This is a genomic window from Streptomyces canus, assembly GCF_001514145.1.
Classification (GTDB): domain Bacteria; phylum Actinomycetota; class Actinomycetes; order Streptomycetales; family Streptomycetaceae; genus Streptomyces; species Streptomyces canus.
The window spans coordinates 1-57,671 of the sequence record NZ_KQ948682.1 but is presented as its reverse complement, the minus strand read 5'-3'; the positions used below and the strand labels follow the sequence as shown (position 1 = coordinate 57,671).

The 57,671-nt window shown below is 70.7% G+C and carries 43 protein-coding genes, 6 tRNA genes, 1 pseudogene and 1 riboswitch (1 of these 51 running past the window's edge); of the genes and pseudogenes, 29 read left to right on the top strand and 21 right to left on the bottom strand.

Annotated elements, in window-relative coordinates; genetic code table 11:
• Window positions 1–687: the 3' end of an amidophosphoribosyltransferase gene (gene purF / locus AQJ46_RS47305; protein WP_057609342.1), read on the top strand. It extends 840 nt beyond the left edge of the window; only the last 687 of its 1,527 coding nucleotides appear in the window; the start codon falls outside the window, past its left edge; the stop codon is at window positions 685–687.
• Window positions 688–732: 45 nt separating this feature from the next.
• The gene (gene purM, locus AQJ46_RS47300; protein WP_059211540.1) at window positions 733–1,797 is read left to right on the top strand and encodes a phosphoribosylformylglycinamidine cyclo-ligase; all 1,065 of its coding nucleotides are present in this window, start codon (window positions 733–735) and stop codon (window positions 1,795–1,797) included.
• Between the two features lie 75 nt (window positions 1,798–1,872).
• On the opposite strand, the gene AQJ46_RS47295 is transcribed toward purM, so the two are convergent.
• Both AQJ46_RS47295 and AQJ46_RS47290 read right to left on the bottom strand, forming a co-directional pair.
• Window positions 1,873–2,124, bottom strand: coding sequence for a DUF3073 domain-containing protein (locus AQJ46_RS47295; protein WP_028808738.1), 252 nt, complete (start codon window positions 2,122–2,124; stop codon window positions 1,873–1,875).
• Between the two features lie 281 nt (window positions 2,125–2,405).
• The gene (locus tag AQJ46_RS47290; protein ID WP_059211539.1) at window positions 2,406–3,506 is read right to left on the bottom strand and encodes a Leu/Phe/Val dehydrogenase; all 1,101 of its coding nucleotides are present in this window, start codon (window positions 3,504–3,506) and stop codon (window positions 2,406–2,408) included.
• A gap of 222 nt (window positions 3,507–3,728) precedes the next feature.
• On the opposite strand from AQJ46_RS47290, the gene AQJ46_RS47285 reads away from it, so the two are divergent.
• Together AQJ46_RS47285 and bldC are read left to right on the top strand one after the other, a co-directional pair.
• A complete protein-coding gene (locus AQJ46_RS47285) occupies window positions 3,729–4,571 on the top strand; it encodes a hypothetical protein (protein WP_057609348.1) in 843 nt (280 codons plus the stop codon).
• Window positions 4,572–5,085: 514 nt separating this feature from the next.
• Window positions 5,086–5,292, top strand: coding sequence for a developmental transcriptional regulator BldC (gene bldC, locus AQJ46_RS47280; RefSeq protein WP_003949541.1), 207 nt, complete (start codon window positions 5,086–5,088; stop codon window positions 5,290–5,292).
• A 437-nt stretch (window positions 5,293–5,729) separates the two neighbouring features.
• Here bldC and AQJ46_RS58005 read toward each other — a convergent pair whose 3' ends face one another.
• The 7 genes from AQJ46_RS58005 to AQJ46_RS47245 form a co-directional block, all read right to left on the bottom strand.
• Window positions 5,730–5,921, bottom strand: a complete 192-nt coding sequence (locus AQJ46_RS58005) for a DUF6274 family protein (RefSeq protein WP_059211538.1) — start codon at window positions 5,919–5,921, stop codon at window positions 5,730–5,732.
• A gap of 210 nt (window positions 5,922–6,131) precedes the next feature.
• Window positions 6,132–6,206 (bottom strand) — tRNA-Asp (locus tag AQJ46_RS47270).
• 94 nt (window positions 6,207–6,300) lie between these two features.
• Entirely contained in the window at window positions 6,301–10,260 is a 3,960-nt protein-coding gene (hrpA, locus tag AQJ46_RS47265) for an ATP-dependent RNA helicase HrpA (protein WP_059211537.1), read from the bottom strand.
• A gap of 115 nt (window positions 10,261–10,375) precedes the next feature.
• Window positions 10,376–10,449 (bottom strand) — tRNA-Phe (locus AQJ46_RS47260).
• A gap of 24 nt (window positions 10,450–10,473) precedes the next feature.
• Window positions 10,474–10,548: transfer RNA gene (locus AQJ46_RS47255), tRNA-Asp, on the bottom strand.
• Window positions 10,549–10,586: 38 nt separating this feature from the next.
• Window positions 10,587–10,659, bottom strand: a tRNA-Glu gene (locus AQJ46_RS47250).
• Between the two features lie 80 nt (window positions 10,660–10,739).
• Window positions 10,740–12,323 (bottom strand): metallophosphoesterase family protein, encoded by a 1,584-nt coding sequence (locus tag AQJ46_RS47245; protein WP_059211536.1) that lies wholly within the window; start codon window positions 12,321–12,323, stop codon window positions 10,740–10,742.
• Between the two features lie 84 nt (window positions 12,324–12,407).
• Here AQJ46_RS47245 and AQJ46_RS47240 point away from each other — a divergent pair, with 84 nt between their 5' ends.
• The 6 genes from AQJ46_RS47240 to AQJ46_RS47215 all read left to right on the top strand — a co-directional run bounded on the left by AQJ46_RS47240 (window position 12,408) and on the right by AQJ46_RS47215 (window position 20,792).
• The gene (locus tag AQJ46_RS47240) at window positions 12,408–12,758 is read left to right on the top strand and encodes a metallopeptidase family protein (protein WP_041819691.1); all 351 of its coding nucleotides are present in this window, start codon (window positions 12,408–12,410) and stop codon (window positions 12,756–12,758) included.
• 90 nt (window positions 12,759–12,848) lie between these two features.
• Entirely contained in the window at window positions 12,849–13,361 is a 513-nt protein-coding gene (locus AQJ46_RS53475; protein ID WP_079072785.1) for a hypothetical protein, read from the top strand.
• Window positions 13,362–13,600: 239 nt separating this feature from the next.
• A complete protein-coding gene (locus tag AQJ46_RS47230; RefSeq protein ID WP_059211534.1) occupies window positions 13,601–15,736 on the top strand; it encodes a DEAD/DEAH box helicase in 2,136 nt (711 codons plus the stop codon).
• A 211-nt stretch (window positions 15,737–15,947) separates the two neighbouring features.
• On the top strand, window positions 15,948–19,022 hold the full coding sequence (locus tag AQJ46_RS47225; RefSeq protein ID WP_059211533.1) for an FG-GAP repeat domain-containing protein: 3,075 nt from the start codon (window positions 15,948–15,950) through the stop codon (window positions 19,020–19,022).
• A gap of 63 nt (window positions 19,023–19,085) precedes the next feature.
• Complete coding sequence (locus AQJ46_RS47220) at window positions 19,086–20,621, top strand: amino acid permease (RefSeq protein ID WP_059211532.1); 1,536 nt, start codon at window positions 19,086–19,088, stop codon at window positions 20,619–20,621.
• 98 nt (window positions 20,622–20,719) lie between these two features.
• Window positions 20,720–20,792, top strand: a tRNA-Lys gene (locus AQJ46_RS47215).
• Window positions 20,793–20,900: 108 nt separating this feature from the next.
• On the opposite strand, the gene AQJ46_RS47210 is transcribed toward AQJ46_RS47215, so the two are convergent.
• The gene (locus AQJ46_RS47210) at window positions 20,901–21,374 is read right to left on the bottom strand and encodes an Asp23/Gls24 family envelope stress response protein (protein ID WP_059211531.1); all 474 of its coding nucleotides are present in this window, start codon (window positions 21,372–21,374) and stop codon (window positions 20,901–20,903) included.
• A gap of 96 nt (window positions 21,375–21,470) precedes the next feature.
• Between AQJ46_RS47210 and AQJ46_RS55835 the strand changes: the two genes are divergently transcribed.
• The gene (locus AQJ46_RS55835; protein ID WP_159064204.1) at window positions 21,471–21,629 is read left to right on the top strand and encodes a hypothetical protein; all 159 of its coding nucleotides are present in this window, start codon (window positions 21,471–21,473) and stop codon (window positions 21,627–21,629) included.
• A gap of 110 nt (window positions 21,630–21,739) precedes the next feature.
• On the opposite strand, the gene AQJ46_RS47205 is transcribed toward AQJ46_RS55835, so the two are convergent.
• Window positions 21,740–22,015 (bottom strand): hypothetical protein, encoded by a 276-nt coding sequence (locus tag AQJ46_RS47205; RefSeq protein ID WP_059211530.1) that lies wholly within the window; start codon window positions 22,013–22,015, stop codon window positions 21,740–21,742.
• Between the two features lie 494 nt (window positions 22,016–22,509).
• Between AQJ46_RS47205 and AQJ46_RS47200 the strand changes: the two are divergent.
• From AQJ46_RS47200 to AQJ46_RS47170, 7 genes and pseudogenes are all read left to right on the top strand, one after another.
• Window positions 22,510–23,066, top strand: a pseudogene (locus tag AQJ46_RS47200) (DUF5994 family protein).
• A 349-nt stretch (window positions 23,067–23,415) separates the two neighbouring features.
• Complete coding sequence (locus AQJ46_RS47195; protein WP_023586116.1) at window positions 23,416–23,619, top strand: cold-shock protein; 204 nt, start codon at window positions 23,416–23,418, stop codon at window positions 23,617–23,619.
• Between the two features lie 217 nt (window positions 23,620–23,836).
• Window positions 23,837–25,333: a DEAD/DEAH box helicase gene (locus AQJ46_RS47190; protein WP_059211529.1), complete on the top strand. Its 1,497-nt coding sequence runs from the start codon at window positions 23,837–23,839 to the stop codon at window positions 25,331–25,333.
• Between the two features lie 46 nt (window positions 25,334–25,379).
• Window positions 25,380–25,679 carry a CBS domain-containing protein gene (locus tag AQJ46_RS47185; protein ID WP_059211528.1) on the top strand — a complete coding sequence of 100 codons (300 nt, stop codon included), beginning with the start codon at window positions 25,380–25,382 and terminating at the stop codon, window positions 25,677–25,679.
• 59 nt (window positions 25,680–25,738) lie between these two features.
• Window positions 25,739–26,053 carry an SCO5918 family protein gene (locus AQJ46_RS47180; protein WP_059211527.1) on the top strand — a complete coding sequence of 105 codons (315 nt, stop codon included), beginning with the start codon at window positions 25,739–25,741 and terminating at the stop codon, window positions 26,051–26,053.
• A 230-nt stretch (window positions 26,054–26,283) separates the two neighbouring features.
• Window positions 26,284–26,487, top strand: coding sequence for a cold-shock protein (locus tag AQJ46_RS47175; RefSeq protein WP_057609368.1), 204 nt, complete (start codon window positions 26,284–26,286; stop codon window positions 26,485–26,487).
• 169 nt (window positions 26,488–26,656) lie between these two features.
• Complete coding sequence (locus AQJ46_RS47170) at window positions 26,657–28,228, top strand: hypothetical protein (RefSeq protein WP_159064203.1); 1,572 nt, start codon at window positions 26,657–26,659, stop codon at window positions 28,226–28,228.
• An 18-nt stretch (window positions 28,229–28,246) separates the two neighbouring features.
• Here the strand turns inward: AQJ46_RS47170 and AQJ46_RS47165 are convergent, their stop codons facing one another.
• Window positions 28,247–29,374, bottom strand: a complete 1,128-nt coding sequence (locus AQJ46_RS47165) for a dihydrofolate reductase family protein (RefSeq protein WP_059211525.1) — start codon at window positions 29,372–29,374, stop codon at window positions 28,247–28,249.
• 69 nt (window positions 29,375–29,443) lie between these two features.
• On the opposite strand from AQJ46_RS47165, the gene AQJ46_RS47160 reads away from it, so the two are divergent.
• A complete protein-coding gene (locus tag AQJ46_RS47160) occupies window positions 29,444–29,953 on the top strand; it encodes a MarR family winged helix-turn-helix transcriptional regulator (protein WP_059211524.1) in 510 nt (169 codons plus the stop codon).
• 124 nt (window positions 29,954–30,077) lie between these two features.
• A complete protein-coding gene (locus AQJ46_RS47155) occupies window positions 30,078–30,713 on the top strand; it encodes a GTP cyclohydrolase II (RefSeq protein ID WP_057609376.1) in 636 nt (211 codons plus the stop codon).
• Window positions 30,714–30,716: 3 nt separating this feature from the next.
• Here the strand turns inward: AQJ46_RS47155 and AQJ46_RS47150 are convergent, their stop codons facing one another.
• On the bottom strand, window positions 30,717–31,367 hold the full coding sequence (locus AQJ46_RS47150; RefSeq protein ID WP_059211523.1) for a response regulator: 651 nt from the start codon (window positions 31,365–31,367) through the stop codon (window positions 30,717–30,719).
• A complete protein-coding gene (locus tag AQJ46_RS47145) occupies window positions 31,355–32,506 on the bottom strand; it encodes a sensor histidine kinase (RefSeq protein WP_059211522.1) in 1,152 nt (383 codons plus the stop codon). Before AQJ46_RS47145 ends, AQJ46_RS47150 begins: the two co-directional genes overlap by 13 nt.
• A 357-nt stretch (window positions 32,507–32,863) precedes the next feature.
• On the opposite strand from AQJ46_RS47145, the gene AQJ46_RS47140 reads away from it, so the two are divergent.
• The 4 genes from AQJ46_RS47140 (at window position 32,864) to AQJ46_RS47125 (ending at window position 36,576) form a co-directional block, all read left to right on the top strand.
• Window positions 32,864–32,937, top strand: a tRNA-Met gene (locus AQJ46_RS47140).
• Window positions 32,938–33,044: 107 nt separating this feature from the next.
• Window positions 33,045–34,130, top strand: a complete 1,086-nt coding sequence (locus AQJ46_RS47135) for a PP2C family protein-serine/threonine phosphatase (RefSeq protein ID WP_079072784.1) — start codon at window positions 33,045–33,047, stop codon at window positions 34,128–34,130.
• A 224-nt stretch (window positions 34,131–34,354) separates the two neighbouring features.
• Window positions 34,355–34,512, top strand: a riboswitch (cyclic di-AMP (ydaO/yuaA leader).
• Window positions 34,513–34,523: 11 nt separating this feature from the next.
• Complete coding sequence (locus tag AQJ46_RS47130) at window positions 34,524–35,558, top strand: M23 family metallopeptidase (protein WP_059211521.1); 1,035 nt, start codon at window positions 34,524–34,526, stop codon at window positions 35,556–35,558.
• A gap of 64 nt (window positions 35,559–35,622) precedes the next feature.
• Complete coding sequence (locus AQJ46_RS47125) at window positions 35,623–36,576, top strand: aldo/keto reductase (protein WP_059211520.1); 954 nt, start codon at window positions 35,623–35,625, stop codon at window positions 36,574–36,576.
• Window positions 36,577–36,743: 167 nt separating this feature from the next.
• Here AQJ46_RS47125 and AQJ46_RS47120 read toward each other — a convergent pair whose 3' ends face one another.
• The 4 genes from AQJ46_RS47120 to AQJ46_RS47105 form a co-directional block, all read right to left on the bottom strand.
• The gene (locus tag AQJ46_RS47120) at window positions 36,744–38,087 is read right to left on the bottom strand and encodes a PrsW family intramembrane metalloprotease (protein WP_059211519.1); all 1,344 of its coding nucleotides are present in this window, start codon (window positions 38,085–38,087) and stop codon (window positions 36,744–36,746) included.
• A 50-nt stretch (window positions 38,088–38,137) separates the two neighbouring features.
• Entirely contained in the window at window positions 38,138–39,007 is an 870-nt protein-coding gene (trmB, locus tag AQJ46_RS47115; protein WP_208617104.1) for a tRNA (guanosine(46)-N7)-methyltransferase TrmB, read from the bottom strand.
• A gap of 530 nt (window positions 39,008–39,537) precedes the next feature.
• Window positions 39,538–40,758, bottom strand: a complete 1,221-nt coding sequence (lhgO, locus tag AQJ46_RS47110; protein WP_059211569.1) for an L-2-hydroxyglutarate oxidase — start codon at window positions 40,756–40,758, stop codon at window positions 39,538–39,540.
• Window positions 40,759–40,830: 72 nt separating this feature from the next.
• On the bottom strand, window positions 40,831–42,255 hold the full coding sequence (locus AQJ46_RS47105) for a hypothetical protein (protein ID WP_057609392.1): 1,425 nt from the start codon (window positions 42,253–42,255) through the stop codon (window positions 40,831–40,833).
• A gap of 683 nt (window positions 42,256–42,938) precedes the next feature.
• Here AQJ46_RS47105 and AQJ46_RS47100 point away from each other — a divergent pair.
• Entirely contained in the window at window positions 42,939–45,026 is a 2,088-nt protein-coding gene (locus AQJ46_RS47100; RefSeq protein WP_057609393.1) for an asparagine synthase-related protein, read from the top strand.
• A gap of 469 nt (window positions 45,027–45,495) precedes the next feature.
• Entirely contained in the window at window positions 45,496–48,771 is a 3,276-nt protein-coding gene (locus AQJ46_RS47095; RefSeq protein ID WP_208617103.1) for a BTAD domain-containing putative transcriptional regulator, read from the top strand.
• Here AQJ46_RS47095 and AQJ46_RS47090 read toward each other — a convergent pair.
• Both AQJ46_RS47090 and AQJ46_RS47085 read right to left on the bottom strand, forming a co-directional pair.
• Entirely contained in the window at window positions 48,758–50,695 is a 1,938-nt protein-coding gene (locus tag AQJ46_RS47090) for a sigma-70 family RNA polymerase sigma factor (RefSeq protein WP_059211517.1), read from the bottom strand. The two genes, AQJ46_RS47095 and AQJ46_RS47090, sit on opposite strands and share 14 nt — an antisense overlap.
• A gap of 259 nt (window positions 50,696–50,954) precedes the next feature.
• Window positions 50,955–51,737 (bottom strand): TetR/AcrR family transcriptional regulator, encoded by a 783-nt coding sequence (locus AQJ46_RS47085; protein ID WP_059211516.1) that lies wholly within the window; start codon window positions 51,735–51,737, stop codon window positions 50,955–50,957.
• Between the two features lie 374 nt (window positions 51,738–52,111).
• On the opposite strand from AQJ46_RS47085, the gene AQJ46_RS47080 reads away from it, so the two are divergent.
• Both AQJ46_RS47080 and AQJ46_RS47075 read left to right on the top strand, forming a co-directional pair.
• A complete protein-coding gene (locus tag AQJ46_RS47080; protein ID WP_059211515.1) occupies window positions 52,112–53,491 on the top strand; it encodes an NAD(P)/FAD-dependent oxidoreductase in 1,380 nt (459 codons plus the stop codon).
• 220 nt (window positions 53,492–53,711) lie between these two features.
• A complete protein-coding gene (locus AQJ46_RS47075) occupies window positions 53,712–55,367 on the top strand; it encodes a SpoIIE family protein phosphatase (protein WP_059211514.1) in 1,656 nt (551 codons plus the stop codon).
• Between the two features lie 54 nt (window positions 55,368–55,421).
• On the opposite strand, the gene AQJ46_RS47070 is transcribed toward AQJ46_RS47075, so the two are convergent.
• Window positions 55,422–56,690: an MFS transporter gene (locus AQJ46_RS47070; protein ID WP_059211567.1), complete on the bottom strand. Its 1,269-nt coding sequence runs from the start codon at window positions 56,688–56,690 to the stop codon at window positions 55,422–55,424.
• A 122-nt stretch (window positions 56,691–56,812) separates the two neighbouring features.
• Between AQJ46_RS47070 and AQJ46_RS47065 the strand changes: the two genes are divergently transcribed.
• Complete coding sequence (locus AQJ46_RS47065; RefSeq protein ID WP_059211513.1) at window positions 56,813–57,361, top strand: MarR family winged helix-turn-helix transcriptional regulator; 549 nt, start codon at window positions 56,813–56,815, stop codon at window positions 57,359–57,361.
• Window positions 57,362–57,671: the final 310 nt, after the last annotated feature.

Genomic DNA, 57,671 nt, shown 5'->3' with positions numbered 1-57,671 from the left:
GACATCGCCGGCCGGAACGTGTACCTCTCCCGCGTGGAGATGGGCCGCAAGCTCGCCAAGGAAGCGCCCGTCGACGCCGACCTGGTCATAGCGACCCCGGAATCGGGCACCCCGGCGGCCATCGGCTACGCGGAAGCCTCCGGCATCCCCTTCGGCGCGGGCCTGGTGAAGAACGCCTACGTCGGCCGTACGTTCATCCAGCCCTCCCAGACCATTCGCCAGCTCGGCATCCGCCTGAAGCTGAACCCGCTCAAGGAAGTCATCAAGGGCAAGCGTCTGGTCGTCGTCGACGACTCGATCGTCCGCGGCAACACCCAGCGCGCCCTGGTTCGCATGCTCCGCGAGGCGGGCGCCGCCGAGGTCCACATCCGGATCTCCTCGCCCCCCGTGAAGTGGCCCTGCTTCTTCGGCATCGACTTCGCCACCCGCGCCGAGCTCATCGCCAACGGCATGACCATCGACGAGATCGGCACCTCGCTCGGCGCCGACTCCCTGGCGTACATCTCCATCGACGGCATGATCGAGGCGACCACCATCGCCAAGCCGAACCTCTGCCGCGCCTGCTTCGACGGCGAGTACCCGATGGAGCTCCCGGACCCCGAGCTGCTCGGCAAGCAGCTCCTGGAGACCGAGCTGGCCGCAGGGCCCGCCGCCACGGCCGCGGCCGACGCGATCCGTCGCCCGTAGGCAGCCCGTCATACCTGCCGTACGACACGAAGGTTCTCTACTGCCATGTCTGAGACAACTGGTGCCAGCTACGCAGCCGCGGGCGTCGACATCGAGGCGGGCGACCGCGCCGTAGAGCTGATGAAGGAGTGGGTGAAGAAGACCCAGCGCCCCGAGGTCCTCGGCGGCCTCGGCGGTTTCGCCGGCCTCTTCGACGCCTCCGCCCTCAAGCGCTACGAGCGTCCCCTGCTCGCCTCCGCCACCGACGGCGTGGGCACCAAGGTCGACATCGCGCGCCAGCTGGGCGTCTACGACACCATCGGCCACGACCTGGTCGCGATGGTCATGGACGACATCGTGGTGTGCGGCGCCGAGCCGCTGTTCATGACCGACTACATCTGCGTCGGCAAGGTCCACCCCGAGCGGGTCGCCGCGATCGTCAAGGGCATCGCCGAGGGCTGTGTGCTCGCCGGCTGCGCCCTGGTGGGCGGCGAGACGGCCGAGCACCCGGGTCTGCTCGGCCCGGACGACTTCGACGTCGCCGGCGCCGGTACGGGTGTCGTGGAGGCCGACCGGCTGCTCGGCGCGGATCGCATCCGTAAGGGTGACGCGGTCATCGCCATGGCGGCCTCGGGTCTTCACTCGAACGGGTACTCGCTCGTGCGGCATGTGCTCCTGAACCAGGCGGGCTTCGCCCTGGACGCCCGGATCGACGAACTCGGCCGCACCCTCGGCGAGGAGCTCCTGGAGCCCACCAAGATCTACTCACTGGACTGCCTGGCCCTGATCCGCACGGCCCAGGTGCACGCCTTCTCGCACGTCACCGGCGGCGGTCTGGCGGCCAACCTGGCCCGTGTGATCCCCGACGGCCTGCACGCCGTCGTGGACCGCACCACCTGGACCCCGGGCCCGGTCTTCGACCTCGTCGGCAGGACCGGTCAGGTCGAGCGCCTGGAGCTGGAGAAGACCCTGAACATGGGCGTCGGCATGATCGCGATCGTGCCCGAGGAGTCGGCGGACGTCGCCCTGGCCACCCTGGCCGACCGCGGGGTCGAGTCATGGGTCGCGGGCGAGATCACGGATCGCGGTGACCACACCACGGGTGCCGAGCTCGTCGGTGACTACGCCTGAGGAACCGACAGGCAGCGCAAAACCCGGTCCGGTGGTGTGGACCACCCCGGACCGGGTTAACGCACAGCTGGGTCGTCAAGCTCCGCGGCGTTGAGACGCAGGACCGGACTCGTCGTCCTCGTCCTCGTCGTCGTTGTAGAGATCCGCGTACTGGGCGTACGGGTCGTCTTCCTCGTCGTCGTCTTCGAACGGCTCGCCATTCGGCGGCTGACTCGAAGTCGAAGCGCCCAGCTCATTGGCCAGACGCGACAGGTCAGTCCCGCCGCTGCTGTACTTCAGCTGGCGGGCGACCTTCGTCTGCTTGGCCTTTGCCCGGCCGCGCCCCATGGCTCGACCCCCTCGAATACGGGGCTCGGTGGCCCCAGAGTCTTGACACGCGTTCATGATCTAGAACGGACTCTCCGCAGAGAGACCGGTCCGTAGGGCTTCCACGGTACCTGAGCCCACGCCCATACGGTACGTCGCCCGCAGCACGTGCCCTGGCCCAGAACCCTCGGGGAGCCCCGTCCCCGCTGGTCAACCGCGATTTTAACCACTTCTTCGCGGCCGACCCGCCGACGAACGTGAGAGTTCTCTCTAAGTGTGCGCCGACGGGTACCGGTCAAACGTCAGCGCACCGGTTTCGTGGCCGCCTCGTGCATCCGCTGCTCGGCGATCCGGTCGGCCGCGGCGGCCGGCGGAATCCCGTCTTCCTTCGCACGTGCGAAGATCGTCAGGGTGGTGTCGAAGATCTTCGCGGCCTTCGCCCGGCACCGTTCGAAGTCGAACCCGTGCAGTTCGTCGGCGACCTGGATGACCCCTCCGGCGTTCACCACGTAGTCCGGCGCGTAGAGGATCCCGCGGTCGGCGAGGTCCTTCTCCACGCCCGGGTGCTCTAGCTGGTTGTTGGCGGCCCCGCAGACGATCCTCGCGGTCAGCGCGGGCACGGAGACGTCGTTCAGGGCTCCGCCGAGCGCGCAGGGGGCGTAGATGTCGAGACCCTCGGTCCGGATCAGCGTGCCGGTGTCGGCGACGGGGGAGACGGAGGGGTGCCGGCCGGCGATCCGCTCCACGGCCTCCTGGCGTACGTCCGTGATCAGGACCTCGGCGCCCTCCTCGACGAGGTGCTCCACCAGGTGGTGCCCGACCTTGCCGACGCCCGCGACGCCGATCCTGCGGTCACGCAGCGAGGGGTCGCCCCACAGGTGCTGTGCGCTGGCCCGCATGCCCTGGTAGACGCCGAAGGCGGTGAGGACGGAGGAGTCGCCGGCGCCGCCGTTCTCGGGGGAGCGGCCGGTGGTCCAGCGGCACTCGCGTGCGACGACGTCCATGTCGGCGACGTACGTGCCGACGTCGCACGCGGTGACGTAGCGGCCGCCGAGCGAGGCCACGAAGCGGCCGTAGGCGAGGAGCAGGTCCTCGCTCTTGTCGCGCTCCGGGTCGCCGATGATCACGGCCTTGCCGCCGCCGTGGCCGAGCCCGGCCATGGCGTTCTTGTACGACATCCCGCGCGCGAGGTTCAGCGCGTCGGCGACGGCCTCCTGCTCGCTCGCGTACGGGTAGAAGCGGGTCCCGCCGAGGGCGGGGCCGAGCGCGGTGGAGTGGAGGGCGATGACGGCCTTGAGGCCGCTCTTGCGGTCCTGGCAGAGCACGACCTGCTCATGGCCGCCCTGGTCCGAGTGGAACAGGGTGTGCAGCACGTCGGCAGCGGCGCCGGTTACGTCGGTCACTGTGGTGACTCCTGGGTACATTGCGGCGATGGGACACAGGCGCCCGTAAGGGTGGCGGGACCTGTGAGCACGAGATTAGGGCTTGTGGCGGCCCATGACCGTGCAGTGCTCAGGATCACCTCCTCCCGGGGGACGGGCGTGCGACGATTTGCATAGTTTTCCCGCACGTTTGTGTGCGGGTTTCGCAGGTTTTCCCGGCAGGCGGCGGGGGAGAGAGCAGGCGTGCCCAAGGTGTCCTCGGTGATCGTCCCGTACGCGACCTATCTGCGCGTGTACGAACCGCTGGCCGCCTTCCCCGAGCCCGAGCGCAGTCACTGGGCCCGTTACGCCCGCCGCCCGGAGCGTCCGTCGTACCAGGACGAACTGCGTCGCTCCCTGGCCGACCTGGTGCCCACCCCGCCGGTCCCGGTGCCGGTGCACGAGAGCAGCGACGCCTTCGTGCTCGACGTGGACGGCGTGGTGTGCGTGTGCCCGTGGCGCACTCGGCTGCGCGGCTGGCTGGCCCTGGAGGAGCTCGGGGAGGAGCTGCCGGGGCCGGTCCTCGACGCGGTGCTGCCCGAGGTCGTACGCCGCCAGACCGCCCAGGACTACGAGCGCTGGCTCGCCCGGAACCCGGACGCCCGGCCCTGGATCCGCACCGCGACCTGGCAGGTGCCGCTGAACTGGTTCGTGCTCGTCTCCGACGAGGAGCGGCGCTTCGACAAGGGTTCCGGTGAGATCCCGCCGATGCTGCGCTACCGGACGCCCATGGTGCAGGCCCGGCGGCGTGTGGCTCGGGGTCTGCGGGCCCTCAAGGACGCCATCGACGAGGGACCGCTCATCGACGGTCTGATCGACGTGGGGCGCTGGCTGGAGGAGTTCCATCCGCGCTCGCTGGTCGAGCTCGACTACGGCGGTCTGGTGCATGTGCTGCCGCCGGGCGAGCTGGAGGACGACCACTCGGCGGCGGACGTGGCCGAGGGCATCGAGGCGCTCAGGCACGGCGACGGGGCCGCGGCGGGCGAGGCCTACGGGCGGCTCGTGGAGCGCTGGCGGGGCATCAGGGACCGGCGCTCGGCGAACTGAATGTGCGCCATGTCACGAACTGGCGTTTGACCTGACGCCCGTTTTGGGGTTTCGTCCTCGCTCAAGGTGTCAGCTTCCCCTGAAGTCTCACCGACAAGGGGACGTAGGTCCCGATCCGGGCGTACACCTCACGGAGTGTCAAGCGTGACGGACCGCACGTACCCGGCTCTTGCATCTCTTGCCCCTCCTCGTGCCAAAATAGGACAAGGGGCCCGGGGGAGGTTCCGCTTTGGGGGGTCTGGTGACTCCTGATCGCTCTGTGACTGATCGTCACAGTGGCGTGACTGTCCGCTATGGCATGGTCCATCGGCTTCCGTCGCCGATGAACACCTGGGGGGCAATTCCATCGGTTTGGCCGACGCGGCTGGACGGATGGTGTAGTTGTAGTGCCGAGGACAAGCCGTTCGTCCTATAACCGACTCGACCCGCATCCGCCATTTCGGGCAACGCGGGTCAAGGTGCAGAATTTAGAGGAAAGAACCGAGAACGATCGGTTCTCCCGAGGAGGCCGCTCATGACCGCTCGCACCCCTGATGCCGAGCCGCTGCTGACCCCGGCTGAGGTCGCCACGATGTTCCGCGTGGACCCGAAGACGGTCACGCGGTGGGCGAAGGCCGGCAAGCTCACGTCGATCCGTACGCTCGGCGGGCACCGCCGTTACCGCGAGGCCGAGGTCCGCGCTCTGCTCGCGGGCATCCCGCAGCAGCGCAGCGAGGCCTGAACAACTGAATAACCGGGCAAACCGGCTGGCCCCCCAGTTGGCCGCGCTGCCCGAACCCTGGCTCCAAGCGACGCGGGTCCTGCCCCAACAGGGCCCATTCTCCACCTCGTCGTCGATCGCGCTGGACTCCGCCGAGTCCAGCGCGATCTTTTTTGTGCGTGCAGGATGGGCGATCGGCAGCCCTGTGAGCGGGCTTGTCGGAGTCTGGGGAGGGGTGTCGGATCTCCTGTGAGGGGCCCCTGGCAGGCGTGCGAACGAGAGTGCAATTGCACATATTAAATTGACCTGTTGTAGGGGAGGGGTAAGTTCCACGGTTTCAGAAACTCATGCGGTGACTCCCGTCACATGCCAGAGTCCTTGTTACCCCTGACTCCCGTGCGCTAAAGGAGGCACGCGTCCCGGACTCCCGTCGGTGGGGCGGGGGTTGGGGTCGAGGGTCACGCCGGGGAGGGGCTTTCGTCCTCGACGGCCTCGTCCGGGGCCGGCGCGGTCCCTGGGGCGGAATCCATCGCCAGCCGCAACAGGCGGTGGCAGATCGGGCAATGGCGGGTCAGATGCCGGTACGACGACGCGGCCGCCAGGTGTGCGCGCAACAGTGCCCGCGTCTCGTGCCTGGCCGTTGCCGCCATACGCCACCTCCGGGCTCCGCTGGGAACGGGGGCCTGGTTTCTGGGTACCGGTGCGACGCGACGCCGTCAAGATGGCGTGGACGCCGCCGGCACCTCACGCACGGCCTCGTGCTCAAGCGTCGGACAGTCTGAGAGCTTGCCTGGACCCGGCGTACACACACGAAGAAGGCCCGCTCCCCGTTCCCGGGATGCGGGCCTGACTTCCAACTGCGGTCCTGACGGGATTTGAACCCGCGGCCTCCACCTTGACAGGGTGGCGAGCACTCCAAACTGCTCCACAGGACCAGGTTTCGCGGCGCTTACTGCTGCGTTGCGCTGCGAGAAGGACTGTACAGGAGCAGGGAGGTCCTGGTCGAACTCACCCTGTGTGCGGGAGCCGTCACGGCGCCAGCGTGTCGATCGTCTTCACGATCCGCTTGTCGGAGATCGGGTACGCCGTGCCGAGCGCGTGGGCGAAATAGCTGACCCGCAGCTCCTCGATCATCCAGCGGACGTCCAGAACCTGCTGAGGCACCGGCCGACCCTGCGGAAGCTGTTCCAGGAGCCAGGCGTACTCGTCCTGCATCTCGTGGACCTTCTCCATACGGGTCGTGTCCCGCTGGACGTTCGTCGGCATCTGCTGGAGACGGCGGTCCGCGGCGACCAGGTAACGCATCAGGTCGGGCAGCCGGCGCAACCCCGTCGCCGTCACGAACCCCGGCTTCACCAGCGCGTCCAACTGCGCCCGTACGTCCGCCAGGTTCGCCAGCAGCGCCGGGCTCCGTACGGTCTTCAGGCGCCGCTCACAGGCCTGCCAGGCGGCGAGCACCTGCTGCACCTGCCCGACCGTACGGACGGTGGTGTCGACGATCTCGGCGCGCACCTTGTCGTACAGCTTCCGGTACGACTCCTCGTCCCACGTCGGCCCCCCGAAGTCCCCGATCAGCTTGTCCGCCGCAGCGGTCGCGCAGTCGTCGAACAGCGCCTGGATCGAGCCGTGCGGATTCGACGACAGGGCGAGCTTCTGGGGGTTCGTCAGCTTCTCGGACGCGAACTTCGCCGGACTCACCGGGATGTTGCGCACGATCAGCCGCCGCGTGCCCTTCCACATCGCCTCGGCCTGCTCCGCCTCCGTGTCGAAGAGCCGGACCGAGACGGTGTCACCGTCGTCCACCAGCGCCGGGTACGCCTTCACCGGCTGGCCGGCGCGACGGGTCTCGAAGACGCGCGTGAGCGTGCCGATCGTCCAGTCCGTCAGGCCCTTGCGCTCCAGGGACTCGCCGCCCTCGCGGGACGCGGTCGCGGCCGCCGCCTGGGACAGGGCCTGGCGCGCCTTCGGCCTGAGCTTTTGCCGCAACGCCTCCAGGTCCTTGTCCTCGGCCAGATTCCGGCGCCGCTCGTCGACGATCCGGAAGGTGATCCGCAGATGCTCCGGGACCCGCGTCCAGTCGAAGTCCTCCGCGTCGAACGGCACGCCGACCATGCGCTTCAGTTCGCGGGCCATCGTGACCGTCAAGGGCTCCTGGAGGGGGACGGCCGTATCCAGGAAGCGCCGCGCGAAGTTCGGCGCCGGTACGTAGTTGCGACGGATCGGCTTGGGCAGGGAACGGATCAGCTCCGTCACCAGCTCCTCCCGCAGACCCGGGATCTGCCAGTCGAAGCCGTCGTCCGTCACCTGGTTCAGGACCTGGAGCGGGATGTGGACCGTCACACCGTCCGCGTCCGCGCCCGGCTCGAACTGGTAGGTCACCCGGAACTTCAGAGGCCCCTGCCGCCACGAGTCGGGATAGTCGGCCTTCGTGACCGCCTCCGCCGACTCCCGGATGAGCATCGCGCGCTCGAAGTCGAGGTAGTCCTCCTGCTCGTGGCGCTTGCGCTTCCACCAGGAGTCGAAGTGCGCCCCGGACACCACGTGTTCGGGCACCCGCTGGTCGTAGAAGTCGAACAGCGTGTCGTCGTCGACCACGATGTCCCGGCGCCGCGCCCGGTGCTCCAACTCCTCGACCTCGCTGAGGAGCTTGCGGTTGTCGGCGAAGAACTTGTGGTGGGTGCGCCAGTCACCCTCGACGAGGGCGTTGCGGATGAAGAGCTCACGGCTCGACTCCGGGTCGATACGGCCGTAGTTCACCTTCCGCTGGGCGACGATCGGCACGCCGTACAGCGTGACCTTCTCGTACGCCATCACCGCGGCCTGGTCCTTCTCCCAGTGCGGTTCGGAGTACGTCCGCTTCAGCAGGTGCTCGGCGAGCGGCTCGACCCACTCCGGCTCGATCTTCGCGTTGACGCGCGCCCACAGGCGTGAGGTCTCCACCAGCTCCGCCGACATGACGAACCGCGGCTGCTTCTTGAAGAGCGCCGAGCCCGGGAAGATCGCGAACTTGGCGCTCCGGGCGCCGAGATACTCGTTCTTGTTGCCGTCCTTCACATCTTTCATGCCGATGTGCGAGAGCAGTCCGGCGAGGAGGGAGACGTGGACGCTCTGGTCGGGCGCGTCGTCCTCGTTGAGATGGATGCCCATCTGCTTGGCGACCGTGCGCAGTTGGGAGTAGATGTCCTGCCACTCGCGGATGCGCAGGAAGTTCAGGTACTCCTGCTTGCACATCCGGCGGAAGGACGACGATCCGCGCTCCTTCTGCTGCTCGCGGACATAGCGCCACAGGTTGAGATAGGCGAGGAAGTCGCTGGTCTCGTCCTTGAAGCGGGCATGCTGCTGGTCGGCCTGGGTCTGCTTGTCGGCCGGGCGCTCGCGCGGGTCCTGGATGGAGAGCGCGGCGGCTATGACCATGACCTCGCGCACACAGCCGTTCTTGTCGGCCTCCAGGACCATACGGGCCAGGCGCGGGTCGACGGGCAGCTGGGCGAGTTTGCGGCCGGTGTCGGTCAGCCGCTTGCGTACGTCCTTCTGCGCCGGGTCCAACGCGCCCAGTTCCTGGAGGAGCTGGACGCCGTCGCGGATGTTGCGGTGGTCCGGCGGGTCGATGAACGGGAACTTCTCGATGTCGCCGAGGCCGGCGGCGGTCATCTGGAGGATGACGGAGGCGAGGTTCGTCCGCAGGATCTCGGCGTCCGTGAACTCCGGCCTGCCGTTGAAGTCCTCCTCGCTGTACAGGCGGATGCAGATGCCGTCCGACGTACGGCCGCAGCGGCCCTTGCGCTGGTTGGCGCTGGCCTGCGAGACCGGCTCGATGGGCAGCCGCTGGACCTTGGTGCGGTGGCTGTAGCGGCTGATCCGGGCGAAGCCGGGGTCGATCACGTACTTGATGCCCGGGACGGTGAGGGAGGTCTCGGCGACGTTGGTCGCCAGAACGATCCTGCGCCCGGTGTGCTGCTGGAAGACGCGGTGCTGCTCGGCGTGCGAGAGGCGGGCGTACAGGGGCAGGACCTCGGTGAAGCGGTAGTTCTTCTTCACCAGCGCGTCCGCGGTGTCGCGGATCTCACGCTCGCCGGAGAGGAAGACGAGGATGTCGCCCTTGCCCTCGCCCTGGAGCTCCTCGACGGCGTCGCAGATCGCGGTGATCTGGTCGCGGTCGGCGTCGTCGGAGTCGTCTTCGAGGAGCGGGCGGTAGCGCACCTCCACCGGATACGTCCGCCCGCTGACCTCGACGATCGGGGCGTCACCGAAGTGCCGGGAGAACCGCTCGGGGTCGATGGTCGCCGAGGTGATGACGACCTTGAGGTCGGGGCGCTTCGGCAGCAGCTGGGCCAGATACCCGAGCAGGAAGTCGATGTTGAGGGACCGCTCGTGGGCCTCGTCGATGATGATCGTGTCGTAGGCGCGCAGCTCGCGGTCGGTCTGGATCTCGGCGAGCAGGATGCCGTCCGTCATCAGCTTCACGAAGGTCGCGTCCTGGTTCACCTGGTCGGTGAACCGCACCTTCCAGCCGACGGCCTCGCCGAGCGGGGTGTCCAGCTCCTCGGCGACCCGCTCGGCGACCGTGCGGGCGGCGATACGACGGGGCTGGGTGTGCCCGATCATGCCCTTCACGCCCCGGCCGAGCTCCAGGCAGATCTTCGGGATCTGAGTGGTCTTGCCGGAACCAGTCTCACCGGCGACGATCACGACCTGGTGATCGCGGATGGCGGCCGCGATGTCGTCCTTCTTCTGGCTGACCGGAAGCTGCTCGGGATAGGACACGGCGGGCACGCGCGCACGGCGCGCACGCACGCGCTCCTGGCCCTTGCCGGCCTCCGCCTCGATCTCGGACAGCACGGCGGCCCGCGCCTCCGGCTTGCGGATCTTGCGCGCGCCTTCGAGCCTGCGCCCGAGCCGGTGCGCGTCGCGCAGGGACAGCTCGGTCAGGCGGGCGGCGAGATCCCCGAAGGCGGGGGTACCGGGGGCGGGGGCAGGGTGCGTAGACATACGCGATCCAGGATCTCATCCCCGGGAAATTACTGGCGAACGGTTTTGTCCCCGGTGGTTCGCCTGCACGTTCACATACAACAAGACCCCGATCCGGAGATCGGGGTCTGTGCTGTGGCTGGGGCCGGGGTCGAACCGGCGACCTACCGCTTTTCAGGCGGTCGCTCGTACCAACTGAGCTACCCAGCCGCGAGGTTTCCGGGGAAACCTCAGCGGTCCTGACGGGATTTGAACCCGCGGCCTCCACCTTGACAGGGTGGCGAGCACTCCAAACTGCTCCACAGGACCAAGCGTTGTGCACGAACAGTGTCGCACACGGTGATGCGTGCCCCCAACGGGATTCGAACCCGTGCTACCGCCTTGAAAGGGCGGCGTCCTAGGCCGCTAGACGATGAGGGCTATCGGCCCGCCTGGGCGCTTCTCAGCGCGTCGGGGACGTGAGAAGCATATGGGATGCCGGGAGGTATCGCCAAAACGGTTTAGGGGGTGCCCGTGGGTGAGCCGCTGGGCGAACCCGTGGGCGAGGGTGTCGCTCCCGGCTGGTTGTCCTCCGGGAGGTGGCGGCTGACCTCCGCCGTCGTGAGGCCGAGGCCGCCGAGTTTGATCTCGTCCCAGGCCTGCAGACGGCGGGTGTCGCGGTCCATGTAGAGGATCGAGGCCTCGATGGGGTCGGGGTACTTGCCCTCGACGGCCCGTAGCCCGCTGCCGCCGGTGGAGCCCTCCACCCGCAGTCGCGTGCCCTTCTTCATGACCTCCATCTCCTGGTGGTGGAGGTGGCCCGACAGGATCATCGGGACCTCGCCGTCGACCTCGCGGGCCGCCGAGGGCTCGTGGGCGATCGCGAGGTCGACCGGCGTGCCCGCGGCCCGTTGCTCGCGCAGGGCCGCGGCCAGGCGGTCGCCCGCTGCCTCCTGGGACTCGTCGGCACCGGGATTCGTGGAACGGTCGGGGGTGAACTGGGGGTCGCCGATGCCCGCGAACCGCAGGCCGGCGATCGTCTCCGCCTTGCCGTTGTCCAGGACGTGGACCCGCTTCAGGCCCTCCATGTAGCGCTGGGTGGTGAGGGAGTCGTGGTTGCCGCGGACCCAGACGTAGGGCGCGCCGAGGTCGGGGATCGGGTCCAGGAAGCCGTTCTCCGCCGCCGTGCCGTGGTCCATGGTGTCGCCGGAGTCGACGATCACGTCGACCTTGTACTGCTCCACCAGCGAGGCGATGATCTTCCAGCTCGCGGGGTTGAGATGGATGTCGGAGACGTGCAGGACCCGGATGGTGGTGGGGTCCGGCTGGTAGGCGGGGAGGGTGGACGTGGCGTCGTAGAGCTTCGTCACGTTCGTCACCAGGCGGGCCAACTCCTTCTGGTAGACGTCGAATTCGGTGACGATGCTGCGCGCGTTGCCGACCAGGGAAGGGGCGGAGGACAGCAGCCCCGAGAACTTCGGCTCCAGGACGGATTCCGGGTTCCAGGTGGCGTACGCCGTGCCGCCGCAGGCCGCCAGGAGGGTCAGGGCGAGGCCGCCGGCCGCGAGGGCCCGGCGCGGGCGGCGGTAGACGGCGAGGCCGAGGGCCGTGGCGCCCGACACCACCGCGACGACGGAGCGGACGGCCAGGTCGAGGGTGCCGTGTTCGACGTCCGTCGCGACCTCGTCCTGGAGGCCGGAGAGGCGCTCGGGGTGGTCGACGAGGGCCTGGGAGCGTTCCGGGTCGAGCTGGTCGACGTTGACGTCGAGGCGGACGGGCGCGTGGTGGCTGTCCAGCTGGAGCGCGCCGAGCGGGGACACGTTGATCTTCGTGCCGCCGGAGAGGGACGGGCGCAGGGTCATCGTCGTGTTCATGGGGCCGACCGGGACCCGGACGTTGCCGACGATCAGCAGACCGAGCCATGCGCCCAGGAGGACGACGGCGACCAGGCCGAGGGCGCGGGTCCAGGGGTGCGGCTGGTGGACGAGCTCGACGGACGGGTGGGATCGGCGCCTGCCGTACTGGCGGGCGAGGGCTCGCGGGGGCTTGCGTAGGGCGTTCAGGATGCTCCGGGCGTTCAGGACTGCGGCGGGGACGCGGGCCATTGGTCCCGTATGCCCAAGTCCGCTCGTGGATATGCGGGCGTGCTCATGACTCTCGTACGGATGGTCGTACTGGAGAATGCGCTTGTGCTGGAGATGACGCGCGAGGAGTTCGAGGAACTGGTCGCCGAGGCCCTGGACCGGATTCCGCCGGAGTTGACGCGGCTGATGGACAACGTCGCGGTGTTCGTCGAGGACGAACCGCCGGCGGACGATCCCGAGCTGCTCGGGCTGTACGAGGGCACTCCACTGACCGACCGGGGCGAGTGGTATGCCGGGGTGCTGCCGGACCGCATCACGATCTACCGGGGGCCGACGCTCCGGATGTGTGATTCCCGGGAGGACGTCGTCGCGGAGACCGAGGTGACGGTCGTGCATGAGATCGCCCATCACTTCGGGATCGACGACGCGCGGCTGCACGCACTCGGCTACGGCTGAGTCCGTTTCGAACGGGGCGCGTGTCCTCTTGTGGGCGGCGGGAGTTGGGCAGGTTGACTTCTTGACGACCGCCCTCGGAGGTGGCTGCTCGTGCGCCCCTTGTACGTACCCGTCCGTCTGGCCGCCACGGTCATGGCCGTCGCCGCCGCCGCGGGCTGCATGAGCGTGGGCGGGGACGGCGGAGACGACGGCGCGAAGCCGTCGCACTCCGCCGGTGAGCGGGGCGATGAGGCGCCGGACGGGGGATCCGCTGGCTCGGGCGGTTCCGTGGGGCTCGGCGGGGCGGGCCCGGACGGCAAGCGCGGCAAGCACAAGGGGAAGCGCGGCGAGGAGCCGGCGTCCCCACCGGCGTCGGCCTCGGCGAGTGCGTCGGCCTCCGCGGGGGCGAAGCCGGGGACGTCGGTTCAGCCGGTGCCGTCGGCGACGAGGAGCGACCCGGCACCCACACATACGCCCGATCCGGAGCCGCCGCCGTCCAGCGAGCCGCCCGCGTCGCCCACGCCGTCGCCGCCGCCCGCCGAACCGTCGTCGTCGGCGCAGCCGGAGACGGGCCCGCAGCTGAGCGGGCGGGAGCCGGCGCCCACGGCCGGGTCGCCGGTGTGACGGACCCCGTGAAAGGCCCCGAGTGACCTCGGATACATACGAGGGGATCGGTTTGCCTTCGGGGGCGATGGGTGCGTATGGTTATAGATCGTTTGATCATTTGCCCGGCGCCAAAGCAGAAGCGCGCCGTGTGGCGCGTTCTCTCCCTTACCGTGGCTGACCGCATAGAGGCGGTCGTATTGCGAATCACGGAGTTGACGGGCGCGTGCCGACGAGACTCCGGAAGGTTTCGCATACGCATGTCCATTTCCAGTACTGATCACGTCGTCGTGCCCGAGAACGAGGGCACGGAGGAGACTGTCGAGGTCACCTTCGCGGACCTCGGTCTCCCCGAGGGCGTTGTGCGCAAGCTCGCCCAGAACGGCGTGACCACCCCCTTCCCGATCCAGGCCGCGACCATCCCGGACGCCCTGGCCGGCAAGGACATCCTCGGCCGTGGCCGCACCGGCTCCGGCAAGACCCTCTCCTTCGGTCTGCCGACCCTGGCCCGCCTCTCCGGCGGCCGCACCGAGAAGCACCGGCCGCGCGCCGTCATCCTCACCCCGACGCGTGAGCTCGCGATGCAGGTCGCGGACGCGCTGCAGCCCTACGGCGACGTCCTGGGCCTGAAGATGAAGGTCGTCTGCGGCGGTACGTCCATGAGCAACCAGATCTACGCCCTGGAGCGCGGTGTCGACGTGCTCGTCGCCACTCCGGGCCGGCTGCGTGACCTCATCAACCGCGGCGCCTGCTCCCTGCAGGACATCGAGGTCGCCGTCATCGACGAGGCCGACCAGATGTCCGACCTGGGCTTCCTGCCCGAGGTCACCGAGCTGCTCGACCAGGTCCCGGCCGGCGGCCAGCGGATGCTGTTCTCGGCCACGATGGAGAACGAGATCTCCACGTTGGTCAAGCGCTACCTGAGCAACCCGGTCACGCACGAGGTCGACAGCGCCCAGGGCAACGTCACGACCATGTCGCACCACATCCTGATCGTGAAGCCCAAGGACAAGGCGCCGGTCACCGCGGCCATCGCCTCCCGCAAGGGCCGCACCATCATCTTCGTCCGGACCCAGCTGGGCGCCGACCGTATCGCCGAGCAGCTGTGCGACTCCGGTGTGAAGGCCGACGCGCTGCACGGCGGTATGACGCAGGGCGCCCGTACCCGTGTGCTGGAGGACTTCAAGAAGGGCTACGTCAACGCGCTCGTCGCGACCGACGTCGCCGCCCGTGGCATCCACGTCGACGGCATCGACCTCGTCCTGAACGTCGACCCCGCCGGTGACCACAAGGACTACCTGCACCGCGCCGGCCGTACCGCTCGCGCGGGCCGCACCGGCACGGTCGTGTCCCTGTCGCTGCCGCACCAGCGCCGGCAGATCTTCCGGCTGATGGAGGACGCGGGCGTCGACGCCGGGCGTCACATCATCAACTCCGGTACCGCCTTCGAGCCCGAGGTCGCCGAGATCACCGGCGCCCGTTCGATGACCGAGGTCCAGTCCGAGTCCGCGGCCAACGCGGCTCAGCAGGCCGAGCGCGAGGTCGCCCAGCTCACCAAGGAGCTCGAGCGGGCGCAGCGGCGCGCGACCGAGCTGCGCGAGGAGGCCGACCGCCTGGTCGCCCGGGCCGCCCGCGAGCGCGGTGAGGACCCGGAGACGGCGGTCGCCGAGGCGCAGGCCGTGGTGGCCGAGGCCGTGGAGGCGGCTGAGGCCGAGGCCGCGGTTTCCGAGCAGCCCGCCGAGCGTCCCGCGTACGAGCAGCCGCGTCAGCGCCGTGACGAGCGGGGCAACTACGAGCGTCGTGACGACCGTCGGGACGACCGTGGTGGCCGTTCCTTCGAGCGTCGTGACGACCGTGGCGGCTTCAACCGCGACCGCCGTGACGGCGAGCGGGGCGGGTTCCGCCGTGACGACCGTGGTGGCCGTTCCTTCGAGCGTCGTGACGACCGTCCCTCGGGTGGCGGCTTCAACCGCGACCGCCGTGACGACCGCCCCACCGGCGGTGGGTTCAACCGCGACCGTCGTGACGAGCGTCCCTCGGGCGGCTTCCGCCGTGACGACCGCCCCTCGGGTGGCTTCAACCGCGACCGTCGTGACGACCGCCCCACCGGCGGTGGGTTCAACCGTGACCGTCGTGACGAGCGTCCCTCGGGCGGCTTCCGCCGTGACGACCGCCCCACCGGCGGCGGTTTCAACCGCGACCGTCGTGACGAGCGTCCGTCCACCCACCGGGGCAGCGACCGTCCCTTCAACCGTGACCGTCAGGGCGACCGCCCCACCGGTGGCGGCTTCCGCTCCGGCGGCCACGACCGCCCGCACGGCCGTCGTGACGACCGCCCGGCCGGCTCCTCCTTCGGCCGCCGCGACGACAAGCCGCGCTGGAAGCGCAACGGCTGACGCCTCTGAGAAGTGAACGCCGTGGCCCCCCGTCGTATCTGACGGGGGGCCACGGCGTTTGTCGTGTCACGTGTGTGCCCCGACAGAAAGGGCTCTCCGTCAAGGTGAAGAGAAGGTAAGATCAGCCCACTTATGAGACGGGCGTGATGGCCGGGGGGCCAGGGACACCGCACGCCGGTGGGCCGTCCGTCTCCTTCTTAGGGGGTCTTCCTTGGCTCGTCATGCCACCGTACGTCTGCGTCTCGTCGCCGCTTCCGCCGTACTGGCGGCCGGTCTGAGCCCGCTGCTGCCGTCGACGGCCGTCGCGGACGGGCCGCAGGAGACAGTGGTGCCGGCGGCGCTCCGGGACTACGGACTCTCGGCGGCGTTCCGGTCGCCGTCGACCGGCACTGGTCATGACGCCGCCGGTGCGCAGGGTGTCTTCCACACGTTGGAGGGCCGCGGCGGACTGCTGTGGACGCGTTACGCGGACGGCGAGTCGGTGAGCGTTCCGGCGGCGCCCGCGGGCACGGCCCTAGGGACGACCGGCACCGACGTCCTGGCGTACAAGTCCGCGGACCGTGTCGACTTCTGGGACGCGACGGACGGCACCAGCCGCAGCCTGCGGATCCCGGACGGACTCGCCTACGTCACGTCGTACGACAACCTCACGATCGGCTACCGGAATGTGACGGCCGAGGACGGCACGTCCAGCCGGCAGATGCACCTCCTGACGCCGGGACCGGACGGGACCACCGCCGATCTGGCCGTCACGGGCGGACCGGCCGGTCTCGTGCTCGGGCCGGCCGCCGGTGCGGATTCCGGGATGCTGTACTTCCGTGCCTCGGTGGCCGGGGAGCCGGGGCTGGCCGCGGTGGACCGCGCGACCGGTGAGGTGCGGGGCTGGAGCGGCCCGCTCCCCGTTTCGTACTCCAGGGTGAGCCTGGGCGGCGGCCACGTCGTCGTCCACGCCCTCGACAAGGCCACGGTTCTGGTGCTGCCGCGGGACCTGTCGGTTGCCCCCGTGGAGCTCAGGCTCGCGGGCGTCAGCGACGGGGCGAACGCCACCTACAACCTCGCCGTGGTCGGTGACTGGCTGGTCAACGGGGTCAATTCGACGACCGCGCAGCCCCTGGCCGGCGGTGCGCCGGTGACCCTGCTGCGGACCTCGCAGAACGGGATCGCGGCCGGCCACGACGGCACCGCCGTGAAGATCGGCAACGGCACCGGGGAGCAGGGCATCCAGCGCCTCACCCCGGGCGCGGACGGCGGTCCGCCTGTCGTCACCCTGGTCAAGCCCCTGCCCAAGCCGGCGCTGCCGATCCAGGGGCTGTCCCTGGAGCAGGGGCGGCTCGTCGGTATGGACTACTACCGGGAGTGGACGCGTGCCGACTGGTCGCGGACCGTAGCCGCGTCCGGCACCCCCGCCTTCGGTGAGCGCAGCAACTTCACCACCGACGTGGTCCACCCCGTCTGCACCGACACGGACGTGGCCTGCGGCCAGGTCAACGGCACCGCGGACGGCCGTATCGTCTGGCTCTCGCACGACGAGACCTCCGACCGGATCAGCGTCCACGGCCCGGGCGACGACGGCGTCTGGGAGCGCACCGGCCTTCCTACGGGCGGGCGGGTCACCGACGTCTCGGGCCGTTACCTCCTCTTCACGGCGCCCACCACGCAGTACGCCCTCCGGCTCGACGACGACGGCGCTCCGGTCGTCACCCGCAGCCCCGGCGCAGCGGCCCTGTCCGGCGACGTGCTGTGGACCGCGGGTACCACCCCGGGCGCCGTCACCGCGTACGACCTGACGGCGAAGAAGACGACCGAGACCCTGACGACCGACGCGGGATGCACGCCCACCGAACTCCAGGCGCTGGGCCGCTATCTGTACTGGACGTGTGACGGGAAGGCCGGCGTCTACGACCGTACGGCGAAGCAGTCCGTGTCCGTGCCGACGGGCGAGGCCAAGCTCGGTGACGGGTACGTCGTCACGCACGACAAGCAGGCCGGCAAGCTGACACTCACCACGGTCGCCGGTGGGACGCCCGCGAGCCGGGTGATCGGCGATCTGCCGGACACCGGGGTCTCGCAGCGTGACGTGCGCTGGACGGTCGACGAGTCGGGCGCCAACGCGGCCTACGTCGACGGGAAGGAGCAGGTGCACCTGGTGCCGTCCGGGGTGCCGCAGCAGCCGCTGCGGCTGCTCGCCCCGGCCGCCAAGGCGTCGTCCGTCAAGGCGCACACGTTCGACACGATCCCCGACACCCTGACCACCCTGCTGCTGTCGAAGCCGACCTCCGGCTGGGACGTCACGGTGCGCAACCGTGCGACCGGCAAGGTCTACGGCGACCGAGTGGACGGCACGGCCGCGAGGGGTGAGCTGAACGTCGGCTGGAGCGGTCTCGACCCCAAGGGGACCGGGGACGCGTACCTGCCGAACGGTTCCTACGACTGGACCGTCACCGTCACCCCGGCGGACGGCGTCGGCGCCCCGCTGACGGTGACCGGCACGGTCAAGCTGGTGAAGGGCACGGCGGTCCGTCGCGACCACGTGGGCGACGACGGCTTCGGTGAGCTCCTCACCCTCAACTCCTCCGGCGCGCTGACCTTCCAGCAGAGCAACGGCAAGGGCACGTTCTCCGGGAAGGTGAGCGCGAGCGGCTGGCCCACGTCGGTCAAGGCGGTGCCCTTCGGTGACCTGAGCGGTGACCGCTGCAACGACGTTCTGGTGCGGCCGAGCAGTGGCGCCCTGCGCCTGTACAAGCCCGGCTGCGGTGCCGCGCTGAAGCCGTCGACGCCGTACACCTCGCTGGGCACGTCCGGCTGGAACCAGTACGACGTGCTGACCGCGCCCGGTGACGTCACCAAGGACGGCCGTCCGGACCTGATCGCGCGGAACACCTCCACCGGGGCGGTGTACCTGTACAAGGGCACCAGCTCGGGGAAGCTCTCCGCCCGTGTGAAGCTGTACGACAACTGGAAGACGTACAAGAAGGTCGTGGGCGCCGGGGACCTGAACGGCGACGGCATCGGCGATCTGCTCGCCCAGGACAAGTCGAACAACGTGTATCGGTACTACGGCAAGGGCAACGGCACGTTCGCGGCGCGGGTGAAGGTGTTCACCAACTGGGGCGGCTCCTACAACGTGATCGTCGGCGTCGGTGACATCACCGGGGACGGCAAGGCCGACCTGGTCTCCCGGGACAGCGGCGGGAACGTCTGGCGCAACAACGGCAACGGCAAGGGGTCGTTCGGGGCGCGGGTGAAGATCGCGAGCGGTTGGCAGGGCTACAAGGGCCTTTTCTAGAAGGGCTCTTCTCAGCCAAGTTGTGACGTGTGTCACGCCCCCGGGATGGGAATCGCTGGGGGCATGACAGATGACGGCATAGCGAGTGGGCTCTCTGACGAAGAACGGCTTGCCCAGCTCGGCTACACGCAGGTCCTGGCCCGCCGCATGTCGGCGTTCTCCAACTACGCGGTCTCCTTCACGATCATCTCGGTCCTGTCGGGCTGCCTGACGCTCTATCTCTTCGGGATGAACACGGGCGGTCCGGCCGTGATCACCTGGGGCTGGGTCGCCGTAGGCCTGATGACCCTGTTCGTCGGCCTGTCGATGGCCGAGATCTGTTCGGCGTACCCGACGTCCGCGGGCCTGTACTTCTGGGCCCACCGCCTGGCGCCGCCCCGGTCCGCGGCCGCCTGGGCGTGGTTCACGGGCTGGTTCAACGTGCTCGGCCAGGTGGCGGTGACGGCGGGCATCGACTTCGGCGCCGCTTCCTTCCTCGGGGCCTATCTGAACCTGCAGTTCGACTTCGAGGTGACGCCCGGCCGGACCGTGCTGCTGTTCGCCGCGATCCTGATCCTGCACGGCCTGCTGAACACCTTCGGCGTACGGATCGTGGCCCTGCTGAACAGCGTGAGCGTGTGGTGGCACGTGGTCGGCGTGGCGGTGATCGTCGGAGCCCTCACCTTCGCCCCGGACCACCACCAGTCGGCGTCCTTCGTCTTCGGCGAGTTCGTGAACAACACGGGCTGGGGCAGCAGCTTCTACGTGGTCCTGCTCGGTCTCCTGATGGCCCAGTACACCTTCACCGGCTACGACGCCTCGGCCCACATGACCGAGGAGACCCACGACGCGTCGACGGCCGGCCCGAAGGGCATCGTCCAGTCGATCTGGACGTCGTGGATAGCGGGCTTCGTCCTGCTGCTGGGCTTCACCTTCGCGATCCAGTCCTACGACGGGGCGCTGAACTCCCCGACGGGCGCGCCGCCGGCCCAGATCCTCCTCGACGCCCTCGGCGCCACGGCCGGCAAACTCCTGCTGCTGGTCGTCATCGGTGCCCAGTTGTTCTGCGGGATGGCCTCGGTGACCGCCAACAGCCGCATGATCTACGCCTTCTCACGCGACGGCGCGCTGCCGTTCTCGCACCTGTGGCACACGGTGAGCCCCCGCACCCGGACCCCGGTGGCGGCGGTGTGGCTGGCGGCGGGCGGAGCGCTGGTGCTTGGTCTGCCGTACCTGATCAATGTGACCGCGTACGCGGCGGTGACGTCCATCGCCGTCATCGGCCTCTACATCGCCTACGTCATCCCGACGTTGCTGCGGCTGCGCAAGGGTGACGCCTTCGACCGCGGACCGTGGCACCTGGGCGGCTGGTCGCGTGCGATCGGCGTGGTCTCGGTGGCGTGGGTCGCCGTCATCACGGTGCTGTTCATGCTTCCGCAGGTCTCCCCGGTCACCTGGGAGACCTTCAACTACGCCCCCATCGCCGTCCTGGTCGTCCTCGGCTTCGCCTGGACCTGGTGGGTGGCCTCGGCCCGCCACTGGTTCCTGAACCCTGATCACGAACGCACCAGGGCCCGCGAGGCGGCCCGCGTGAACGCTCCCGAACCGGTCGATCCCTGACCTTCCACCCCGTTCCGCCGCCTCGACGCGGCCGTGTCCCCGATACCCGATCGGAGACACGGCCACGTCCCGCTATGCTCGGGGAGGCAACATCGCCTGGGCCCTTAGCTCAATTGGCAGAGCAGTGGACTTTTAATCCATTGGTTGTGGGTTCGAGTCCCACAGGGCCTACGGTGCGGGTGACGGGGGTACCCCTCTGACCTGCTACGCAGCGCCTGAGTCGGCTTCGGTCGGGTCGGGTGCTGCTTCGTTTTCGGGTACAGGCGGGCGGACATCGTCCTACTGCACGCGCCCCTCGCTGGTGTCCGGTGTGTCCTCGTCCGGCAGGTGGACGTCGTTGACCGCGATGTTCAGCTCGACGACTTCCAGGCCCGTCATCCGTTCCACCGCCGCGATCACGTTCTCCCGGACGTCCGCGGTGACGTCGATGATGCTCATCCCGTACTCCACGACGACCTGGAGGTCGATGGCGGTCTGCTTCTCACCGACCTCGACCTCGACGCCGCGCCCGGCGCTCGCGTGTCCCCCTGGAACCCGCTCGCGCATGGCTCCCATGGTGCGGGTGAAGCCACCGCCCAGCGTGTTGATGCCGGGGACCTCCCGTGCGGCGATCCCGGTTATCTTCTCCACCACCCCGTCCGCGATGGTCGTTTTGCCGCGGGGCTCCGGCGCCACCGGGAGCGCTGTGCCCTGGCGGGCGCGGGGTTCGTCCGGACCGGGCTTGTGCAGAGTTGAACCGTTCGGCTCCGTCATGCGAGCCACCTCCTCGGGCGGTGCGCGGAGTGCCGGGCTCGGGCGGCCGTCAGCCGCCCGGCCTCACGTCGGTGAGTACCGCGCAGCGCGTCGGATATGCGCGCGCACCGTGCCACGATCGGTGGAGTGGATGTGTGCACGGCGGCCGTGGCCGCGCTGCCGGTCGGCGGGGCCGGGGTGTCGGCGATGTCCAGGACCGCGCCGAGCCATCCGCTGTGCAGCACGGACGCCGTCAGCGAGCAGTCAGGAGCCTGACCCACGCCCGGGCACGGGGCACGGAGCCCGATCGTGGGCCTCGGCCAAACCGCCGTTCTCCGGCCGCACCGGGGTCGCAGGAACACGTGTCCGCTGGGGCGGTGAACGGGTCACCTGCGGCGTTCGTGGTCTCGGCGGTCCTCGTGCCGCCAGCGCGCCCGGTTCTGACGGCCGTAGCGGCGATCCCAGCGTTCCCGACGATCTCGGAGCTCCCGGTAGTTCCGGTAGTCGCCGAAATCGGAACCGCCGCCACGGCCCCGGCCTCCGCCGCGACCGTGGTTGTGGCGGGTGGCGCCGTAGACCAGGACCGCGGCGGCCCACCAGAGAGGATTGAGGAAGCCGAAGCCGAACAGGACCGCGATGAGGATGAGGAGTGGGACGAACACGGTGGGCCTCCCGGGAGCGGGACACAGCATCGATACCGGGGACTGGGGCCTCATCACGCAGCGTAGTCCTGCCCGGAGGCTGCGGATAGCGTGCGAGGTCGGCGCGTTCGCCCCGGCGTGGATGGCTGTCTGACACCTGTCGGGAGCTGCCGCGAGGGCCGGTGTGCGCCATGCCGTCCCTGCCTACGGCGGCATGCAACGCCCACACGCTCCCCAGGAGGCGGGGCACCGGCGCACCGGCGCCGTTTTCAGCGTGAATCACACGACACGGCGCAGGAATTCCCGGATTACCTGGAAGAACGGGGGGTACCGGGCTCAGTGGACGGCGACTGCCCGCTGGGTGGCTCGTACCGGTCCGGACCGGGAGATCACCCAGCGACTGCTCCACCTCTAGGCAGCCACTGCTCCGCGTCGCGGCGGAGCGCGGAGTACTGTGGAACATACCGAGGGCATGCCGCACACCGGCTTTCACGCCGGGTCGTTCTCGGCGAGAGATGAAACCCGGGTCGCCGCAGAGGCGGCCCGGAGACGGGCCCGCATCATGTCGGCGACCTTGTACCCCACCCTGCCGCACCCCCGAGACCGACGGCGCATCCCGTGGACTCCTGAACGGTGCCTGGTGGCCCCGCTCCCGGGATCTGCTCAGTGAACTACCCTCTCTGACCGACGTGTTGGCCCCCTCGTGGGGGCGCATCACGCGCATCGCCGTCAACCCGTCGTCAAGGTCGGCTCGTTCACCCCGGAAATCGACCCGCACAAGCTGCTGCTGCTCTCCTACGGCATTGGCCGCTGGGACCTGCTGATCATCCCGCCGGAGACCGGGGCGGAGTCGGCGGCCCGGCTGATGGCTGCCGCGTCCGAGCACGACGGCCCGCCTCTGACCGCGAGCGCGCTCATCGCCGCGGAGGAGGCCCGGCACGGCGTCGTCCGACCGACAAGCCACTGGACCCGGACGAGGCATGGGAATACGAAGGCGGCGCCCCCGCCGTGTTCACAGCCGTCCCCCGACAGTCCGACCGCGCCGATCGGGCCGGTCGGACCAGCCACCTGATCGTCGGTCCGTGAGGCGGCCGCCATGAACGTGCCGCGCGGGAAGCACGCCCAATTCTCATTTCAAAAAAAATACCTGTGCCCGCGAGGTCAGATTTTGACGGAACGTGCAGACAGGTTCCTTGTCGCGATAATTGGAATGGAACTCTCCACCGCGGACGGGCGGTTGTTGTGTGCTACTGTCGATCTCAGTTGCAGTTGTGGTTCCCGAAACTTCAAGTGCGTCCAGTCGGCTTCTGAGCCACTGGGAGCGCTTTTTATGTCCGGTCTTTTCCGGGCGGGGTGATCATCGCGGCGACACGGGATTCGCGCAGTGCGGATTCCGTACGCACCCCCAAAGGAGATATGGCATGGCTGCCGGTACCGTGAAATGGTTCAACGCGGAAAAGGGCTTCGGCTTCATCGAGCAGGACGGTGGCGGCGCTGACGTGTTCGCCCACTACTCGAACATCGCCGCCCAAGGCTTCCGGGAGCTGCTCGAAGGCCAGAAGGTGACCTTCGACATCGCGCAGGGCCAGAAGGGCCCGACGGCCGAGAACATCGTTCCCGCCTGACGCGCACACGCACTTGCAGCTGGGGCCCGCATCCTTCGGGGTGCGGGCCCCAGCTGCTCGCATTTCCGGCGTTTCCCGCAGTGTTTTCCCGTGCCCGTACGAATTTGCCGTCGGCGAGATTCGCTGTCGCGTTCCACCGGCCTTTTCTTGCAATTCACCGTGCTGCTCATCGCTGCGGGAATTCCTTGATATGTGCCGCAATCGAGGAAGGTTCCGCATGAACCGCACACGCACGAACGACCGCTTCGCCCGCACCCGTAACGGCAGTGCCGACTCCGGAAGGAGTGGCGGCCGGTTCGGTTCGCCGGCGCCGCGCCGGTCCGGCGGGCCGAGCCGTTCCGGTGGTCAGGGCCGCCGACCCGCCGCGGTACAGGGGGAGTTCGCCCTTCCCCACTCCGTCACCCCCGCGCTGCCCGCCGTGGAGAACTTCGCCGATCTCGACATGCCCGGGGAACTGCTGGCCGCGCTCGGCTCGGAGGGCGTGACCGTACCGTTCCCGATCCAGGCGGCGACCCTGCCGAACTCCCTGGCCGGCCGTGACGTCCTCGGCCGCGGCCGCACCGGCTCCGGCAAGACCCTCGCCTTCGGACTGGCGCTGCTGGCCCGTACGGCCGGTCGACGCGCCGAGGCCGGGCAGCCGCTGGGGCTGATCCTCGTACCGACGCGTGAGTTGGCCCAGCAGGTCACCGACGCACTCACCCCGTACGCCCGCTCCGTGAGGCTGCGGCTCGCCACGGTCGTGGGCGGGATGTCGATCAGCCGGCAGGCGAGCGCCCTGCGCGGGGGCGCCGAGGTCGTCGTCGCCACCCCGGGACGCCTCAAGGACCTCATCGACCGCGGCGACTGCCGGCTGGACCAGGTCTCCATCACGGTCCTCGACGAGGCCGACCAGATGGCCGACATGGGCTTCATGCCCCAGGTCACCGCCCTGCTCGACCAGGTACGCCCTGAGGGTCAGCGCATGCTGTTCTCCGCCACCCTCGACCGCAACGTCGACCTTCTCGTGCGGCGTTACCTCAGCGACCCCGTCGTGCACTCCGTCGATCCCTCCGCCGGCGCGGTCACGACGATGGAACACCACGTGCTGCATGTCCACGGCGCCGACAAGCACACGGCCACCACGGAGATCGCCGCCCGCGACGGCCGCGTGATCATGTTCCTCGACACCAAGCACGCCGTCGACCGCCTCACGGAGCACCTCCTGAACAGCGGTGTACGGGCCGCGGCCCTGCACGGCGGCAAGTCCCAGCCGCAGCGCACCCGCACGCTGACGCAGTTCAAGACCGGGCACGTCAACGTGCTGGTGGCGACCAACGTCGCGGCGCGCGGCATCCACGTCGACAACCTCGACCTCGTCGTCAACGTCGACCCGCCGACCGACCACAAGGACTACCTGCACCGCGGCGGCCGTACGGCCCGCGCCGGCGAGTCCGGCAGCGTCGTCACCCTGGTCACCCCGAACCAGCGCCGCGACATGACACGCCTCATGGCTGCGGCCGGTATCACTCCGCTGACCACCCAGGTCCGCGTCGGTGACGAGGCCCTGCACCGCATCACCGGCGCCCAGGCCCCGTCCGGCGTCCCGGTGGTCATCACCGCACCGGTCGTCGAACGCCCCAAGAAGCGCGGCGCCACCTCACGCGGTCGACGCCGTCCCGCCTCGGCGGCCCGCCGTGGGTCCGTACGGCAGTCCGCCGTCGTTGCGGCGGCCTAGCACCTTCGTGATCAGGAAACCGGCCCATCTTCGCAGGAGGCACTCTTTGACGCTGGTCCAGACGCAGACCCGCCCCGTGAACGCCCACCCCGGGCACGGCACGCCGGCCGACACCAGGGACGTGGCCGGGCCACGGGTCTGGGGGGACATGACCGTTGAGGTGGCGCTGTCCGTGATGGTGGCCGCCCGTACGGGCCGTCTGGTCGTCTGTGACGAGGACGGCCGGCGCGTCGGCCTGGTCACCCGGGCCCGGCTCACCGCCGTTCGCGACAGCCTCGGCTACACGGACCGCATCCGCCTGCGCGACGTCACCGACGGCAACGGGCTCCTCGCCCTCTTCCGCTGAGCCGGTTCACTGCTGTCCCGGCACCGTCTCCTCGTCTCCCCTTCTCCCTGTGAGGCATCATGCGCTGTGTCATCGCCCGCTTCCCGTTCGACCTGACCAAGAGCGGCGTGCTGGAATCGATGAAGGGTGTGAAACCCGAACCGGTCACCGGTGAGTCCGTGATCATCGGACGACGCCACTATCCGCTCAAGCAGGTCGGTCAGGTCATCACCCGTCAGGACCGCCGCGATTTCAGTGCCGGCGAGGTCCTTCGGGCCATGTCCCAGCTCGGCTTCACCTGCCGCGCCCTTCCCGCGGCCGCACCGGCGCACGGCGACAGCGCGTTGCAGCGGGCCTCCGCACTGCTCGGCACCGGCACCCCTCTGTCCGTCTGACCGACGGGACGGACGCGACCCTTCATAAGACGCCGCTCATACGACGCGGCCGTTTCCTATGGTGGCGGCGGGTGCGGACCGGTAGCGTCTGTGCCAGCTGTCGTGGTTCGGAGTTCCCCTTGCCCACGCCTTAGGTGTGGGCGCTTTGCTGTGCTGTGCCGCAGGGACCAGGGCGATCACCTCCGTCTTCCCCACAGGGGGAGGGCGTTCATCGACTGGAAGGCATGACTATGGCTTCGGGAACTGTGAAGTGGTTCAACGCGGAGAAGGGCTTCGGCTTCATCGCCCAGGACGGCGGCGGTCCGGACGTCTTCGCGCACTACTCCGCGATCAACTCCTCGGGCTTCCGTGAGCTCCAGGAGGGCCAGACCGTGACGTTCGACGTCGTTCAGGGTCAGAAGGGCCCGCAGGCGGAGAACATCACCCCTGCCTGACCTCTCTCGTGACGTCGGGGCCGCGCGGCGCACGCCGCGCGGCCCCGACGTTTTTTCCATGACACTTCTTGGCCACAGCTTGATCAGACGTATCTCCCCGCTTTGATCCGCCATGTCCGTGGCGTGCCTAGGCTTGGCCCGCCTTGGGGGTCCGGAGGGGGAGTTGAAGATGGTGCGACGGAGATCGCTCGCTTTCGTCGGGGTGGCCGCGCTGGTGCCGCTGGCCGTTTCCGCGGTTTCCGCGCAGGCGGCGTCGGGCTCACTGGCCGTCACCACGCTGGGGCGACACGGCGCCAAGGTCTCGACGACGGTCACCGTCGTCGCCGTGCCGTCCGGGCAGACGTACAGCGTCACGTCGGGCAAGCGGATCAGCCTGCCGGCGGGGCGCTACCTCGCGATGACCGACATCTGGGAGCAGGCCACGGACGGGCTGGGTACCGACACCATCGGCGCGCAGGTCGTCCAGGTGTCGGGCAGCACCTCGGTGACGCTCGACGCGCGCAAGGGCAAGGCGGTCAAGGTGTCCCTCGACACGCCCGCCGACGTGACCGGCCCGCCGCGGATCAGCGCGCAGGTGTGCGCCGCCACCGTCAGCGACCTGCCCTCCGCCTTCAGTTCGGGAGGCGGGAACTACCAGGGATCCCTCTACGCCATCCCGAACTCCTCCAAGCTGCTGCAGTTCGGGTACCTGGCGCAGTGGTCGGGCAACGACAGCTACGTCGCCGTGAAGAACACCACGGGCATCCCGGCCGCCCCCGGCGGGTCGTTCAAGCGGTCGGGGCTGGCCACGATGCGCTTCTCGGTGCGCAGCGGCACGCAGATGGCCCGTCAGAACGACACCGCGCTCCAGGCGACGCCCAGCACCGACAACTGCACGACCGACCTGATGACAGAGGTCCGCGACGACAGCGCACCGTACAGCGCCACCGTCCATGTGACTCCGGGGACCTGGCAGCCACGCGACGACCTCATCGCGAGCAACGGCGACGACGTCGGCGGCGGTTTCCCGAAGGTCAGGACGCTGAAGGCGGGACAGAGCTTCACCCAGTCCTTCGGCCGGGCCGCGTGGAGCCCGATGCACTACCTGCCGGTGATCAGGAACAAGTCCGTCACCTTCATCCCGGACGCCCTGATCGGCGACCCCGACGTCGGGGTCAACGGGGCCGACCCGACGAAGGAGACGGTGGTCCTGTCCAAGGGCAGCACCACCGTCAAGAAGCAGACCCTGACCAACTGGGGTACCGGCGACGCCGAGTTCTCCGCCGGCATCCACTCGGTCGGCTGGTACGACCTGACGGTCGACGCCCATCGCTACCGCCCCGGCATCACCTTCCCCGCCGGAATGCTGTCCTCGCGCGCCACCCTCGACTGGCACTTCAAGGCCGACCCGAACAAGGCGATGGTCGCGCCGGTCTTCATGACCCGCTTCCTCCCGACCGGTCTGAACAGCCACAACCAGGCCGCGGCGAACAGCACCACCACGGTCGACGTGACAGCCGGGCGCGGTTCCCAGGGCCCGGATGTGAAGTTCACCGCGGTGACCGCCAGGTCCGTGCGGGTCTGGTCGTCCGCCGACGGCGGCAAGACCTGGAGGGCGGCGACCGTCAAGCACTCCGGCTCGACCTGGCAGGCGTCCGTCCACAACCCGGCGTCCGGTGCGGTCGCCCTGCGCTCCGAGGTGACCGACGCCGCCGGGGACCGTTCGGTGGAGACGGTGTACCGGGCGTACGCCATCGGCTGACAGCCGCGGGGCGCGGGTTCACAGCAGGTGGCGGTTGGGTGCCTTCGCGCGGCCCTCGTACTCGCCCAGCAGCACCACGTCCACGCCCGCCCCCGTGAGCAACCCCGTCCCGTCGGCTCCCGCCACGAACGTGTCCGGCTCCCGCCACGCCGTCACCACCCGGCGTACTCCCGCGTCCAGGATCAGCCGGGCACAGGGGAAGGGGCGGGACGCCCGCCGGGTACAGGGTTCCAGGCTCGTGTACACCGTGGCCGTGGCCAGGCGGGGGTCGGCCGGATCGATCTTCGCCAGGGCCGCCTCCTCGGCGTGGACCACCGGATCGCCGGCCTCCCGGGAGTGGCCGCGGGCCAGCTCCGTGCCGTCGGCTGCCACCACCACCGCGCCCACGCTGAACGCCGTCCGTGAGGGCGGGCACCGGGTCGCCAGCTCGCAGGCCAGGGAGAGCCAGTGGCGGTCCGCGGGGGACGGGTGCAGGCCCGTACCGGGGGCGGTGGGTTCGTAGCGCATGAGGACCACGTCCTCGATCCGGCGGGACTCCACCAGGCGGAGGCGGCCTGCCTGGTAGGTGCCCGGGCCGAAGAGGCGGGGGGCGTCCGGGGTGCCCACGAAGAGGGGGGCGAGGACCAGTTGCAGCTCGTCCGCCAGGCCCTGCTGGAGGAGCTGGGTGTGGACCCGGCCGCCGCCTTCCACCATCAGGCGGTCCACGCCGCGCTCCTCGTGCAGGTGCTCCAGCAGGCGGTGCCAGTCCAGTTCGGGACCGAGAGAGACCACGTCGGCCGCGAGACCCAGGGAGCGGGCCCGCTCCGCGCCCTTGTCCGTCGTACAGACGAGCTTCTCGCCGCCCGTGTGCCAGAAGTTCGCGGACGGGTCCAGGTCTCCCGAGCCGCTGACCGTGACCTTCAGGGGGTACGGCGGCTTCCCGGCGGCGACCCGGGCCGCGCGGCGTGCCTCGGAGTTCACCAGCAGGCGGGGGTTGTCGGCGCGGATCGTGCCCGCGCCGATGAGGATGGCGTCCACGGAGGCGCGGACCTCGTCGACGCGGTCGAAGTCGGCCGGGCTGGACAGCAGGAGCCGGTCGGGACCGGTGTCGTCGAGGTAGCCGTCGAGGGAGACCGCGGCGGAGAGGAGGACGTAGGGATGGGGCATCGGGGCTGTCCCTCTCGAAAACGGATGGCGGGGCTTGGTTCAAGTTTGAAGCAAACCTACACTGGGGGCATGACGACCCGCTGGCTCAGCCCCGACGAGCAACGCGCCTGGCGCGCGTACATCGCGGCCTCGGTCCTCCTGGAGGACACCATCGACCGGCAGCTCCAACAGGAGGCCGGCATGCCGCACGTGTACTACTCCATCCTGGCCAACCTCTCCGAGGTGCCGGAGCGACGGCTTCGGATGACCGAGCTCGCCGAGGGGCTGAAGATCACCCGGCCCCGGCTGACGTACGCCGTCGCCCGGCTGGAGAAGGACGGGCTGGTGCGGCGCGAGAGCTGCCAGTGGGACAAGCGCGGCAGCGTCGCGGTCCTCACGGACGAGGGTATGGCGGTGCTGGAGCAGGCGGCACCCGGGCATGTGGAGACGGTCCGTGCCGCGCTCTTCGACCGGCTCACCCCCGAGCAGGTGGGGCAGCTGGAGGAGATCTTCACGAGCGTCACCGAAGGGCTCCAGGGGGAGGGTGGCGGCTCCGAGGAGGTCCCCTGGCGCCGGCGCTCGTCCCCGTCCTGCTCCTGAGGAACGCTCCGCGTGACGCGCGCCATAAATCCATTGCTTCAAATTTAAAGCATGGGGTAGGGTCTCGGATCAGTAGAACTGCTTCAAATCTGAAGCAGGTATGCCTACGAACCGGAGTACCCGCATGCCCGACCTGCCCGCCGCCACCCAGCGCTCCCGCGTCCGCGTCCCGCTGCGCTTCGGGGACGGCTACCGCGTAGACGCCGAGCTCGTCACCTTCCACGGCCTGACCGACGGCCAGGAGCACCTCGCCGTCGTCCTCGGCGACCCGGGCCCCGTCCCCCTGGTGCGCCTGCACTCCGAGTGCCTCACCGGCGACGTCTTCGGCTCCGCCCGCTGCGACTGCGGCCCGCAGCTGCGCGAGGCGGTCGAGCGCATCGCCGAGCGCGGCGGTGTCCTGCTCTACCTCCGCCAGGAGGGCCGCGGCATCGGCCTCTACAACAAGCTCGACGCGTACGCCCTTCAGGACCAGGGCCTCGACACCTATGCCGCTAACACCGCGCTGGGCCTGCCCGAGGACGCCCGCGACTACACGGCGGCCGCGCAGATGCTCCGGTCCCTGGGCATCGGGGAGCTCGACCTGCTCTCCAACAACCCCGACAAGGCAGGCCAGTTGCGCGACCTCGGCATCGACGTCCGCGACCGTGTCCCCACCGGCGTCTTCACCACCGCCCACAACGTCCGGTACCTGCGCGCGAAGGTCCTGCAGACCCAGCACACGCTGCCGCTGGGGGAGTTGACCGAGCTCGGCGTCGGGTGAGCGTCACTTGGGCGTGTGCGCCAGATAGGCCAGTACCGCCAGCACCCGCCGGTGGCCGCTGTCGCTCGGCGGCAGGCCCAGCTTGAGGAAGACGTTGCCGATGTGTTTGCTGACCGCGCGCTCGGTGACGACGAGGGTCTTCGCGATGGTGGTGTTGTCGTGGCCCTCGGCCATCAGCTTCAGCACCTCGCGCTCGCGCGGCGTGAGGGAGTCGAGGGGGGTGTCGCGGCGGCGGGTGAGCAGTTCGGTGACGACCTCGGGGTCGAGCGCGGTGCCGCCGGCCGCGACCCGCTCCAGCGCGTCGAGGAACTCGTCGACCCGGCCGACCCGGTCCTTCAGCAGGTAGCCGACCCCGCTGCTGCCACCGCCGAGCAGTTCGGCGGCGTACGACTCCTCGACGTACTGCGAGAGCACCAGCACAGGGAGTCCGGGGATCCGCTCCCGCGCCTCGAGGGCGGCCCGCAGCCCCTCGTCGCGGAAGCCGGGCGGCATGCGCACGTCGAGCACCGCCACGTCGGGCCGTTGCTCCAGCACAGCGGGCAGGATCTCCGGACCGGTGCCGACGACGGCCACCACCTCGTGCCCGGAGGACGTCAGCAGGAGGACGAGCCCCTCTCTCAGGAGGGCGTTGTCCTCGGCGATCACCACACGCACGGCAGCTCCACATCGATCACGGTCGGGCCCCCGGCGGGGCTGGTCACGTCGAAGGTCCCGTCGAGCGCGGCGACCCTGCGCCGCATCCCGAGCAGCCCTGAACCCGCGGACTCGTCGGCGCCGCCCCGGCCCTCGTCCCGCACCCGTACGGTCAGGCCGCGCCGGGTACGGGCGAGCCGGACCTCGGCACGGTCCGCCCCGCTGTACTTGGCGACATTGGTGAGGGACTCGGCGACCACGAAGTAGGCCGCGGCCTCCACCGCCGCGGGCGCCCGGGTGCCCGCCTCCAGACCGCCGACCTCGACGCCGACCGTGAGCCCGCTGCTCGACGCCAGGGCCCGCACCGCACCGACGAGGCCCCGGTCGGTGAGGATCGGCGGATGGATGCCGCGCACCACCTGCCGCAGCTCCGTCAGCGCCTGTTCGGCCTGGTCCTGGGCGTCGTCCAGCAGTCTGCGGGCGGCGTCGGGGTCACGGTCGTAGGCCCGCTTGGCGAGTCCGATCCGCATCGAGAGCGCCACGAGGTTGGCCTGGGCGCCGTCGTGCAGGTCCCGCTCGATGCGGCGCAGTTCGGCCTCGTGTGCGGCGATGGCGTCGGCCCGGGTCTCCTTCAGCTCCTCGACCCGCCGGGCCAGCCTGGCCTTCGGGGAGGGCATGAGCAGTGCGGTCGACCAACGGGCCTCGGTGTCCGCGAGCCTCACGATGAGCGGCAGGACGACCGGGTCGCGGCGCAGGACCCCGGCCCACACACCGTCGACCACCAGGCCGAGGGGCCACAGCGGGAGGGCGAGGGCGAGGAGGGCGCCGTAGAGGTAATAGGAGACCATCCAGCGGAAGTCCCTGAGGGTGCCGGGGTCCCGCACGGAAATCCTCAGCCGCTCGCGGAGCGTGCCGGTCATCGGCGTGTACGCCTCGGGGATCTCCCGGCCCGTCCACAGAGCGGTCAGGTTGCGCTTGGCGCCGGCGATCCGCCGTATCAGCAGCACGGCCTCGGGCAGCAGCCAGCAGCCGACCACGGCGACCGTACCGATGGCGGCGATCAGCAGCACGGTGATGAAGATGTACACGCCGAAGCACATCACCGCGGCCACCACGAGGTGCACGGTCGCCATCGCCGCACGCTGCACCGACTTCCACATGCGGCTCACGCTAGATGATCGGGCCCGGGAGCACGGTGTAGCCCGCTACACCATCGGGGCCCGGGCGGCCTCCTCACCGTCCCCGTGGTCGCGGACCCAGTTCCGGTGGGCGTTCCAGCCCTCCCGGCCGGGAGAGAGCTTCAGTGCCCCCGTCGTCGATCTGCTCCAGGCTCGTCACGGCTTGTCGATCTCCACCGCCCTCGCCGGGGCGACCGGTCCGACCGGACCTGCGCCGCACCCCCGCCGTCCCCTCTTGGCCGCATAGTCCCCGGACTCACCCGCCGAGCGGCCCGGCCGCCTCCGGAACAACCCTGGCGCGAACCACCCCGCGGATGACGTATGCTGGTCACACAACGACGCGGGGTGGAGCAGCTCGGTAGCTCGCTGGGCTCATAACCCAGAGGTCGCAGGTTCAAATCCTGTCCCCGCTACTCAAGGCTCAGGGCCGGAGTCCAGTAACTGGACTCCGGCCCTGAGTGTTTCCCCCGGTCGGGCCACCCGGCTCGCCCCCCGCTCCCGCTCCGGGAAACCTGGAGGTGTGGAGCAGGAGGGGCCGATCTCGTACGCGCGCATGTTCGTTCGCCTGCTCCCGGCGCTGCTGCTCGTCGCGGGTGGGTGCTACGACTACCTCACACCGTCCCAGTTCTCCGCCGCGCCCCTCTTCACCGCCGCGCCCCTGGTCGCGGCCCCGCTCTACTCCCGGCGCGGCACAGTGCTCACCGGCGCCGCGACCGTCCTCGTCGTCCTCGCGGTCCACCTGCGGCTCGGCATCGTCCTCGAAGTCGACGCCGTCACCGAGACTGTCACCGTGGTGACGGTCGCCGTCCTCGCGGTCCTCATCAATCTCCTCGTCCGCCGCAGCAGCGAACGGCTCGCCTCCCAGCGCGAGATCGCCGAGGCCGCCCAGCGGGCGGTGCTGCCCGGGCCCGCCGGGCGGATCGGCGGGTTCGACATCGCGGTGCGCTACGAGGCGGCCCAGGCGGACGCGTTCATCGGCGGCGACCTGTACGCCGTGCAGGACAGCCCGCACGGCGTACGGATGATCGTCGGGGACGTGCGCGGCAAGGGGATGGGGGCGGTGGCGGCCGTCGCGATCGTCATCGGCGCGTTCCGGGAGGCCGCCGAGCAGGAGACCACGCTGGAGGCCGTCGCCCGGCGGCTGGAGCGGGCGCTGGCGCGGGAGGCGACGCGGCGGGACAGCGTCGAGGTCTACGAGGGGTTCACCACGGCCGTCCTCGCCGAACTCCCGCACGACGACGGGGTCGTACGGATCGTCAACCGTGGGCACCCGCCGCCCCTGTTGCTGCACCCGGACGGCAGGGTGTGGGCGCTGACCGCCCGGGACCCCGCACTGCCGCTCGGCATGGGCGACCTGGGCACCTGGCCGGACCGGCGCGAGGAGTACGGCTTCCCCGGCGGGGCCACGCTGCTGCTGTATACGGACGGACTGTCCGAGGCACGGGACGGGAACGGGCGGTTCTACGACCCCGAGGCGCGGCTGGTCGGCCGCGCCTTCCGGGAGCCCGGCGCGCTGCTCGCCGCCCTCGTGGGGGAGGCGCGCCGGCATTCCGGTGGCTTCCTCACCGACGACCTGGCGCTGCTCGCCGTGCGACGGCCTTCGTGACGTGGGGTGAGCGGGTGACCGCCCTCCGCTTAACCACTGACGCGCCGTCAAAACCTGTGAGTTGCCTGAGGCGAGGTCAACTCGCCCGTTTTTCACCGTTCATGGGCCGTAAGTCCTGCGGGATTTCGTTAATGATCAAGCGGAACAGCTTGGAATCGGGCCCCCGGGTCTATTAACGTTCGATAACGCAGCGCGGTCGTCCCAGCCGTCACAAGAGATGGCTCCGTGCTCACGCGCCGAATTCCGCAAGGGAACCGGGGAACCACCAACTTGGGGTGAATCGCTCGTACTCCGCCGTGGCAGCACGGTGGGTATACGCGCGTAGGAGACCTTCCTGCTCCGAACCCGTCAGCTAACCCGGTAGGCGAGAAGGAAGGAAAGGAGTGCGCCCACGTGGCGAACCCGCCTGCCCCTGAGGCTCCGTTCGAGCCCGGTCAGCGCAGTACCGACACACTGGTGTACGGCGGCTACCGCGCCGACGACGAGGCCCCGTTGGGGGAGTGGAACCCCACCGCGGAGACCCTCCCCGCCGTACGTGGCCGGCATCGCGTCGCCAAGCAGCGTGGCGGGGGCTTCGCCCGCAGCTCCACCGTTCTGGGCGTCGGTGTCATAGCCGCCGTCAGCGCGGGCGGGATGGCCAGCGCCAACACCGGCAAGCCGCCGGTCACGATCTCCATGCCCGACCTGCCCTCCGTGGGTTCGCTCATCTCGGACGACTCCGACTCCGCCGCGGACGACACGAGCGCCTTCAGCAGCGTCGGCGCCACCACCGTCGACACCGCCAAGGGCACCTCGGACGCCGGTGAGGCACTGCGCTCGCGCATCCTGGCCCAGGCCGAGCGGCAGCAGGACCAGATCGACACCAAGGCCGCCCAGGCCGTCGCGGCCGCCGCCGAGAAGGAGGCCGACGCGGCCGCCGCCAAGGCGGAGAAGGACGCTCAGGAGAAGGCCGCCGCCGCGAAGAAGGAGGCGGAGGAGGCGGCCGCGAAGAAGGCCGAGGCCGCGCGCCTGGCCGAGCTCGCCAAGCAGTACACGCTGCCGACCTCGTCGTACACCATCACGGGCACCTTCGGTCAGGCCGGCTCCCTGTGGTCCTCCGGCTACCACACGGGCCTCGACTTCGCCGCGCCCACGGGCACGCTCATCAAGGCCATCCACAGCGGCACCATCACCGAGGCCGGCTGGGCCGGTTCCTACGGCTACCGCACGATCCTGACCCTCGACGACGGAACCGAGCTGTGGTTCTGCCACCAGTCCTCGATCAGCGTCAGCGTCGGCCAGAAGGTCGGCACCGGTGACGTCATCGGCCGCGTGGGCGCCACGGGCAACGTGACCGGCGCGCACCTGCACCTGGAGGTCCACCCGGGCGGCTCGGCCGACGGGATCGACCCGATGGCGTGGCTGCGCGGCAAGGGTCTCAACCCCTGAGGTTTACGGCGATTTTGCGGCCGTTGCGGAAGACGGGCGTCCGGGGCTTGCGTTGACGTAGGACATGACTGTTTCTCCGCTTCGCAAGCTCGGCTCCTCCGACCTCGAGGTCTTCCCGCTCTCCCTCGGCGGCAACGTGTTCGGCTGGACGGCCGACGAGTCCCAGTCCTTCGCCGTCCTCGACGCGTACGCCGCCGCGGGCGGCAACTTCCTCGACACGGCCGACTCGTACTCGCACTGGGTCGACGGCAATTCAGGTGGCGAGTCCGAGACCCTCATCGGCAAGTGGGTGGCGGCGCGGGGCAACCGCGACGACGTCGTCATCGCCACGAAGGTCAGCCAGCACCCCGACTTCCCCGGCCTCACGGCCACCAACATCAAGGCCGCCGCCGACGCCTCGCTGCAGCGCCTGGGCACCGACCACATAGACCTCTACTACACCCACTTCGACAAGACCGAGGTGCCGGTCGAGGAGATCATCGGCGCGCTGGACGAGCTGGTGAAGGCGGGCAAGGTGCGGGCGATCGGCGCCTCCAACATCTCCGCCGCGCGCCTGGCGGAGTCCCTGGCCTTCTCGGACCGCGAGGGCCTGGCGCGCTATGTCGCCCTGCAGCCCCAGTACAACCTGGTCTCCCGTGACACCTACGAGGGCGAGCTGGAGGCGGTGGCCGCGCGCGAGGGCCTCGCCGCCGTCCCGTACTACGCCCTCGCCTCCGGGTTCCTCACCGGCAAGTACCGCCCCGGCGCGACCGTCGACAGCCCGCGGGCCGCGGCGGGCGCCGGCAAGCACCTGGACACCGACCGCGGCCGGAAGGTGCTCGCGGCCCTGGACGACATCGCCGAGTCCCACCGCGTCCCGGTCGCCACGGTCGCCCTCGCCTGGCTCGCGTCCCGGCCGACGGTCGCGGCCCCGATCGCTTCCGCTCGTACGGTGGAACAGCTGCCGGCGCTGCTGGGGGTGGCGGAGCTGGCGCTGACGGAGCAGGAGACGGCTCGCCTGACGGAGGCGTCGGCCTGACACGGGCGCAGGGCCCAGCCGGCGGTGGCGGGCTCTGAGCCGCCGGCGTCGCGGTCCGCGCGGCGAAGTGGCCATTGCGTGCGGTGGCCGCCGTGGCGGGCACCGCACCGGACGCCGCGAGGGCGGCCGCGCCGAGCAGGGCGCCCACGGTTCCTGCTGTGGTCGAGCTACGTCCGGTACGGGTTGTACGCGGGGTACGGCACCGTCGGTTGGGCCGGCTGGACCGGGTGCGGCGAATAGCCGTACACCCCGTACACCGGCCAGGGCGGGGCGGTCACCGGTACCGGCGGCGCCGTCATCCGGGCGGCGTGGTCCAGCGCGGGCCGCGCGACGTCCCGCCGGCGCCACAGCTCGTGCAGCAACTCCCGTTCCCGTACGACGAAGTCGGGGTTCGCCCGCCCGAGCCGTCCCCGGCGCCGCAGGAACGCCAAGGACGTCGCGTACGCCTCGTACTGCGAGACCGCCCGTGCCGCAGGTCGCCCGCCGAACTGCCGCCGCGCGTGCTCCCGCGCCATCCGTCGCGCCCGCATCGAGCCCAGTACATACGGCTCGGTCGGCGCCAGCCACCCGGCGACGGCGTACGCGGGCAGCTCCTCGCGCACGGTTCTCAGCTCCCGCTGCCGCGTCCAGATGACCAGCCAGGTCAGCAGCGCGAACGCCGGCACCATGAACATCGCGTACACCGCGAAGAACCCGTACTCCCCGAGCGTCGAGGAGCCGTTCCACATCGCGTGCATGCCCATCGCGAGCAGCAGACCGGACAGCGGGACGAGCACCCGCCGTACGTGCTGGCGTTCCGCCGAGAGCGCGGAGATGCCGAAGCCGATGCCGGTGAGGACGGTGAAGAGGGGGTGCGCGAACGGTGACATCACGACACGCACGAAGAAGGTCGCGGCGGTGACGGAGGCGATGCCGCCGTCGCCGTTGAGCTGGTCGGTGCCGAAGGCGGTGCCGAGGTAGAGGATGTTCTCGGTGAAGGCGAAGCCGGTGGCGGTGACCCCCGCTATCACCACCCCGTCGACGATCCCGGTGAAGTCCCGTCTGCGGAACAGGAAGACCAGCAGAACGGCGGCGGCCTTGGCGGACTCCTCGACGATCGGCGCTATCACGGTCGCGCCGAGGGTGTCGGCGCCGGTCGGATCGGCGGTCGCCGTCGCTATCCATTTCGTCGCGAAACTGTTGGCGATGATCGCTATCAGCGCCGCCGCGCAGGCGCCCCAGGCGAAGGCGAACAGCAGATTGCGCCAGGGGCCCGGTTCGACCCGGTCGAGCCAGCGGAACGCGGCTATGAGCAGCGGTACGGGCAGCACGGCGAGGCCCAGTCCGACCAGGAACCCCTCGGTGCCGGTCTGCTGACGGACCAGGGCGAGGATGACGAGCCCGGACAGCGCGAGGAGTGTGATCAGGGCGCCGTAGCGCACCCATTTCCGCTGCCACCAGTGCGCATGCCGCAGCGCGGCGCCACCGGTGGGGTCACCGGGGTGCGTCGGATACGGGGGACAGGTGGCCACAGCATCGACCTTAACGAGACAGAGGCGCCGCCCGCAGGCGGGACGGGTGATCAGGCGCCGGTGGGGGACTGGTCGGGTCGGTCGCCGTGCTGTACGCGGCGGAACAGCAGGTCGTTCACGACATGTCCTTTGTCCAGTCCCTGGCCCTCGAAACGAGTCAGCGGCCGGAAGTCGGGACGCGACGCAAAACCGCCGTCTGCCTGTGTGTTCTCGAAGTCGGCATGCGCCGTGAGCACCTCGAGCATCTGTTCGGCGTACGGTTCCCAGTCGGTCGCGCAGTGCACCAGCGCCCCCGGCCTCAGCCGCGTCGCTGCCAGGTCCAGGAACTCCGGCTGGATCAGCCGCCGCTTGTGGTGCCGCTTCTTGGGCCAGGGGTCCGGGAAGTAGACGCGCAGCCCGTCGAGCGAGTCCTCGGTGAGCATCTCGCGCAGCAGGATGATGGCGTCGCCGTTGCCGACCCGGACGTTGGACAGCTTCTGCTGCTCGGCGAGATTGAGGAGGTTCCCCTGGCCAGGGGTGTGCACATCGACGGCGAGGATGTTGATCCCCGGCTCCGCGGCGGCCATCTGCGCGGTGGCCTCACCCATGCCGAAGCCGATCTCCAGCACGACCGGGTGGTCGTTGCCGAACATCTCGCCGAAGTCGACCGTGCGCTGCCCGTCGATGTCGAGGCCCCACGTGGGCCACAGCCGCTGCAAGGCGTCCGCCTGCCCCGCCGTCACCCGGCTCCGGCGCGGTTGAAAACTCCGGATCCGCCGCTCGAAGTGCGATCCCGCGGGGTCGGCACTGGGCCCGTCGGGAAACCGCGGCTCCCCTTTGGCCCGGGTGTGCCGAACGGGGGCACCGGGGACATGCAGGACGGACTCGCCGGCGGCGGGCCGGGACCGCTGGGCATCGGGGGCGTTGAGGGAGTCAGACACAGTGGAGTCGATTTTACGGTGACCTCGGTGACGAACGCGGCTCAGGGATGTTCCGGTTGTCACGTGCGGGGCGGGGTGTCTGGGCTGTCATGTCGGGGGCGGGGCGTATGAGTCGTCGTGGCCGGGGTCGTGGCAGATAGCCCGGCGTCCGGGGCAGCCGCGTCCAGGCCCATCCCGTCCGGGTGGCGTCCGGGGGCAGCCGCGTCGGACCCGTTCTGTCCGGGGGGCAGTGTCCAGGGCAGTCGCGTCCGGGTCGTCATGGGCGGGTGGCGGGGTCCGGGGCAGTCGTGGCCGGGGTCCGTCATGGGCGGGTGGCGGGGTCCGGGGCAGCCGCGTCCAGGCCCATCCCGTCCGGGTGGCGTCCGGGGGCAGCCGCGTCGGACCCGTTCTGTCCGGGGGGCAGTGTCCAGGGCAGTCGTGTCCGGGTCGCCATGGGCGGGTGGCGGCGGCCGGGGCAGCCGCTTCGGGCCCGTCCTGTCCCGGTCTCGGTGTCGAGGGCGTCACGGACGGGGTGGCGGCGCCCGCACCCGTCACGCCGAGCGCAGCGTCTCCAGTGCCCGTCGGGCCACCTCCCGGCCGATCGGCAGGGAAGCCGTCGCCGCGGGCGAGGGTGCGTTCAGCACATGGACCGCCCGAGCTCCCTCGCGGATCAGGAAGTCGTCCACCAGTGTGCCGTCACGGAGCACCGCCTGGGCCCGCACCCCGGCCGCCGAAGGCACCAGATCATCCGCCGTGACGGCAGGCAGCAGCCTGCGCACAGCCGTGGTGAAGGCCCTCCGAGAAACCGAGCGCCGCAGCTCCCCCGTGCCGTACCGCCAGTGCCGCCGGGCTATCTGCCACGACCCCGGCCAGGCCAGCGTCGCCGCCAGCTCCCGAGGCCGTACCGTCCCCCAGTCGTACCCCTCACGGGCCAGTGCCGGCACCGCGTTGGGCCCGATGTGCACGCCCCCGTCGATCCCGCGCGTGAGATGCACCCCGAGGAACGGAAACGCCGGATCCGGCACCGGATACACCAGTCCCCGCACCAGCTCGGGCCGTGCCAGCGAGTAGTACTCCCCCCGGAAGGGCACGATCCGCATCCCCGGCTCGTCCCCGGTCAGCCGGGCCACCTCGTCGCAGTGCAGCCCGGCGCAGTTCACCAGCACCCGCGCCCGTACGACGTCCCCGGCGTCCGTCAGCACGGCGACCCCGAGCTCCGGCCGCCGGTCGATCCGCCGCACCTCGGCGCCGTACCGGATCTCCGCGCCCGACGCCTCGGCCAGCTGCCGCGCGACCCCGACGAAGTCGCACACGCCGGTCGTCCCGACGTGTATGGCGGCGAGCCCCTCGACCTCGGGTTCGTACTCCGCGATCTGGGCGGCGCCCAGCTCGCGCACCGGAATGCCGTTCTCCCGTCCGCGCTGCACCAGGCCGTGCAGGCGCGGCAGCTCGCTGCGCTCGGTGGCGACGATCAGCTTGCCGGTGACGGCGTGAGCGATGCCGTACTCCGCGCAGAACTTGACCATCTCGGCGGCACCCCGCGCCGCGTATTGGGCCTTGAGCGACCCGGGCCGGTAGTAGATCCCGCTGTGGATCACCCCGCTGTTGCGCCCGGTCTGATGCCGAGCGGGCCCCGCCTCCTTCTCCAGCACGACGACCCGGGTACCGGGCGCGCTGCGTGTGATCGCATACGCCGTGGACAACCCGACAATGCCCCCACCGACCACGAGCACGTCACAGTCGTAAGCGATCCCCGTCGACACCTGCACCACCTCCCACACCCGATAGTGCACTGCACCACTGACAGTCACTTCAAACGCGGGGGCGGTGACGGCCTCCGGAGCTCAGGCCGGAGCCATCAGCAGCGGCCGGGCCCGCTCCCGAAGCTCCACCACCCGCGGCTCATCACCGTACGGCTCCAGCCGATGGAGCAGATCCTTCACGTACTCGGTGGTACGGGCCGAGGAGATCCGCCCCGCGACCTCCACCGCCCGCACGCCTTGCTCGCACGCCGCGTCGAGATTGCCCGACTCGAGCTCGGCGACCGCCGAGACGACGAGACGGAGCCCGTGCGACCGTACGAACTCCTCCGTCGGCTTCGACAGCGCCTGCTCCGTGAACCGTCGCACCTGACGCGGTGCCTTCAGATCCCGGTAGCACTCGGCCGCGTCGGCGGCGAACCGGTCGTACGAGTAGAAGCCGAGCCACGACGGATCGTTGTCCCCGTCCCGGGACCGCTCCAGCCACCCCTCGGCCGCCTTGAGCGCCGCTCCGGCCGCGGCGGCGTCACCCGCACGCGCGTGTGCCCGCGCCTCGACGAGCCGGAAGAAACTCATGGTGCGGGCCGTCGCCAGCCCCCGGTTGCGTTCCAGCGCGGCCTGCGCGAGATCGACGCCCTCGTCGCCGAAGCCTCGGTAGGTCGCCTGCAACGACATCGACGCCAGCACATACCCGCCGAGAGGTACGTCGGCGGCGGCCCGGGCCAGCCGCAGTGCCTGGATGTAGTACCGCTGTGCCGCCTCCTGCTGGCCCGTGTCGAAGGCCATCCAGCCGGCGAGACGGGTGAGTTCGGCGGAGGCCCCGAACAGTGCCCGGCCCACCTCGTCGGAGTACGAGCCGAGCAGCAGCGGTGCCGCCTCCACCCTCAAACACTCCGGCACCATGGACGAACGCCAGTCGCCGCCTCCGTACTTGGAGTCCCAGCGCCTGGCGTCCTCGGCGGCCTCCCGTAGCTTCTGCACGTCGCTGTGGCCGACTTTGAGCGGTGCGCCGGAGTCCTCGGAGTGGTTCACCTCGCGCGCGACCGAACTGTCGGCCGGGGTTATCAGCCACCGTGAGGCGGGCGTTGCGTATGCGCTCACTGCGAACGAACCGGCGAGGGACTGCCAGATGCCGCCCGCGCCCGACCGGCGGCCGGCGAGGTCGAGACGGTAGAGCTCCGTGGCCGACCTGACGGCCTGTCCGACGTCCCTGGGGAAGGCGAGGCCCACCTCCGGCGCGGGATCCGCGTCCGCCAGGCCGATCTCGTGGAGCGGCACCGGGCGGCCGAGCTTCTGGCCGATGGCGGCGGCGATGAGGTGTGGCGCCGCACCTTGCGGCACCATTCCCTTCGACACCCAGCGCGCCACCGACGTCTTGTCGTAGCGAAGAGTCAACCCGCGTTGAGCGCCAAGATCGTTGACGCGACGCGCGAGTCCTGCGTTGCTGATTCCCGCGAGGGCGAGAACGGTGCCGAGTTTTTCGTTCGGCCCGCGTTGCTCCCTGGACATGCGCCACCCCTCGACACAGACGGCTGCCGCGCTGGCATAACCACGCGGCATTCGTAAACCCAGCGTAGTTCGCCGCATCCCAAGCGTTAAGAGGCATTGTTCCGGATGGCGGGATTGTGGTCCGTACTGAAGTACGGGTCCGATACGCGCAGTTGTGTCGTGCTCCCGTTGTGTGGCCGTGCGCCTGTCCGTGCGCTCTTCTCCGGCCAACGGGGGAGCGCTTCCATGGATGATGCGTGGGTCGGCCCGCTGTACTGGATCCAGTGGGCTGGGGGACACCGCCGCCTACATCCCCGCGGGCGGCGGACGGGCCCGGGGGGCGAAGTGGCGTCTCCCGGGCTGCGCGCCTGTCGTGCGGCGCGCGGACTGTGTACGGAGCGTGCGCGAGCCTGTCCCCGTGACGCCGATTTGGCTGAAAACAGACCCTCGTCTTCTCGGGTGATCAGCCCTCCTACCATGGTAGTTGAGGGCGCGTTAGGCGTTTTGGGGGAGCGTATCGGGGGCGCATTCGCGTCGTACGCCCCTTGCCCCGCGCGGGTGTTCGCAGGCGCACGCGGGTGTTCACAGGGGCGCGTTCCCCGCATCTCAAGCGGCTCCACCGGCCCTCCGGCACGCTTCCTTCATGGCAGCATGGTGACCGGTTCGTACGGTGCACTGGTTGTCCACAGCCTGTGGAGGCGTCGATGCGGTGGTTGGTGGGATGGAGCAGCACCGCCGCGGGCGTCTCCGGAATCGGGACGGCGGGGGCGACCGGAAGCGACGGCGAGACCGTGCACCCGGTGGGTTCCCACCTGCTGTGGGGCGACCCGGATCCGCTGTGGGCGGTCGGCGACTGGCGCCCCGACGAGGTGCGCGTGGTCACGGTCGACGCGCAGACCCGCATCGCTGTCCTCGGCACCTGCGGGGCCTCCGACGAACAGCTGCGGGTCGGACTGCTCGCCGCGCGCGGAGGGGCACTTCGGCATCTGACGGCCTGGTCGGGGGCGTACACGGCGGTGGTCCAGGTGGGCCGCCGGATCACCGTGGGCGGCGATCTGGCGGGCGCGCGGCCGGTGTTCTACACGCCGTGGGCCGGCGGTACGGCCTACGCGACCGCGGCCCTGCCGCTGGCCGACCTCATCGAGGCCAACCTCGACTTCGGGCACCTCGCCGCGCTGCTCGCCGCCCCCGACGTACCGGCCGCGCTCCACGACTCCACGCCTTACGAGGGTGTGCGGCGCATCCCGCCGGGTCACGCGCTGATCCTGCGCAACGGCGCGCGCGAGATCGCCGGCTACGAGCCGGTCGCCTCCCTCGCGGTCGCCGCGCCTTCCGCCGACCCGGACAGCGCGGTCGACGGTGTGCGGGACGCTCTGGTCGAGGCGGTGCGTGCCCGGCTCTCCGCGCCCCGGCACGTGCCCGACATCGACCCCGGTCCCGTGCCCGGCATGGGGCCCGCCGAACGCCGTGCCGCGCGCGGGATGCCGGTGCCGGGGATCGGCGCCGACCTGTCCGGGGGGCCCGCGTCCGGGACGCTCGCCCTGCTGGCCGCCGGACTGCCCGGGATGCCGGGGACGGTCCTGGGGCACGGCACCGGGGCCGGGGAGCGGTTGCTCGCGGTCACCTTCAACGACCTGGCCGTGGGCGGGCGGGAGGCCGAGCTGGAACGGGCGGGGACGCTCGCGGCGAATCCTCGGCTGCACCATGTGGTGGTGACCGGCGGCGAGGAAACGCTTCCCTACGCCGAACTGGACGGGCCGCTGACGGACGAACCCGGGCCGTGCCTGGTGACGGCCGCGCGACACCGTGCCCGGCTGGCCGCGGGCAGCGCCGACCACTTCACGGGGTACGGGGCCCGGCAGGTACTGGACGCCCATCCGGCGCGCCTCGCGGACCTGCTGATGGACCGCAAGCGGCGCCATCTGGTCAGGCCGGTGGCCGCCCTGGCCAAGGCGGACGGTTCCGTGCTCGTCCCCGCGCGCGTGTACGGCGCTGCGCGGCGGCTGGCCCGTACGCCGTACCGGGTCGGTCTGGAGATGTTGGCGGACCGGCTCATGCACCAGCGTTTCGACGAGCCCGGGGGTGCGGTGGGGGCGTCTCTCGCCGCGCTCACCTGGGCCAGACCGGGGCCTGCGGCGCGTTGGCTGACAGGGGAGGCGCTGGCTGAAGTATCGGTTCGCCTGCAGGGGGCCACGCATCGATCCGGGGTGGGTCCCGGGCAGCATCCCGGCGATTTCCGCGCGCGTGCGGCACTCGCGCGTCACGCGTCTGATCTCCGCGTCCTGGAGCAGGCCGTGGAGATCCGCTCCCAGCGGCTGCACGCGCCGTTCCTGGACAACCAGGTGGTGCGTGCCTGCCGTGCCCTTCCGGAGGCGCTGCGGGTCCGGCCGGGGGCCCGTGCGGAAATCCTCCGTACGGTCCTGGAGGGCGCCGGTGTCTCCGACCTCCCGCCCGGCTGGGGTGCCCCCTCCCACGCGTCCTCGGCCGCGGCGACCCGTACGGGGCTGCGGGTGGCGGCGGACTCCTTGATGTCCCTGTTCGGCACACCGCTGCTGGCACAGGCGGGTCTGGTGGAGGCCCGGGTGGTCCGCAAGGCGCTCCGGGCGGCGGCGGAGGGCGAACCCCTGCCGCTGGACGGCCTGGCGGACCTGGTCTCGCTGGAGCTGTGGCTGGGCCGGCTGCTGGCCCGCCGGGGCACGTGCTGGACCGGAACCCCGGCACGCGCGCGTGCGGTGCCGGCGGGGATCCGGCCGCAGCGGGGGGCGTTGGGAGCGGGGGCCTCCGGCGGTTGAGCGGGTGCGGGTTCGGTGGGGGCGGGCGTTGTGCGCAGTTCCCCGCGCCCCTGGATGCCTGCGGCGGCCTGTTTCGGCTTCGGTGGGGGCTGGTGTAGCGCGTGCGGGTGTGTTGTGGGTCGGGGCCGGGGTGGGGGGTATCCGTCCTCGGTCCGGCGATTGCTGTTGCTTCGGCTGTACTGGATAACGGACGCCGGCCGCTGCGGGCGGACACCCCCCACCCCGGCCCCTTGCCGTCGTACGCGGCTACCGGCCCGTCGGGGCGCGCGGTACGGCGAACGGCCCGTCGTGGCGGGGGGCGAGGACCGGTCCGTTGTGGCGCGGGTGACTGCAACTCCCCAGGGGCGCGGGGAACTGCGCGACCAGCCCCACTCACCCGCACGCGCCCGACAACCCGACCCGGCACATCCTGAGGCGCCACCCGGCGAAAAGGCGCAGCCGGTGGCAGGAACCCGGTGACAATGAACCGGTGCGGTACAGAATCCTGGGCGTGACCGAGGCGGCGGACGATCACGGCGCCGGCATACCCCTCGGCGGCCCCCGCGTGCGCACCCTGCTCGCCGCCCTCGCCCTCCGACCCGGCCGTACCGCGAGCCCCGAGACCCTGATCGACGAGGTCTGGGGTCAGGAGCCGCCCCAGGACGCCCCGGCCGCCCTCCAGGCACTGGTCGGCCGTCTCCGCCGTACCGTCGGCAGGGACACGATCGTCTCCGAACCCGGCGGCTACCGGCTGGCCGCCACCGAGGACGACGTGGACCTGTATGTCTTCGAGCGCCTCGTACGGCAGGGAACCGTCGCCCTGGCCCACCGGGACGCACGGACGGCCGCGCGGAACCTCACGGCGGCCCTCGCCCTGTGGCGCGGTGACGCCCTCGCCGACCTCCCCGACCGCACCGCAGCGATCCGCCCCGAGACACTGCGCCTGGAGGCCACCCGGGCCCGGATCGAAGCGGACCTGCTGCTCGGCCGTGCCCAGGACGTCGTACCGGAACTGAAGGAGCTGACCGGCGCGCATCCGTACGACGAGCCGCTGCACGTTCTGCTCATCCGCGCCCTGCGCGACACCGGCCGAGGCGCCGACGCCCTCGCCGCCTACGAGACCGCCCGCCGCGCGCTCGCCGACGGACTCGGCACCGACCCGGGCGCGGAGTTGCGAGACCTGCACGCCGAACTGCTCACGGCCCCTCTCGGCCGCCCCCGTGCCGAACGCACCGGCAACCTTCGTCCGCGCCTTACCTCTTTCGTGGGCCGGGAACCCGAACTCGACGCCATCCGTTCCGAATTGCACAGGGCCCGCCTCGTCACCCTCACCGGACCGGGCGGATCCGGAAAGACCCGCCTCGCCGAGGAAGCCGCCGCCGGGCTCCCGCAGGCGTGGCTGGTCGAGCTCGCCCCGCTCGACCGGCCGGAGGCGGTGCCCGGCGCGGTGGTCAGCGCGCTCGGTCTGCGCGAGACCGTGCTCATGACCACCGAGCTGACGGCCCCGCAGGACGACCCGATCGCCCTGCTCGTCGAGTACTGCGCCCAGCGCAGCGAGCTCCTGATCCTTGACAACTGCGAACATGTCATCGAGGCGGCGGCGCGCCTCGCGGAGACCCTCCTCACCCGCTGCCCGGGCCTCACCGTCCTCGCCACCAGCCGTGAACCCCTGGGCGTGCCGGGCGAGTCCGTGCGCCCGGTCGAACCCCTCCTCCCCGACCAGGCGCACCGCCTGTTCGCCGAGCGCGCCGCCGCCGTCCGCCCCGACGCGGCCGCCGTGCTCGCCGACCAGGAGGCCGTCGCCGAGATCTGCCGGCGCCTCGACGGGCTGCCGCTCGCCATCGAACTGGCGGCGGCCCGGCTGCGCCTGCTCACCCCCCGCCAGATCGCCGACCGCCTCGACGACCGTTTCCGCCTGCTGACCTCCGGCAGCCGTACCGTCCTGCCCCGCCAGCAGACCCTGCGGGCCGTCGTCGACTGGTCCTGGGAGCTGCTGGACGAGCGGGAACGGCAACTGCTGTGCGAGGTGTCCGTGTTCGCGGGCGGCTGGGAGCTGGAAGCGGCGGAGGCCGTGTGCACCGGGCCCGCCGCGGAGCTCCTGGGCGCTCTCGTGGACAAGTCCCTGATCGTGGCCACCCCCCACGAGTGGGACGGCTCCGACGGCATGCGCTACCGCCTGCTGGAGACCATCCACGAGTACGCCGTCGAGCGCGCCGCCGAGCGCCCCGAGCTGCGCGCCGCCGCCGAGCTCAGGCACCGCGCGTGGGTGCGCGCGCTCGTCGAGGAGGCCGAACCACAACTGCGTTCGGCCGGACAGCTCCCGTGGATCTCCCGTCTGGAGACCGAGCTGGACAACATCCGCGCGGCCGTCGACCGCACGCTCACCGCGGGCGACGAGGGGCAGGCCGGTGCCCTGGTCCTCGCCATGGGCTGGTTCTGGTGGCTGCGCAACTACCGCCGCGAGGGAATCACCTGGGTGGACAGGATCCTGCGCCTGGGGGTGGCCCTGGACAGGGCGGCCATGACGGGCACGCACCACCTCCGGTCCGATGGCGAAGCCGAGGACCCGATCGACGCCTACCTCACCGCCCCGCACACCGAGACGAACCACCCGGCGCACCGCCTACGCATGAACCTGCGGATGCTCCACCTCTTCCTCAAGGCCGAGACAGAGCCCATGAACGGCGACCTGGACCCCCGACTGCGCCGCTATGTGGAACTCGTCCGCGACCACTTCGCCCAGGGCGGCACCGACGCCGCCCGCCTCCCCGGCATCGTCTGGCCCATGATCGGGCTCATGCTGAAGGACGCGGTGGACATCCGTCCCCTGATGGACACCGCCGTGGGCCACTGCCGAGCCCACGGGGACGACTGGGCCGTGGCCGTCACCCTGATGTTCCGCACCCACCTGGTGGTCGACTCCCCGGGCGGCCTGACCGGTGTGGACGACGACCTGGACGAACTCCGGGTGCTCAGCCGCCTCGTGGGCGACCGCTGGCTGCGGGCCCAGGTCAGCAGCGCGGCCGGCGAGGCTGCCATGGCCCGCGGCCGCCCCGCCGACGCCAAGGAGGAGTACGAGGAGGCACTGCGCCTCGCCTACGAGGTGGGGGCGTACGCCGAGACGCCGTTCCTCATCGCCCGGCTCGCCGAGGTCGCGTACCGCACCGGCGACCGCTCCACCGCGCTGACCACCCTGGACGAGGCGAGCGCCGCGGGTGACCGGTACGGCGTTCCGGAGACCCGGGCCTTCGTCAGGCTGATGCGGGCCCACATCGCCCTGGAGGACAAGGACACCGCCCGCGCGCGCGAGTGGGTCGACGCGGTGCGCGAGCAGATCGGTCAGGCGTCCCCGCCACCCCAGTTCACGGTGATGCTGAACTCGGTCGCCGCGATGGTGACGGCCGCCGAGTCGGGCCCGGAGCACGGCCTGCCCCTGCTGGCGGACACCGTCCGCGAGGCGATCGAGAAGCGGTGTTCCGACACGGTCGTGGCGGCGCTCGTGGACGGCGCGGCGGCCCTGCTCTGTGACCTCGGCGACCTCCCGCGCGCGGTCCGGTTGCTCGGCGCCGCGGAGCGCTGGCGCGGCGGCGACAGTCGCCCGCACCCCGAACGCGTCGAGGCGGAGCGAGCGGAGGCCACCTCCCGCACCGGCCTGGGCCCCGTGCGCTACGCGGCGGAACACGCCCGGGGCTCGGCCCTCACCCCGGACGAGGCCCTCGCCGAACTCGACGGGGCGGCGCGGGCGCGGCGCGCTATGAACACCTGAACTTCGACTCCGCCCAGTCCGCGAGCATGAGGTCGTCGACGGGGCTGTGCGGCTCGACCACCAGGCGTACGGTCCTGCGCCCGGCGAGGTTCACCTGCACGGGCACGGCCCGGTCGCCGCCCTCGACCAGCCCGGACCTCCACAGCCGTACCCCGTCGGCGTAGACGGAGAAGTACACCTTGCCGAGGCCCAGCGTCATGTCGTCGACGCCGACCATCGCTTCGTACGAGGAGCAGGCGCGGTTGAGGTCGATCGTGACGGAGGAGCGGCCGTGCACCGTCACTCCGTGGGCGAACTCCTGGTCGGCGACCGAGACGCCGTAGCGCTGCCACACCCAGCTGCTCTCGCCGATCCGCATCTCGGGCTCGCTGCCGTCGCCGGAGACGTCGTAGGCCAGCTCGCTCCACTGGTAGACGGCCGGAGGGGGCGGGGGAGTCGGCGTGGGGGTGGGCGTGGGCGTGGGCGTGGGCGTGGGCTTCGGGGGCGGTGTCGGTTTCGGGGTGGTGGTCGGCGTGGGAGTGGGGGTTGGCTTGTGGGCCGGTGTGGCAGTGGGGGGCGGTGTCGGCTCCGGGGACGGTGCGGCCGCCACGGGGGCCATGGGAGGCGCCGGCTCGGGCTTCGCCGGGGAAGGCGTGGGCGCGGGGTCGGCCGGCTCGACCACCGGCGCGGACGCGGGCGGCTTGGCGTCCGGCTTCCTGGCCGGGCTGTCGTCGCCGATCAGCGCGAGCGCCACCGCGGCGGCCGCCACGGCGACCACACCGGCCGCGATACCGGCCTTCACCGGCGCGCCCAGCCCCTCCGAGGCCGCTGCGCCGCCGGCTCCCGCCCCGCCCGAGGAGCCCCCGCTCGCCGCGGCGGCCGCGCCCGCGGCACCGGCCGCTCCCGCCCCGGCGCCGCCCGCGATGAGCCCGAGGGCCTTGGCGTACCCGGCGGCCCCGAACCAGCCGATGACCGCGATCGGTACGACGGCCGGGATACCGCCGGCGACTTCCTTGATCTGGCCCGCGGCCAGGCGGCACTTGACGCACTCCTCCAGGTGCTTGCGCAGACCTCGCTCGGCGCGGGTGCGCAGGCCGCCGCGGGCGTAGGCGCCCAGCCGGTCGGCGTAGCGGGCGCACTCCTCGTCGGCGGCGAGGGTGGCGCTGACGTGGGCCTGGAGGTACGCCTGCTTGAGACCCTCGCGGGCGCGGCTGGCCAGCACGCGCGTGCCGTTGGCGTCGAGCCCGAAGAGCGTGGCGACCTCGCTCGGCGACTCGTCCTCGACCTCGGTGTGCCACAGCACGGCCTGCCAGCGCTCGGGCAGCGACCGGAAGGCCTGCATGGCCATGGACTGCTCGGCCACGTGCATCGCGCGCACATCGGCGCCCAGGTCGGAGGTGTCGTTGTCGGAGACCTCGGACGAACGCGTGGCCTGCGCGGCGAACACCGCGAAGTCGTCGACGAGCTGCTCCTGCCTCGCCGACTTCGTCCAGCCGGCGGCGACACGGCGGATGCTGGTGAGCAGATACGGGCGCACGGCGTGCTCGGGGCCGTGGCCGCCGCGTACGGCCTGCAGCATGCGGGCGAAGACCTCGGCGGTGAGGTCGTCCGCGGTGTGTCCGTCGCGGCAGCAGGTGCGGGCGTAGCGGCGCACCGCCCCCGCGTGGCGCCGGTAGAGCGCCTCGTACGCCGTGTCGTCGCCGGAGCGCATCCGGTCGATCAGATCGGCGTCGGACAGCGGCATCTCCCTGGGCAGAGGAAGGACACTGCCGTCCTGGCGCCGGTCGCGCTGCGCCGGGACGTTGCCCTCGACGGGTTCGCCGCCCTGTGCCGGGATGCCGCCCTGCGGGATCCCGGCGGGGCCGCCCTGGCCCGGCACCTGTGGGGTGCCCTCGGCTTCCCCGTCGCCCTCGCCAAGGGGTTCGTTCCGCCCGTCAACGCTCATCGCGGAATGCCCCCGCCGCCGGCCCAACCAGTCCCGAACACCGGGTCAGAGTGCCATATTGGCTTTTGGTCAGTGCTCTGCCGTATGGAGCATCCACTCATCCGTGGGGACTTCCGGCACGGCAGCACTGAGGATCACCCGTCCGGGGAAGACTCAACTGCCGCGGCTGGTGCAGGAGTTGGTTCGCCCGCCCGGAAAGCGCAGGAATGTTCCGGGGTGCGGACGTCAAACGACCGCACCCCGTTGTCACCCTTTCGAGTCACACCGGCCGGGACCGCAACCCCTCCAGCAGGATGTCCAGCAGCCGCGCCGAGGCGGCCGCCTGCTGCGCCGCGTCCGGGAGCGAGGGCGCCGCGGTCGCGATCACCAGCAGGACGTCCGACACCGACACGTCGGTCCGCAGCTCACCGGCCGCACGCGCGCGGTCCACGAGCCGGCCCACGACCTCCAGCAGCGCCGCCGCCCCGGCGTCGTCGTCGGGGGAGACCATCGGGGCCTCCTCCGGCACCAGCCGCAGCTCGCCGGAGCCCGGCGTCGTCCGCTGCTGCGGCACCCGCGTCCCGTCGTAGCCGTCGGTGCCCTCGTCGGCGACCCCGACCCGCAGCACCTGCGGCGGCAGCAGTCGCCCGGCACCGGACGCGACCGACGTGCGCAGGAAACGTGACAGCGCCGACCACGGCTCGTCCTCCTGGCCGAGCGCCGCGCGCGCCTGGTCGGTCAGCCGGGAGGTCTCCTCCTCGGCTATGCGCCGGACCAGGACGTCCTTGCTCGGGAAGCGCCGGTACACCGTGCCGACACCGACCCGGGCGCGCCGCGCCACGTCCTCCATCGGCGCGCCGTAGCCCAGCTCACCGAAGACCTCGCGCGCCGCGCGCAGTACGTGTTCCAGGTTGCGCTGTGCGTCCACGCGCAGCGGGGCCGAACGCGATCCGTCACGTCCGTTGCCCGCCGCGCTCATCGCCGAACCCATCGCGCCGCCCATCGCCCCGCCACCGGGTGCGATGGCGGACGCGGTAGACCAATGAGAGTCCTGAATGTGCATAAATAATCCCCCGGTAATGACGTCTCCCCCCGGAGACTCTCCCCGCCATCGAAAGCCGGAGCGTGCGGAACAAGCCCGTTTCGCGAGTCCGCCCGTCGCGGACCCGGAGCGCATCCCCCTACACCCCGTCGACACACGAACATAGTTGAGTGGGGGTCAATTCAGAAGGGGCAGGTTCCGCACGGAGCGCCCCCCGATCGGAGTACGGGTGGCAAACGCCCCGATTGCACCCCCTCCGCCCGCCCGGCGCACACCCCTTGACCTGCGCACCTTCCACGCACTCCGGAGATCCGGCCAACCCGGCGCGCCGATGAACTCCGGTCACACAATTTGTCGAGGCTGTGGACAAACTCAAGCGACGGGTGCGTCATGGGATGGTGAAGGAACGTGCGCGCATTCTGGTTGTCGGCGGCGGCTACGTCGGGATGTACACGGCTCTGCGTCTGCAGCGCAGGCTGAAACGGGAACTCGACCGGGGCGAAGTCGAGATCATGATCGTCACGCCCAACCCGTACATGACCTACCAGCCGTTCCTGCCCGAAGCGGCCGCTGGAAACATCTCCCCGCGTCATGTCGTCGTACCACTGCGCCGCGTCCTCGACCGCTGCCGTGTCGTCGTCGGCGAGGCCACCGCGATCGACCACGCCAAGCGCACCGCCTCCGTCACCACCCTCGCCACCGAGGAGGAGCGGACGGGCGGCGAGCAGCTGTCGTACGACGAACTCGTCCTCGCCCCGGGTTCGATCGCGCGCACGCTGCCGATTCCCGGACTCGCCGACCACGGCATCGGGTTCAAAACGGTCGAGGAGGCCATCGGCCTGCGCAACCACGTCATCGAGCAGATGGACATCGCCTCCTCCACCCGCGACCCCGCGATCCGCGACGCGGCTCTCACCTTCGTGTTCGTCGGCGGCGGCTACGCGGGCGTGGAGGCGCTCGGCGAGCTGGAGGACATGGCCCGCTACACCGCGCGCTACTACCACAACGTCCGTCCCGAGGACATGAAGTGGATCCTCGTCGAGGCCTCCGACCGCATCCTTCCCGAGGTCGGCGAGGAGATGGGCCGCTACACGGTCAGCGAACTGCGCCGCCGCAACATCGACGCACGCCTGAACACCCGACTCGAGTCCTGCGTGGACCGCGTGGCCGTCCTCAGCGACGGCAACCGCTTTCCCACGCGTACGGTCGTGTGGACGGCCGGCGTCAAACCCAGCCCGCTCCTGGCCGCCACCGACCTTCCCCTCAATGAGCGCGGGCGGCTGAAGTGCACCCCCCAGCTCACCGTCGAGGGCACCACGCACGCGTGGGCGGCCGGCGACGCGGCCGCCGTCCCCGACGTCACCGCCGAGGAGCCCGGCAAGGAGACGGCCCCCAACGCCCAGCACGCCGTCCGCCAGGCCAGGGTCCTCGGCGACAACATCGCGCACGCGCTGCGGGGCGAGCCCCTGGACACGTACTCCCACAAGTACGTCGGCTCGGTGGCCTCCCTGGGACTCCACAAAGGTGTCGCGTACGTCTACGGACGCAAGCTGAAGGGCTACCCTGCCTGGTTCATGCACCGCGTCTACCACCTCAGCAGGGTCCCGACCTTCAACCGCAAGGCCCGCGTCCTGGCCGAATGGACCCTGTCGGGGCTCTTCAAGAGGGAGATCGTCTCCCTCGGTTCACTCGAACATCCCCGAGCGGAGTTCGAACTCGCGGCCGGTGGAAAGCATCCTCACGACCCGACGAACGACCCGAAGGGGTCGTCCTGACCGGACCGAGGAACTCCACGGACCGCCCCGGCGTCTGACGAATGTCGCCCGGTCGGTCACCCTGCCAGACTGGTGCCCGACTTCGGGCGGGCAGCCGCCCGTCCCTCGAACCAAGAGGTTTTCCCACCGTGCTGCACCCCCGGGCTGCCGTCCCCAGCCCACCGGCCGGGCCCGGAGCAGGCCCGAAGACGCCGAAGACGACGACACGAGGCAAGGATTCGTGAACTTCACGCGCTGGAGCGCCCGCCTCCCCGGAACGCAGCGCCGCGCCGCAGCGCGGACCGCCGATGTGGTCACCGAGGACCGCCTGAGCGAGGGCGCCGTCCCCGCGGCCCGCGCCGAACAACTGACCGTGCCCGTCCCCGCCGTCGACGAACTCCCCGTACGCGCGGTCCTCGACCGCGTCCCCGCCCTCGTCGCCCTCGTCCACGGCCCCGACCACCGCCTCGCCTACGTCAACGACGCCTATGTGGTCGCCTTCGGCCTGCGCCCCACCGGCGAACCGGCCCGCCGAGCCCTCCCGGAGCTCGACGAGATCGGCCTCCTCCCGCTCCTCGACCAGGTCCTGCGCAGCGGCAAGCCCCGCACCGTCAAGTCCCGCAAGGCCCCGGACGGCCGCTCCTACACCTTCACCTGCACCCCGGTGACGGAAGGACACGGGGGCGGTGGCGGTGGCAGCGGTGTCCTCGTATTCGCGACCGACGTCACCGACCACGCCGAGGCCGCCGAGCGCCTCCGGGCCAGCGAACGCCGCCAGCGCGAGACCGCCGTGACTCTCCAGCGCAGCCTGCTCCCCCAGGAGCTCGAGGAACCGGACGACCTGCGCATCGCCGCCACCTACCTGCCCGGCGGCACGGAGGCCGCGGTCGGCGGCGACTGGTACGACGTCATCACGCTCGGCGGCGGCCGCACGGCCCTGGTCATCGGCGACGTCATGGGCCGAGGGGTCCGCGCGGCGGCGGTCATGGGCCAGCTCCGCACGGCCGTCAGGGCGTACGCCCGCCTGGACCTGCCCCCGCACGAGATCCTCCAGCTCCTGGACGGCCTCGCCATGGAGATCGACGCCAACCAGATCGCCACGTGCGCGTACGCCATCCACGACCCGAACGAGGGCAAGCTGGTCTACGCCTCGGCCGGTCACCTGCCCATCCTGGTCCGCGACGAGAGCGGCGTCGTCCTGCGCGCCGACGAACCCACCGGCCCGCCGCTGGGCACCGGCGGCTGGATGCACGCCTCGGGCTCCATCCCGCTCGGCCCCGGTTCCACGGCGGTGCTCTACACGGATGGCCTCGTCGAACGCCGCGACGAGGATCTGGACGAGGGCATCGCCGCGCTGGAGCGCGCCCTGGCCGGCGCGACCGGCACCCCCCAGGTGATCTGCGACCGTCTGGTCCGCTCGGCCGGCGTCACCGCGGAACACGACGACGACGTGGCCGTCATGGTCCTCCAGCACCCGGCCCACACGGGCCCCGACGGCGATCTCTTCCGCAACGCCGCGTTGGAACTGCTGGGCGGGGTCGAGGCGGCTCCACGCGCGCGTGCGTTCGCCTCCGGCGTGCTGACGAGCTGGCGGTTCCCGGTGGAGCTGCATGATCTGGGCGTGCTGGCCGTGAGCGAGCTGGTGGCCAACTCCCTGCAGCACGGGACCCCGCCCATGCGGTTGCGACTCCGCCGTACCGACCGGCGCCTGATCGTCGAAGTGACGGACGGGGACGACCATCTGCCCCGGCGTCGACGGGCCGAACCCGGTGACGAGTCCGGTCGGGGGATCGCCATCGTGGCGACCATCGCGTCGAACTGGGGGTCTCGGAGGACACCGGGGGGCGGGAAGGCGGTCTGGTGCGAGTTCGTGTTGCCGAAGGGGGTAGCGCCGTAGGGGTGCGGATCGCTGCCGGGCGCGGGTTGTCCCCGCGCCCCTAGGGGGTTGCAGCTAGGCGGCCACGGACTCCGATGTCGCTCCACCCTGGGCCACCACTCGGCTCTTCCGCAGTGACGGCTGGTTCTGTACGGGGGTCAGCTGCCTGCCCAGTCGGACGGCCAGGTAGGTGATCCCCAGCGAGAACAGCAGGAACGTCACGATGTACGGCGTATGCAGGGAGGCACCCATAGGGCCGCCGACCGCCGGGCCCACCGCCAGGGCGAGCTGCTTCACCAGGGCGAAGGCGGAGTTGTACTGGCCCGCCATTCCCTCCGGCGCCAGATCGGCGACCAGCGGGGCCACCGTCGGCGACAGCATCGCCTCGCCCAGTCCGAACAAGGCGTACGTCGAGACGAAGGCGGCCGTGGCCATCTCCTGGCTGCCGTGCCCGAGGCCCGCGTAGCCCGCCACGATCCACGCCACGGACCAGATGATCCCGACCGCGGCGATCACCCGTGACCGCCTCCGCCGCTCCACGAACTTCAGCACGGCGAACTGCGCCACCACGATCATCGCGGTGTTGGCGGCCAGAGCCGTCCCCATCGCGGAGGGGGAGATGCCGGCGGCCTCCACGCCGAAGGCGCTCAGCCCGGACTCGAACTGTCCGTAACAGGCGAAGAACAAAACGAAGCCCAACACGCACAGCTGCACCATGGCGCGGTTGCCGAGCAGCTGCTTCCAGCTGCCCTTGGCGGACTGGGGCGGCGCGCCCTCGATGCGGGGCGCGTGCGGCAGCCGCAGAGTCGCCATCACGACCACCAGCAGCAGGAACACCGCCGCCTCGATCGAGAACAGCACGGTGAAGGACGCGGCGCTCGACGTGTCGACGAGATGCCCGCCGATGAGACCCCCGACGCCGAGTCCGAGGTTCTGCAGGAAGAACTGCGTCGCGAAGGCCCGGGACCGCGTCTCAGAGGTGGAGCAGTCCACGATCATCGTCGCCAGTGCCGGCTGCATGACTGCCTGACCGGCCCCCAGCGCGGCCGCCGACAGCAGCACGGTCTCGGCATGGCCCGCGAGGCCGAGGCTCAGTGCCCCGAGCGCGGCCGTGATCAGGGCGACGAGCAGTACCGGCAGCGGGCCTCGCCGGACGATGGCCCGCCCGGCGAACGGCAGCACCATCAGTGCCGCCACGGCGAAGACGGCGAGGACGAGCCCCGCCGTCATGGCTCCCAGACCACGCACCTGCGCCACATAGACGTACAGGTAGGGGACGGTGAAACCGAGCCCGAACGCGCTGAGTGCGTTGCCCACGTGGATCCGGCGCATCGCTGCGCCCATCTCCCTGGTCACGTTCACCTCTCTCACTAGTTAGGAGTGAAGACTTCAAAGCTAAAGTTCGAAGCTAAAGAGTACATAGTGAAGGACTTCAAGGCAAAGGAGGTGCGTGCCATACTGCGGCCATGGCCGAGACTCCTGGCGTCCCCGAGCCGACGCTCGAAGAGCAGATCGCCGCCTACCAGCGCGAGTTCCAGGACCTCGACCCCCAGGTCGAGCAGATCGTCTCGGCGCTCTCCCGTCTGAACCGCCGTATGAACGTCGCTTACGGCCGTCAGACCGCAGATCTCGGCATCAGCAACGCCGAGTGGGAGGTCCTCAAGGCGCTCGTGCTCTCCGGCGCCCCCTATCGGATGGGTCCCAGCGATCTCGCGAAGCGCCTCGGTCTCACGCCGGCCGCGATGACCCACCGCATCGACCGCATGCTTGCCGAGGGACTGGTGACCCGGGAGCGGGACGAGGCCAATCGCGTCCGCGTGATCGTGGAGCTGACCGCCGAAGGCCGCGAGAAGTGGCTGGAGGCGATGCGACTCGCCACCGTCTTCGAGGAGGACCTGCTCCAGGATCTGTCCGCCGAGGAGCGCAACACCCTCGGGGATGTCCTCACCCGGCTTCTGCGTAGGGTGGAGCACGCACAGCCGGACGCCGGTGGGCGGCTCAGCGACCTCGACTAAAAGATCTTGACAGAGGGTGCTTGACAGCCACATGTCGGATCCGTAGAGTTCTTCGGGTTGCCACGGAGCCGTAACGGTTCTGTAGTAGCGCCTCCGCCGCGCAAGCGGCCACTCAAATCATCAGAACGATCTCCCAGTCGGGATGAATTCGGTGTGCCCGAATTCAATTCGATTGGGGTGCGGCCCTCGATTTGGGACCGCAGCGAGAGTCCGCTAAGGTTTGAGACGTCGGAACGGCCCAACGGCCGGGAAGACAAGCCCCGCTGACTGGGAATCAGGCCCGAAAGGATCTGATAGAGTCGGAACCGCC

What these genes read in the sequence shown, in the direction of transcription:
- purM (WP_059211540.1), top strand. Translation starts at nt 733, where the DNA reads ATGTCTGAGACAACTGGTGCCAGCTACGCAGCCGCGGGCGTCGACATC.
- AQJ46_RS47295 (WP_028808738.1), bottom strand. Translation starts at nt 2,124, where the DNA reads ATGGGGCGCGGCCGGGCAAAGGCCAAGCAGACGAAGGTCGCCCGCCAG.
- bldC (WP_003949541.1), top strand. Translation starts at nt 5,086, where the DNA reads ATGACCGCTCGCACCCCTGATGCCGAGCCGCTGCTGACCCCGGCTGAG.
- AQJ46_RS58005 (WP_059211538.1), bottom strand. Translation starts at nt 5,921, where the DNA reads ATGGCGGCAACGGCCAGGCACGAGACGCGGGCACTGTTGCGCGCACAC.
- hrpA (WP_059211537.1), bottom strand. Translation starts at nt 10,260, where the DNA reads ATGTCTACGCACCCTGCCCCCGCCCCCGGTACCCCCGCCTTCGGGGAT.
- AQJ46_RS47245 (WP_059211536.1), bottom strand. Translation starts at nt 12,323, where the DNA reads ATGGCCCGCGTCCCCGCCGCAGTCCTGAACGCCCGGAGCATCCTGAAC.
- AQJ46_RS47230 (WP_059211534.1), top strand. Translation starts at nt 13,601, where the DNA reads ATGTCCATTTCCAGTACTGATCACGTCGTCGTGCCCGAGAACGAGGGC.
- AQJ46_RS47220 (WP_059211532.1), top strand. Translation starts at nt 19,086, where the DNA reads ATGACAGATGACGGCATAGCGAGTGGGCTCTCTGACGAAGAACGGCTT.
- AQJ46_RS47210 (WP_059211531.1), bottom strand. Translation starts at nt 21,374, where the DNA reads ATGACGGAGCCGAACGGTTCAACTCTGCACAAGCCCGGTCCGGACGAA.
- AQJ46_RS55835 (WP_159064204.1), top strand. Translation starts at nt 21,471, where the DNA reads ATGCGCGCGCACCGTGCCACGATCGGTGGAGTGGATGTGTGCACGGCG.
- AQJ46_RS47195 (WP_023586116.1), top strand. Translation starts at nt 23,416, where the DNA reads ATGGCTGCCGGTACCGTGAAATGGTTCAACGCGGAAAAGGGCTTCGGC.
- AQJ46_RS47190 (WP_059211529.1), top strand. Translation starts at nt 23,837, where the DNA reads ATGAACCGCACACGCACGAACGACCGCTTCGCCCGCACCCGTAACGGC.
- AQJ46_RS47180 (WP_059211527.1), top strand. Translation starts at nt 25,739, where the DNA reads ATGCGCTGTGTCATCGCCCGCTTCCCGTTCGACCTGACCAAGAGCGGC.
- AQJ46_RS47175 (WP_057609368.1), top strand. Translation starts at nt 26,284, where the DNA reads ATGGCTTCGGGAACTGTGAAGTGGTTCAACGCGGAGAAGGGCTTCGGC.
- AQJ46_RS47170 (WP_159064203.1), top strand. Translation starts at nt 26,657, where the DNA reads ATGGTGCGACGGAGATCGCTCGCTTTCGTCGGGGTGGCCGCGCTGGTG.
- AQJ46_RS47165 (WP_059211525.1), bottom strand. Translation starts at nt 29,374, where the DNA reads ATGCCCCATCCCTACGTCCTCCTCTCCGCCGCGGTCTCCCTCGACGGC.
- AQJ46_RS47160 (WP_059211524.1), top strand. Translation starts at nt 29,444, where the DNA reads ATGACGACCCGCTGGCTCAGCCCCGACGAGCAACGCGCCTGGCGCGCG.
- AQJ46_RS47155 (WP_057609376.1), top strand. Translation starts at nt 30,078, where the DNA reads ATGCCCGACCTGCCCGCCGCCACCCAGCGCTCCCGCGTCCGCGTCCCG.
- AQJ46_RS47145 (WP_059211522.1), bottom strand. Translation starts at nt 32,506, where the DNA reads ATGTGGAAGTCGGTGCAGCGTGCGGCGATGGCGACCGTGCACCTCGTG.
- AQJ46_RS47125 (WP_059211520.1), top strand. Translation starts at nt 35,623, where the DNA reads ATGACTGTTTCTCCGCTTCGCAAGCTCGGCTCCTCCGACCTCGAGGTC.
- AQJ46_RS47105 (WP_057609392.1), bottom strand. Translation starts at nt 42,255, where the DNA reads ATGTCCAGGGAGCAACGCGGGCCGAACGAAAAACTCGGCACCGTTCTC.
- AQJ46_RS47100 (WP_057609393.1), top strand. Translation starts at nt 42,939, where the DNA reads ATGCGGTGGTTGGTGGGATGGAGCAGCACCGCCGCGGGCGTCTCCGGA.
- AQJ46_RS47090 (WP_059211517.1), bottom strand. Translation starts at nt 50,695, where the DNA reads ATGAGCGTTGACGGGCGGAACGAACCCCTTGGCGAGGGCGACGGGGAA.
- AQJ46_RS47085 (WP_059211516.1), bottom strand. Translation starts at nt 51,737, where the DNA reads ATGCACATTCAGGACTCTCATTGGTCTACCGCGTCCGCCATCGCACCC.
- AQJ46_RS47080 (WP_059211515.1), top strand. Translation starts at nt 52,112, where the DNA reads ATGGTGAAGGAACGTGCGCGCATTCTGGTTGTCGGCGGCGGCTACGTC.
- AQJ46_RS47070 (WP_059211567.1), bottom strand. Translation starts at nt 56,690, where the DNA reads ATGGGCGCAGCGATGCGCCGGATCCACGTGGGCAACGCACTCAGCGCG.
- AQJ46_RS47065 (WP_059211513.1), top strand. Translation starts at nt 56,813, where the DNA reads ATGGCCGAGACTCCTGGCGTCCCCGAGCCGACGCTCGAAGAGCAGATC.